This is a genomic window from Lonsdalea iberica, from assembly GCF_002111585.1.
GTDB classification, from domain to species: Bacteria; Pseudomonadota; Gammaproteobacteria; order Enterobacterales; family Enterobacteriaceae; genus Lonsdalea; species Lonsdalea iberica.
In genome coordinates, this window is record NZ_LUTP01000026.1 from 1 (window position 1) to 47,310 (window position 47,310).

Annotated in this window: 35 protein-coding genes and 2 pseudogenes; 19 read left to right on the plus strand and 18 right to left on the minus strand. The window is 58.2% G+C overall.

What is annotated here, in order from left to right; all coding sequences use genetic code 11:
- Positions 1-126: 126 nt before the first annotated feature.
- Positions 127-1,293, plus strand: coding sequence for a pyridoxal phosphate-dependent aminotransferase (locus tag AU511_RS11140; RefSeq protein ID WP_094109689.1), 1,167 nt, complete (start codon positions 127-129; stop codon positions 1,291-1,293).
- Positions 1,294-1,382: 89 nt separating this feature from the next.
- On the opposite strand, the gene AU511_RS11145 is transcribed toward AU511_RS11140, so the two are convergent.
- Complete coding sequence (locus tag AU511_RS11145; protein ID WP_094109690.1) at positions 1,383-2,399, minus strand: acyltransferase family protein; 1,017 nt, start codon at positions 2,397-2,399, stop codon at positions 1,383-1,385.
- A gap of 323 nt (positions 2,400-2,722) precedes the next feature.
- Here AU511_RS11145 and AU511_RS11150 point away from each other — a divergent pair, with 323 nt between their 5' ends.
- Positions 2,723-3,874 (plus strand): alanine racemase, encoded by a 1,152-nt coding sequence (locus AU511_RS11150; protein ID WP_094109691.1) that lies wholly within the window; start codon positions 2,723-2,725, stop codon positions 3,872-3,874.
- 55 nt (positions 3,875-3,929) lie between these two features.
- Here AU511_RS11150 and AU511_RS11155 read toward each other — a convergent pair whose 3' ends face one another.
- From AU511_RS11155 to bcsR, 7 genes and pseudogenes are all read right to left on the minus strand, one after another.
- Positions 3,930-5,525 (minus strand): EAL domain-containing protein, encoded by a 1,596-nt coding sequence (locus tag AU511_RS11155; RefSeq protein ID WP_240503814.1) that lies wholly within the window; start codon positions 5,523-5,525, stop codon positions 3,930-3,932.
- Between the two features lie 232 nt (positions 5,526-5,757).
- Positions 5,758-9,162, minus strand: a complete 3,405-nt coding sequence (gene bcsC / locus AU511_RS11160) for a cellulose synthase complex outer membrane protein BcsC (RefSeq protein WP_240503815.1) — start codon at positions 9,160-9,162, stop codon at positions 5,758-5,760.
- 73 nt (positions 9,163-9,235) lie between these two features.
- Positions 9,236-10,338: pseudogene (bcsZ, locus tag AU511_RS11165) on the minus strand (cellulose synthase complex periplasmic endoglucanase BcsZ).
- Positions 10,339-10,343: 5 nt separating this feature from the next.
- Positions 10,344-12,646: pseudogene (gene bcsB / locus AU511_RS11170) on the minus strand (cellulose biosynthesis cyclic di-GMP-binding regulatory protein BcsB).
- Between the two features lie 20 nt (positions 12,647-12,666).
- On the minus strand, positions 12,667-15,261 hold the full coding sequence (gene bcsA, locus AU511_RS11175) for a UDP-forming cellulose synthase catalytic subunit (protein WP_094109694.1): 2,595 nt from the start codon (positions 15,259-15,261) through the stop codon (positions 12,667-12,669).
- Positions 15,258-15,989: a cellulose biosynthesis protein BcsQ gene (gene bcsQ, locus AU511_RS11180; RefSeq protein ID WP_094109696.1), complete on the minus strand. Its 732-nt coding sequence runs from the start codon at positions 15,987-15,989 to the stop codon at positions 15,258-15,260. Before bcsQ ends, bcsA begins: the two co-directional genes overlap by 4 nt.
- A complete protein-coding gene (gene bcsR / locus AU511_RS11185; protein WP_094109698.1) occupies positions 15,980-16,186 on the minus strand; it encodes a cellulose biosynthesis protein BcsR in 207 nt (68 codons plus the stop codon). The genes bcsQ and bcsR overlap by 10 nt, the downstream gene beginning before the upstream one ends.
- Before the next feature lie 229 nt (positions 16,187-16,415).
- On the opposite strand from bcsR, the gene bcsE reads away from it, so the two are divergent.
- Genes bcsE through bcsG form a run of 3 tightly spaced genes read left to right on the plus strand, consistent with a single transcriptional unit; the run spans position 16,416 to position 19,788 of the window.
- Entirely contained in the window at positions 16,416-17,942 is a 1,527-nt protein-coding gene (gene bcsE, locus AU511_RS11190) for a cellulose biosynthesis protein BcsE (RefSeq protein WP_276207164.1), read from the plus strand.
- Positions 17,939-18,124, plus strand: a complete 186-nt coding sequence (locus tag AU511_RS11195; RefSeq protein ID WP_094109700.1) for a cellulose biosynthesis protein BcsF — start codon at positions 17,939-17,941, stop codon at positions 18,122-18,124. Before bcsE ends, AU511_RS11195 begins: the two co-directional genes overlap by 4 nt.
- 2 nt (positions 18,125-18,126) lie before the next feature.
- Positions 18,127-19,788 (plus strand): cellulose biosynthesis protein BcsG, encoded by a 1,662-nt coding sequence (gene bcsG / locus AU511_RS11200; RefSeq protein ID WP_094109701.1) that lies wholly within the window; start codon positions 18,127-18,129, stop codon positions 19,786-19,788.
- Between the two features lie 144 nt (positions 19,789-19,932).
- Here the strand turns inward: bcsG and AU511_RS11205 are convergent, their stop codons facing one another.
- From AU511_RS11205 to AU511_RS11215, 3 genes are all read right to left on the minus strand, one after another.
- The gene (locus AU511_RS11205) at positions 19,933-20,988 is read right to left on the minus strand and encodes an NAD(P)-dependent alcohol dehydrogenase (RefSeq protein WP_094102067.1); all 1,056 of its coding nucleotides are present in this window, start codon (positions 20,986-20,988) and stop codon (positions 19,933-19,935) included.
- A 245-nt stretch (positions 20,989-21,233) separates the two neighbouring features.
- The gene (locus tag AU511_RS11210; protein ID WP_100059670.1) at positions 21,234-22,574 is read right to left on the minus strand and encodes a hypothetical protein; all 1,341 of its coding nucleotides are present in this window, start codon (positions 22,572-22,574) and stop codon (positions 21,234-21,236) included.
- Positions 22,575-22,857: 283 nt separating this feature from the next.
- Positions 22,858-23,691, minus strand: coding sequence for a VOC family protein (locus tag AU511_RS11215; RefSeq protein WP_094109702.1), 834 nt, complete (start codon positions 23,689-23,691; stop codon positions 22,858-22,860).
- 343 nt (positions 23,692-24,034) lie between these two features.
- Between AU511_RS11215 and AU511_RS11220 the strand changes: the two genes are divergently transcribed.
- Positions 24,035-24,709, plus strand: a complete 675-nt coding sequence (locus tag AU511_RS11220) for a MarC family NAAT transporter (protein WP_094102068.1) — start codon at positions 24,035-24,037, stop codon at positions 24,707-24,709.
- 285 nt (positions 24,710-24,994) lie between these two features.
- Here the strand turns inward: AU511_RS11220 and AU511_RS11225 are convergent, their stop codons facing one another.
- The gene (locus AU511_RS11225; protein WP_240503816.1) at positions 24,995-26,266 is read right to left on the minus strand and encodes an SfnB family sulfur acquisition oxidoreductase; all 1,272 of its coding nucleotides are present in this window, start codon (positions 26,264-26,266) and stop codon (positions 24,995-24,997) included.
- A 297-nt stretch (positions 26,267-26,563) separates the two neighbouring features.
- On the opposite strand from AU511_RS11225, the gene AU511_RS11230 reads away from it, so the two are divergent.
- The 7 genes from AU511_RS11230 to AU511_RS11260 all read left to right on the plus strand — a co-directional run bounded on the left by AU511_RS11230 (position 26,564) and on the right by AU511_RS11260 (position 36,376).
- On the plus strand, positions 26,564-27,901 hold the full coding sequence (locus tag AU511_RS11230; RefSeq protein ID WP_094109705.1) for a neutral/alkaline non-lysosomal ceramidase N-terminal domain-containing protein: 1,338 nt from the start codon (positions 26,564-26,566) through the stop codon (positions 27,899-27,901).
- A 239-nt stretch (positions 27,902-28,140) separates the two neighbouring features.
- Complete coding sequence (locus AU511_RS11235; protein WP_094109707.1) at positions 28,141-29,163, plus strand: LLM class flavin-dependent oxidoreductase; 1,023 nt, start codon at positions 28,141-28,143, stop codon at positions 29,161-29,163.
- Between the two features lie 331 nt (positions 29,164-29,494).
- Entirely contained in the window at positions 29,495-30,850 is a 1,356-nt protein-coding gene (locus AU511_RS11240) for a carboxylesterase family protein (RefSeq protein ID WP_094109708.1), read from the plus strand.
- Between the two features lie 404 nt (positions 30,851-31,254).
- Entirely contained in the window at positions 31,255-32,370 is a 1,116-nt protein-coding gene (locus AU511_RS11245) for an NADH:flavin oxidoreductase/NADH oxidase (protein ID WP_094109710.1), read from the plus strand.
- A 199-nt stretch (positions 32,371-32,569) separates the two neighbouring features.
- Positions 32,570-33,598, plus strand: coding sequence for an NADP-dependent oxidoreductase (locus AU511_RS11250; protein ID WP_094109712.1), 1,029 nt, complete (start codon positions 32,570-32,572; stop codon positions 33,596-33,598).
- 313 nt (positions 33,599-33,911) lie between these two features.
- Positions 33,912-35,678 carry a tannase/feruloyl esterase family alpha/beta hydrolase gene (locus tag AU511_RS11255; RefSeq protein ID WP_420843450.1) on the plus strand — a complete coding sequence of 589 codons (1,767 nt, stop codon included), beginning with the start codon at positions 33,912-33,914 and terminating at the stop codon, positions 35,676-35,678.
- Between the two features lie 500 nt (positions 35,679-36,178).
- Positions 36,179-36,376, plus strand: a complete 198-nt coding sequence (locus AU511_RS11260) for a glutathione S-transferase family protein (protein ID WP_094109715.1) — start codon at positions 36,179-36,181, stop codon at positions 36,374-36,376.
- 58 nt (positions 36,377-36,434) lie between these two features.
- Here the strand turns inward: AU511_RS11260 and AU511_RS11265 are convergent, their stop codons facing one another.
- The 3 genes from AU511_RS11265 to AU511_RS11275 all read right to left on the minus strand — a co-directional run bounded on the left by AU511_RS11265 (position 36,435) and on the right by AU511_RS11275 (position 39,435).
- A complete protein-coding gene (locus tag AU511_RS11265; protein WP_094109717.1) occupies positions 36,435-37,385 on the minus strand; it encodes a D-2-hydroxyacid dehydrogenase family protein in 951 nt (316 codons plus the stop codon).
- Between the two features lie 168 nt (positions 37,386-37,553).
- A complete protein-coding gene (locus tag AU511_RS11270) occupies positions 37,554-38,522 on the minus strand; it encodes an alpha/beta fold hydrolase (RefSeq protein WP_240503817.1) in 969 nt (322 codons plus the stop codon).
- A 163-nt stretch (positions 38,523-38,685) separates the two neighbouring features.
- Positions 38,686-39,435 (minus strand): SDR family oxidoreductase, encoded by a 750-nt coding sequence (locus AU511_RS11275; protein WP_094109720.1) that lies wholly within the window; start codon positions 39,433-39,435, stop codon positions 38,686-38,688.
- Positions 39,436-39,850: 415 nt separating this feature from the next.
- On the opposite strand from AU511_RS11275, the gene AU511_RS11280 reads away from it, so the two are divergent.
- The 3 genes from AU511_RS11280 to AU511_RS11290 all read left to right on the plus strand — a co-directional run bounded on the left by AU511_RS11280 (position 39,851) and on the right by AU511_RS11290 (position 42,347).
- Positions 39,851-41,302 (plus strand): sugar porter family MFS transporter, encoded by a 1,452-nt coding sequence (locus AU511_RS11280; protein ID WP_094109722.1) that lies wholly within the window; start codon positions 39,851-39,853, stop codon positions 41,300-41,302.
- A 384-nt stretch (positions 41,303-41,686) separates the two neighbouring features.
- Positions 41,687-42,040, plus strand: a complete 354-nt coding sequence (locus AU511_RS11285; protein ID WP_094109724.1) for a type II toxin-antitoxin system RelE/ParE family toxin — start codon at positions 41,687-41,689, stop codon at positions 42,038-42,040.
- Between the two features lie 4 nt (positions 42,041-42,044).
- Positions 42,045-42,347, plus strand: coding sequence for a helix-turn-helix domain-containing protein (locus tag AU511_RS11290; protein ID WP_094102258.1), 303 nt, complete (start codon positions 42,045-42,047; stop codon positions 42,345-42,347).
- A 459-nt stretch (positions 42,348-42,806) separates the two neighbouring features.
- Here AU511_RS11290 and AU511_RS11295 read toward each other — a convergent pair whose 3' ends face one another.
- Positions 42,807-43,928, minus strand: coding sequence for an NADH:flavin oxidoreductase (locus AU511_RS11295; RefSeq protein ID WP_094109725.1), 1,122 nt, complete (start codon positions 43,926-43,928; stop codon positions 42,807-42,809).
- Between the two features lie 100 nt (positions 43,929-44,028).
- Here AU511_RS11295 and AU511_RS11300 point away from each other — a divergent pair, with 100 nt between their 5' ends.
- The gene (locus tag AU511_RS11300) at positions 44,029-44,424 is read left to right on the plus strand and encodes a winged helix-turn-helix transcriptional regulator (protein ID WP_094109727.1); all 396 of its coding nucleotides are present in this window, start codon (positions 44,029-44,031) and stop codon (positions 44,422-44,424) included.
- Positions 44,425-44,544: 120 nt separating this feature from the next.
- Here AU511_RS11300 and AU511_RS11305 read toward each other — a convergent pair whose 3' ends face one another.
- On the minus strand, positions 44,545-44,733 hold the full coding sequence (locus tag AU511_RS11305; protein ID WP_036150565.1) for a YjfB family protein: 189 nt from the start codon (positions 44,731-44,733) through the stop codon (positions 44,545-44,547).
- A 408-nt stretch (positions 44,734-45,141) separates the two neighbouring features.
- Positions 45,142-46,080 carry a LysR family transcriptional regulator gene (locus tag AU511_RS11310; RefSeq protein WP_094102261.1) on the minus strand — a complete coding sequence of 313 codons (939 nt, stop codon included), beginning with the start codon at positions 46,078-46,080 and terminating at the stop codon, positions 45,142-45,144.
- 104 nt (positions 46,081-46,184) lie between these two features.
- On the opposite strand from AU511_RS11310, the gene AU511_RS11315 reads away from it, so the two are divergent.
- Together AU511_RS11315 and AU511_RS11320 are read left to right on the plus strand one after the other, a co-directional pair.
- Entirely contained in the window at positions 46,185-46,643 is a 459-nt protein-coding gene (locus tag AU511_RS11315) for a DMT family transporter (protein WP_094109729.1), read from the plus strand.
- A gap of 4 nt (positions 46,644-46,647) precedes the next feature.
- Positions 46,648-47,127 carry a DMT family transporter gene (locus tag AU511_RS11320; protein ID WP_094109731.1) on the plus strand — a complete coding sequence of 160 codons (480 nt, stop codon included), beginning with the start codon at positions 46,648-46,650 and terminating at the stop codon, positions 47,125-47,127.
- Positions 47,128-47,310 lie beyond the last annotated feature (183 nt).

Consider the following 47,310-nt stretch of genomic DNA (forward strand, 5'->3'; position numbering starts at 1 on the left):
CGCCGGCTCTCCTTGCTCGCGACAAATCCGGATCTGACCGGTTATGCCGTGACGCTATCCTGTGTACGGTTGGTATAGCCTTTGCTTGTGTAAAGTTGTGTATATTCACCTAGGGGTCACAGGCATATGAGCGACTTTACCCATATCAATCAAAAACGCCGCGAGATGTTCAAATATTCAGGGGCGTTACTCGGCGGTTTGGCGCTGGCAGGGCTGAACAAATCGGCGCTGGCTTCCTCTATTGCTCGCGGCGAAAGCGGCAGCGGCGCCACGGAGTCGGTGATTCGCATCAACTACAACGAAAACCCGCTGGGGATGTCGCCCAAGGGGCAAGAAGCGGCCCGGCAGGCCATCGTCAAAGCCAACCGTTATCCCTACAAGGAACAAGGGCAGTTGCAGGAAAAAATCGCCGGGCTGCACGGCGTGGATAAAAGCAAAGTACTGATGCTGCAAGGCTCCTGCGAGGGGATTCGGTCCAGTTTCGAGGCTCTGGGCACGGAGAAAACCCAACTGGTCATCCCCGAGCTGACTTACGAGGGCGGCCCTAAGTACGCCAAGGTCATGGGGATGAATATCGTTCGGCTGCCCATGTTGCCGGGCTGGAAGTTTGATATCGAGGGGATGAAAAAAGCGGTCGCGTCCTACGAGGGGCCGAGCATCGTCTACCTCGTTAATCCCAATAATCCGACGGCCACGATCACGCCTGCGGATCTGATCGAGCCGTGGATCAAAAGTAAGCCAAACAACACGCTGTTTCTGGTGGATGAAGCCTACGCCGAGTTTGTTAACGATCGCCAATTCCGGTCGGTGGACGGGCTGATCCGTGAAGGGTACGACAACATTATCCTGCTGAAAACCTTCTCGAAGATCTTTGCGATGGCCGGGATGCGCGCGGGCTATGCGATCGGCAATCCCGCATTTCTGGCGAAGATGGCGAACTACAACACGTCCGAGTCGTTGAACTATTGCGCGATTGCGGCGGCCAGCGCTTCGCTTGACGACAACGCTTTCATTCACTACAGCAAAAAAACCATTGATACCTCCCGTCAGATTCTGATCGATACGCTGAAATCGCTGGATTTGGAGTATCTCCCGTCCGAAGCCAACTTCCTGTTCCATCGCATCAAGGTGCCGCTGGAGGGCTATCAGAAGCGTATGAAAGAACACGGCATCTTGATTGGCCGCGCTTTTCCGCCCGCGACTGACTGGTGTCGTATTTCCATGGGAACGCCGGAAGAGATGCACACCTTCACCCGGCTGATGCGGGAGTTCAGAGCTCAGGGTTGGCTGTAGGCGTTTAACGGCGAGGCGTCGGATGCGGCCGACATACCGCATCTGACCGAATCATGATGTTTCCCACCGTACCTCTTCGCCGAGGTACGTCAGGCCTTGACGGCGCGCTTGTTAGGGATGAGCGCGGTCAGCGGTTTTTCCACCACCCGGTAGGCCACTATCCCGAAGGCCAACGAAACCAGCGTGGTCATAATAATCACCGCTGTTTGATTGATGTCGCTGACGGACAGCTTTTTCATCAACATGGATAGCGTCATGGTAACGAATCCGTGCGCCAAATAAATAGAGTAGGAAGCATCGCCGATGAGCATTAACGTACGGGAAGTCCATCCTTCCAAAGAGCAGGCGGAAAAGAGCACGATAAAAATCGGGCTGATATAAAAAACAACGGGCAGCCAAGTGGGTTGAAAGAGTCGGCAAGCCAGATAAAGGACCAGAAACATGGCGGATAATAAGAAACCGTTTTTCACGGTCAATCGCTCGGATAAAAAGAAAATAACCATTCCCGCCAAAAAATACAGCAGAATGGGGTTGGTCAATAACAGGCTGGCGCCTGTCTCCGCCGGAAGCCATTTTCCAATCAGAAAGGACAGCAGGAAACAGAACGAAAGGGTCAGCAATATACGGTTTTTCCTACCGAAGAAAATACACACCGCAAACAGACAGTAAAAAAACATTTCGTAAATCAGCGTCCATCCCTGAGACAAGATCGGGTTGATGCGTCCGTCCTCGCCAATGCGCGGCAACAGCAGGTAGGAACTGATAATTTTGCCCATATCGAAGTGGTGGCTTTTCAACGCCAGCCCGGCAATCCACAGCGTCAGCAATGCGGTTGTCCAGAACCAATAAGGGGGAATTACCCGGTTAAATCGGTGGATCAAAAAGGTTTTTGCTTCTTGCGGCGACCACTTTTTTTTATCCGTGGTTTTCATCATGATAAAACCGCTGATGATGAAAAAGATATAGACGCCCAACGTGCCGAGATCTTCGAGTCGGTATCCATGTTGAATACCACCATCATAGATGGCCGTAGTGGTGTGCGCGAAAATAACCAAGATAGCGGCAATACCACGCAAGTACTGTATATAGCTCAGTTTTTTATTCATAGTCGGTACTCTGAAACTCAGTGGGTAGGGGCTATTTCAGTGGCTCAGAGTAGGTGAAGCTATTTTCATTCTCAACGAAATACTCTGTTTTCTCATCATAAACAGAATTATCTCTATTTTCCGGCGGCGATGTTATCGCGGCTGTTTATATCCGGTCATCACCTACCGCTGATGGCGTCAGTTTTACTTTCCCCCTACCGACGGAGGAGGTATTACTATCGGAAAGTCTCTGTCGCCGACGCCAAACCGGGCTGTTTCGCGACCTGTCGAACGGGGTTTCGACCCGCTTCGACGTTTGTCTCTTCATCATCAGGAGTGTTGCCATGCGCCAGAATCGGGGATCGGATTACCTGCGGCCCTACCGCGACGATAGATTGACGCCCTATATCGAGATCGACGATCGGCGTCTACAGCGGAATCTGCGACAAATGCAGTTGAAAGCGGACGAAGGGGGCGTGCTCCTACGTCCCCACGTTAAAACCCATAAGAGCGTCGTGATTGCTCGTCGGCAGATCGCGGCGGGCGCAGCGGGCATCACGGTGTCCAAACCAAGCGAAGGCGTCGCCTTTATCGAAGGCGGTATTGAGGATGTGCTGCTGGCCTATCCGGTCATTGTCCCCGAGAGCATTCGTGAGCTGCTGGTCGTCGCGGCCTATCGCCGGGCGCGGGTGTCTTTTATCGTTGCCGAACCGCTGGGTGTAGAAGCTATCGCCCGCGCGGTACGGGAACAAGGCCACGATCCCGTCACGGTGTACGTAAAGGTCGATGTGGGGTTGGGGCGGGTGGGCGTCAATCCGCATAGTGAAGACGGCGTCACGCTGACGGGGCATGTCGCCCGCTGTCCCGAGCTGCGGTTCGGCGGCTTGGTGTCCCATGCCGGTCACGCCTATGGCGCGTCGGGGATGGCGGAGATCCAGACGATCGCAACCGAGGAAGCGACGCTGTTGCGTCAGTTGCAGGCGCGTATTCTGCAACACGGTGCGGTCAGCCGCTGCGCCATTTCCACTGGGGCGACGCCGACGGCGCTGGGTGCGCCGGTTGCGCCCGGGACGGATGAGATTCGACCGGGCAACTATGCGCTGCTGGATTTAACGGCGATTCGGCTCGGACTGTGCCAGCCGGACGACCTGGCGATGAGTGTCGTGGCGCGGGTGGTGGCCATTAACGACCGCTATGCGATTATCGATGCCGGTTCAAAAGCGCTGACGTCCGATCGCGGGCCTCATGGCACGGGTGCCAGCCATTGGGGGATTGCCATCAGCGAACACCTGCCGCTGGCCTACACGGTGGAAAAGCTTTCCGAAGAGCACGGATTTATCCCGCATCAAGGGCAGCCGCCGCGTTTGGGTAGCCTGATGCGGGTCTTCCCCAATCACGCCTGCGCGGTGATGGCGCAGTTTAACAGTTGGGTATTGCGCGGGGAGGAGGATGCGGGAGAGGTGATGCAGACAGAAGGACGGGGCTGTTTCCTGTAGCAGTAGAAAGCGGACGGCGGCGATATGACCGCCGCGCGTCGGGTTATGGGTGCCGTTACGCTGTCTCGGTCTCTGACGGGGCGATGAATTTTTGCTGGCCTTGCTCTTTCAGCCAGGCCATCAGCGCTTCGCTGCTCATCGGACGAGCATAGAGGTATCCCTGCATCAACTGCACGCCGCACCGTTTGAGATAATCATATTCATAGGCGGAATTGACGCCTTCTGCGACCATTCTCAGCGCCAGACGGTGGCTCAGGTTGATGATGGCGTCGAGCACCGGCGTGTCCTGATTGGCGGATTCGATGGTGCCGATGAAGCCTTTATCTATCTTGAGATAGTCCAGCGGGAACATTTGCAAGTAGGACAGGGAGCAGTGGCCCGTCCCAAAATCGTCCACCGCGATCAGAATGCCCTCGCTCCGAAGCTGCGTTAGCTTCTTCACCACGTCGTGCGTATCGCTGATCAGACTGCGCTCCGTCAGTTCCAGCGTGACCTGAACGTGCTGGGAACGCAGCGTTTTCGCCAACTGGCGGATGTCTTCCACGAAGTTGGGATGGTGAATATGCGCCGCGGCCACGTTGATCCCCAGCCGAAAATCCTGCGGCAGTGCCCATTGGCTCACGTCTGCGGCCAACAGTTTAAACAGATGATGGGTCAGCGGAATAATCAGCCCTTCGTTCTCGGCGGAGGGGATGAATATGTCGGGGCTAATGGTGCGACCGCCCGGTCTAAACCAGCGCAGCAGCGCTTCCGCGCCGATACAGCGTTCCGTCTTCATATCGTACAGCGGCTGGTAATAGACAGAAAACTCATTGGATTGAATCCCTTTGCGCAGCTCATCGCGCAGCGACATCTTGCGCTTTTTCCAGGAACGCACGATGTAGATGAAGGTCAGCGACAGAAACAGCGACAGCGGCAGGAACGTCAGGAAGTCATTAAGCCAGTCTTGCTGTATCTCCTCCGGCTGGACCTCGGCGCTAACGATGATTGGATAACGTTTGGAGGCGCGTTCATGAAACAGCGGCGAGATAAACCAATGCGGTATTTGACGCTGTTCGCCTTCCTGGACACGAAAACCGCCGTTGAACTGGACAGTCAGATAATAGGGGCGGGCGTTATTAATAGCGCTCATGAAGTCGAGCAGATATTGACCGTCGACCACCACAAATGCGCCGTAGGTCGGCGAAAATTGCCGGGTAAAAATGATGGCGGGGCGGGAGGGCACGCCACGCGTGCGCGGCACCGACAGGCTCCACATTTCGGGCTGTACCACCGGTAACGGATACTGAATGATCTGCGTAAAAGGCACGACGCGATCGCCGGAGACGGAGGAGCAGTACATATCATGCCCGCGCAGCAGCCCCAGAGAGCGAAAGTAGGCGGAGAGCGTGCCTTGCCTGATCAGATCGTTGAGCACCGAATCACAAGATTTCCCCTCCATAGGCGCGAGCTTGGCCACCTGATTCCAGGCCATGCTGTTGATCGTTTCCGCCTGATGCAGAATCACCTGTGTCGTGGCTTCCAGATCGCGCTTCACATCCTGTCTGGCGATGATATAGCTAAAAATGAAGCCGAGGATCAGGGGTAAGATAGCGGCAGCGAGAAGTCCTGCTCTGTATTTACGAGCCTGAACGCGACTATAAACGACCAAGGAAGCCTCCATTCTACAGGTGGTTCAGAACATGATTGCTGATGTGAAAAGGGTGGGGAACAGCGAAGAGCGGTTCTATACCAGACGCATTATGTCAGAAATCTTTCTGCGACAAGTGTAGCACCCGCCGTCCTGCCGAGGAAAAAAGTTGTTGAGGCCAATGGGGAAAAAAATGACCTGCCGCAAGGACAGGTCGGGGAGGGACAGTGTTATCGCGGCGGCGAAGAAGACGCTATCTGAAGTCCGCGTACGGCGTCATCGGCGGGATCGGCAGATCCATATCGCCTTGCCAGCCTGCCTCCGAATAGCGCAGGTAGAGGAGCGCATGGCTGGGCGTATAGTCCTTGGCTTTCTGGATATCGACGCCGAGGCCCAGCGTCCAATGTTCCGTCAGGCGTCGCTCCACCTGCGCCTGCAAGGTGTAGCCGATCCCTTGACTGCTGCCGTTGGCCGAGGCCTGATCGCTGAAAAATCCGGGGTTGACCGGATAACGCCGCTGACCGGCGGTTTTCGAACGAGACCAGGATACTGCGCCGCTCAAATCCAGTGACCAGTCATCCCTACGCTGCCGATAAGTGACGGGCACCCCAAGCGACAGATAGCGCTGCGGACTGTAATAGCCGCCCTGACCGTAGGTGTAACCGCTGAGATCTTTCTGGTAACGCCAAAACATACTGTTGAAGCCGACGGTCGCGCGGCGATGATCTTCGTTAATCAGCTTGTAGTAGTACCCACCCATCAGGCGTTGGCGCTGATTCCCGGCGACATGCTTACCGTCGAGTCGATGCGCGCTGATGTCGCCCCACAGTCCGTGGTCGCCGCCGCGATCGTAACTTAGACCGATCGCGCCTCCCGTCGCCACGACGCCGCCCCAGGTATTGCTGTTGCCGTCGCCTGGGTTCCGCGCGCCGGCGAATGCCAGCAGCGAGCTGGAGATAGGACGGCGGGAAGCGGTAAGAGTCACGCCGGCATCGTGGACGTCGATTTCACGGCTGATGCCGCCGACCCAGTTTAAGACGCGAAAGCCTATCGGCGTCGTTCCCACATCCGCGGTCCAGTTCTGATTGCGCCAGCCCGCGCCCAGCGCCACGCCTTCCGCGCGCTGCGTCAGATCGCGGCTGCAGCCGGAGTCCGCGCAGGTGCCGAACAGGCTGGTATGCGTGCCGTTGGCGGCGCTGAATTTCCCCGCGGAAACGGCAACGTGATCAACGCGCAGGAATCCTTGCCCGTCGGCAACCGGCATTTCCCCTTGCAGCATAGTGGTATGCGCGGTGAAGTCAGATTGACCGCCGGTCCCCTTGTTGCGCGAATAATCCTGCGCCACCGACAGCGTGGTGTCCTGCTGACGATAGAGCGATGCGGCGTCGGCTCGTACCGAGCGCTGTAGCCAGCTGTCTTCCGGGCGCAGGCGAGTTAAGGCGGTGAAGGCGGCGTTATCGCCCGGCGGGGCCGGGGTGATGCCGCTGTCGACCATGGCCTGACGATAGTCCTCCAGCGCCTCGTCGGGATGCCCTTGTTGGCGGGCAAGGCGGGCGGCGTCACGGTAGACCCGCGCGCCGTCCGGGGAGGGCGGGGTCTGCGCCGCGCGGCGCGTCAACTGCGTATACAGTGAATCGGCCCGCTGTGGTTCACCCAGGCGCCACCAGAGATTGGCGGCACGCCTGCCTTGATCCAACGAGGGTTCGACGGGGCTCGCCGACAACGCATCCAGCGTCGCCTGCGCCTCCTGTCCATGGCCCAGAGCGGCGAGCGCCTCTGCCTGACCGATACGCGCATCGCTATTAAACCGGTCTTGCGTCAGTGCGTGCTGATAGCCAGTTAACGCCGCATTCGCCTCTCCCTGCTCCAGCGCCCAGTCGGCCTGAATGATGTCGCGGCGCGGCGAGTCGGGCAGCGTATGCAGCAGGCTGTACGCCTGCGCATCCAGTCCGGCGGTGTGCAGCGCATAGGCGCGGGTATAAATTTCTTCCTGCCGCAGACGAGTCATCAGATCCTGCAGACTCTGCTCACGACGTGCTTCCGGCACGCTGTTTAACAGCGCCAGCGCGCGATGGGCCCGATCGCTGCCGGACAAATAGAGGCTGTAGGCGTAGAGACGGGTGGCGTCGTGCGGTTGCTGGCGTGACATCGCCTCCATTTCACGGTCGGCTTCCTCAGGCTGTCCGGCGGCGCGCAGCGCGGTAGCCAGACGGTAGTGCAGCCAGACATCATTCGGCGCGAAGCCGATCGCCTCGCGATACTTCTCGACCGCCAGCGTCCAGCGAGACTGAGCGGCCAGTCGGTCGGCGTCAGCTCGCAGCGTGTCGCTGCGCAGCGCGTTAAGGGTGGCGAGCAGAGCGTGTTTCTGCGCGGGCGTGAGTCCGTTCTCGATAAACGCCATCGCCTTCTGCGGCGACTCCTGCTGGTAGAGCGCCACCAGCCGCCGCGCCGCCGTGGCGTTGCTGTCCATCTGCAGCGCCTGACGGTATAGCTGTTCCGCCGCGCGGGGATGATGGCGAGCCAGCGCCACGTCGCCGAGCCCGATCACCGCATCGCTGTCGCCGTCATCCAGTGAACGCGCCTGCCGGTACTGCCGCTCGGCGGTTTCAAGATCCCGCGTGGCAAGCGCGCTGTCTCCGCCATCAAGAGCCAGCCAGTAGCGGGTGGATTGCAGCAGGCTTTGCCATTTGGCGACCTTGAAGCTCATGCTGTCGGCCTGGATAGCCTGCTCAAAATAGCGGACCGCGGCAGCGCGCTGATTGCTGCGTGCCAGCGCCTGTCCCATGGCTCCCAGCACTTCGGCGTCATGGGGATTGGCGCGCAGCGCCTTCTGTAGCGCGGGGATGGCCGTCGCGCCCTCGCCCCGAGCGACGCGGGTCAGACTGGCGGCGCGCTGTTGAAAGACCGGGTCGGCCAGCAGCGCCTGCTGACGCGTAAGCTCCTGTTGCCCGTTTTGGTACTCTTCGCCGCTGGGAAACACCGTCAGATAGTCGCGAAGTTGCGCCACGCTGTCGTCGGTAATCGGCTGCGCTTTGATGTATTTAAGCCACAGCTCGGCGGCGTCATCGCGCCCGCGCGCATTATCGGCCAGCGCACGGATCGTGGCGACGGCTTGCGGCACATCGTCCTGCGAGAACAGCATTCGGGCAATCTGCATCCGAACACTAACGCTGCCGGGGTAGCGCCGCTCCAGCGCCTGTAACTGTTGCAGCGCCAGCGGTTCCTGACCAGGGATGCGTGCCACCAGCCGCCAGTATTCATAAGCCGTGTCCACGGTGGGGTAGACGCCGTGAAACAGCGCGTCGTAGTCTGCTCTGGCCTCAACCAGCCGACCCGAGGCCGCCAGCAGCCGAGCTTCTTGCCACTGCTGGCGGCCTTCTGCCGTCGCCAGCATCATACTGACCGCGGACTCCCGAGCGGCCGCGGAGTTCGGCGCCTCGGCGTTCAGCCGGTCCATATAACCTTGGGCTTTGGTGCTGTCGCTTTGCATCAGCGCGTGTCGCAACAGGGCGGCGAGGACATCCGGGTTATCGGGCGCGATGTTTTCCAGCCGATAGAGCGACTGCTTCACCAGCTCCAACTGGTGAGTGGTTTCCCCCATCCGAACCTGTTGCAGCAGCCAGCTGACGGGCGAAATGCCGCGCTGGTTATCCGTCACGGGCGCAGAGACGGCGGATACGGCGGGCGCGGTGGCAGTCCGGCGAGGGCAGGCAGCATGAATCGCAGCCAGTTTATCTTGAGGTTACGCATGTTTCTTTCCAGGCGGGGATGACATCGCCATGCGGCGAAAAGCGGAAAAAGTGGCTGTCCCAACCAGTGCCGAACAGGGTCAGAACGGTGCGGTAATAGGCCTTTTCGCTAAAAGGGGTATTCCACACTCTTTGGCGTTGGTCGGACAGGGCGGGTGAACGCTGGAGCAGCGGCAGCAGCGCGGCGGAAAAGCCGACGTTGCCGAGCGGGTCGCCAGCGGCATGCGCGACATTGACGCGTTCCGGCGCGCGCCGTGGTCTTCCACATAGCGGGCCATCGGCATCAACGCCTGCAACAGCGGCGCTTTGTCGGGGTCGCTATTCTCCAGCATACCGGCCCAGAGATAGACCCGAATGGCGTTATAGCTGCCGATCGGGCCTTTGGTCTCATCGAAATGCCAGCCCGCGCCGGACGTCCAGACGATCCAGTCCGGTGAGAATCCGTGCGGCGCGGTATCGGTCAACAGCTTGATTGCCGTGCGATGCAGACGAGACCAGAGGATGGATTGCTCGGCGAAGCTGGCCAGCAACGGCGGCGGCAGATAGCTCGGATTCACCGTCCAGCTTGTTTGGGACGCAAAGCCATGTTTGCCCGGCAGCAGCACGGGGCCGAGATCCGGGATCTCGACCGTTTCTTCCCGGGCGATGCGCTGAAGCAGCAGGGTGCCCATGACCTGATAAGTGCGGCTTTGCCACAGCTTTCCGGCCTGTAACAGCGAATAGGCGATCCACAGATCGGCGTCGGCGGCGGAATTATCGTCCAACAGCGTCTCGCGACCGGTCGCGGTATCGCGTCCCCACAGCCAGCCGGGTAGGCGCAGCGTCAGATCGCCGTCCGCCAAATGGTTTTCCGTCCAGGTCAGTAGGCGGTCGAAGCTGTCACGGTCATTCGCCGCCAGGGCGAAAAATAGCGCGTAGCTTTGTCCTTCCGAGGTCGTAATGGGATCGCCCTCGTGGGGATCGATGACCTGACCGTCGGCGCTGATATAGGCCTGCCGGAACTGCTCCCACTGCGGCCAGCGGCACTCTGCGGTTGTGACGCTGCCAAACAGCAGCGCCAGCAAACCACAGCAGCAAACGGTCAGCCGTTTCACAGCGACGCGTCCTCGTCGTCGAGGCGGCGCTGGCTGATATGGCGCATCAGTCGCCAAGTCATGAAGGCCAACAGGATGACCATGAAGACGGCGAGAGAGGCCAGCCAGACGGGATGAGACGCCATCGCGCTCCAGATACTTTCCCACCAGGCAGGTAGCCCACGAACCAGGTATCGCCCACGCGAAGGCTATTGACGCCGGACTCGCGAATAATGGAGACGGAGCCGAAGAGGGCGGCGCGTTTGCCGGTATCGTTCAGCGCGTCATTTAGCAGCGCGTAGGCGCGCGGGGTATCGGCCAGCAACGCGACGACGCTGCGCTGATCATGGTAAGGGGACTGGAAGCTGACGATAGCGGCCATCGGCCCCTCCGACAGGATCGTGGTCTGGCTTTCCGCCTTACGCTCGGCAGCGGCGACCGACGTATCCAGCGCCATTTGACGCAGCGGCTTTTTCACCCAGCTTTTGGTGGCGTCCACCAGCAGATTGACGTCGTGACCTTCGCGCAAATTATCCGGCAGTCCGCCGATCATCAGCAGATCCACGTCTTGGTTTTCAGCCTGCTCCCAGTCGTCTGCAATGCGAACGTTGAGGGCCGGGAAGCCGGTCTGTGCGCCGATATTGCCCATCACATTCAGCAGCGTGCTGATTTGGGCCGGCTGCGGGTGCGCGTTCACCAGCAGCAGCGTCTGTGACAGGTCAGCATGGCGGCTGAACGGGAAGCCCGCGTTGGCGAAGGCGCGTAGCGACGGCATTTCCAGATAGTGGCGATAGCCTGAGAAGTCGACGGTCGAGTCGCCGTCGATCACGACATGGTTAGCGACCGGCGTCACGGTTTCGCAGCGCGCTTCCTGGATGCCGCCGATCTGGTGGGCGGCATAGTCGAAGTCAAAACGCAGCTGGTTCGCCGCCCCGAGGCGCAGCGCGGGTAGCGTCACCGTCGTATTGGTGTCCTGCTGTCCCTGAATCAGCGGGACGTGCAGTAGCCACTGACCGCTGTTGTTTTTCGTCGTCAATGGCATGTCCTGCACAAACTGATTGTTCAGGTTCACGGCCAGGCGAGAGCCGTCGTTCGGTCGCGGCGAGGTATAGCGATAGATCACGTTCATGTCGATGCTGCGCTCGCGCACCAGATAGAGATCCGGAGGCAGTCTCAGCTGCAAGGAGATCGGCGAGGGCTGCAACCCGTCAGACTGGAACTGCGCGTCGTACTGCTGCAGCTCTGAGAAACGGGTCGGGCGGTCGGTATGCGCCCAGTTCGGCGCGTCGTAAGGAAGACGCGGCGCTAACTGACGAACGCTGTCGATGGTGGCGGACTGGCCGCGCAGCAGGACATCGCCCTGTGCGATCCCCTGAACGGCGGTAATCAGATCGCTGTCGTCCCGGCCAAGCACCAGCAGCATTTTGTTGTACGGATCGTCCGGCTGGCTGAGGATCTCCACGGTGGGTTTGTCGACCAGCGGATAATCTTTGAGGAAGTCCGGGCGGTGCGCGTTGGTGGCGAAGACGACGGCGTGCTGATGCGACGGTAGCTGGTTGTACAGTACCGGGAAACGCTGTCCGCGCCAGTCGGCTTTGACGCCGAACCAGGACGCCAATATGGCCGCGGCGCGTTGTTCGGTCGTCGAAGGGCGGGCGGAGAAGACCACCGGTAGCTGAAGCGGCTGAGTGTCGCGGCTGTCAAAGAACGGCTCTGGAAAGTGGGATAGGTCATTCTTGAGCGGCAGCTTTTGCAACGTCAATTTCATCGCGCTGTCCTGACCTATCGCCATCCAGATAGCCGTATTGGTGGTGTTTTCGCACTGGTTGCTGTAGTGGCCAACCAGCGACAGACGGACGCGGTTAAAATCGGTGATAAAACGCGGGTCCAATTCCAGTTGGGTCTGGTTGTTCTTGCCCAACTGTCCGGCCGTGATGGGGACGATGCCCACCAGCGCGTCGTTAAGAAATACCTGCAGATGTGACTGCGAGGGCAGCAGCGCGGGCGAAGGGCGATAGCTCAGTTGCAGTACGGCCCGGGTGACCAACTCATCGCCGCGCACGCCGAACTCTATCTGACCGTCCGGGCGCATCCCTTGCAGCTGGAAGTTGCCCGGCGGAGGCGCCAGGCGACTGAACGGCAGCAGGCTGTCGCGCAGCGGCGCCGTCGCCTCCGTCTGCCCGTACACGCTCTGCGGCGCGGCATTATCGATGGCGGCAACCGTATCCGCCGGGGCGGCATGCTCGGAGAGCTCGTCCGCATGAGTCATTGGAGAGAGTCCAAATAGTATAAAAGTGATCCAACGTAATCTTCTTGTCATTGTGTTCATCATTAGTGGGGTCATGCCTTCTGGCCGGACGCGCCGGCAGAGTTGATCCTGACCTGTTGGGGGAAAAACGAAGCTATCCAGGTGACGAAGGTTGTGAGCAGCATGAACAGCCGCCGTAACCGGGGCGGTCCGTACTCGGCCAAGCGTAAGTAACCTTTGAAACCCAGTACGGCGATATCCGCGAGACTATGCAGGGGTTTGTCCTGAGGAAAGCTGTCTTGCCACAACGCCCAGGTGTCGGCGCGGGCAAATGTGCATTGGATGAAGTCGACCTGCTGTTCGGTCGTCAGATTGTGCAGCCGAATCCCGGCTGCGCGTCCCAGAACGCGTTGGACGTAGCAGGGGAAGTAGAACTCCTGACCGTCTCGTTGCAGTATCAAAAACACCTTTTCATTCGCGCACAGCGCCAGTTCGTCCCGCAGCGCTACCCCGACGCCGCCATCTGAGTAGTCGCGCAGCGTGCAGGGCAGCATATGACCGTTTTCCCGCGCCAGCGCGGCGGGCATATCGATGTCCACACGGTGCGACTCGCGCAGCTGTCGGGCTTCGACCGCGACGGAAACGGCGCCGCCAAGAATCACCATGTTGTACAGCACCCAGATCAGGCTGACGACCACGGTCAGCACCTCGTTCTGCGGACCGAAGTACATCCGCCAGAACGCCATAACCAGCCCCGCCAGATTCAGCAACACCAGCATGACGTAGGGGCGCGTGATCACCCAGTCGAGGTGTTTTTGGGCCACCAGACCCCCTTTAGCGGTGACGTTGAACGAGCCCTTGTTGGGGTTAAACAGCGCGACGGTGGTCGGACGGGCGATATACCAGGCCAGCACGGTTTCATACACCTCGCTCCAGAACGAGTGTCGGTAGCGTCCCTGAATGCGGGAGTTGGTCAGGCTGGTGTGCAGCATATGCGGCAGCACGTAAATGGCGATGGCCAACGCCGGCGCAAAGATGATGTAGGCGTGGCACAGCAGGAAAGCCAGCGGCGCCAGCAGGAAGATCAGCCGCGGGATGCCGGAGAGAAAGTGCAGCATGGCGTTGGCGTAGCACAGCCGCTGCATAAAGGTCAGCCCTTTTCCCATCAGCGGGTTGTCCAGTCGAAAAATCTGTACCATGCCGCGCGCCCAGCGGATGCGCTGGCCGATATGCGCGGACAGGCTCTCCGTCGCCAGCCCGGCCGCCTGCGGGATGCGGATATAAGCCGACGAATAGCCAAGCCGGTGCAGCCGCAGGGAGGTGTGCGCATCTTCCGTGACGGTTTCGACGGCGATGCCGCCAATCTCATCCAGCGCGCTGCGGCGGATGATGGCGCAGGAGCCGCAGAAGAACGTCGCGTCCCAGACGTCGTTGCCGTCCTGCACCAGTCCGTAGAACAGGGTGCCTTCGTTTGGCGTACGGCGAAAACGGTTGAGGTTGCGCTCAAACGGGTCCGGCGAGAAGAAGTGATGCGGCGTTTGCAACATCGCCATCTTCGGGTCTTTCAGGAACCAGCCCATTGTCATCTGTAGGAAGGAACGCGCCGGCACATGATCGCAGTCGAAAATGGTGACGTATTCGCTGTTGCAGGCGGTGCGCAGGGCGTGGTTGATGTTTCCTGCCTTGGCGTGTTCGTGGGTGGTGCGCGCGATATAGCGAACGCCGATGCTGTCGGCGAACTCGCGAAACTCCGCTCGGTCGCCGTCATCCAGCACGTAAATGGTCAGCTTGTCCTGCGGCCAGTCGATGCCCAGCGCGGCGTAGAGCGTGGGTTTAACGACGCTGAGCGGTTCGTTGTAGGTGGGGATCAGCAGATCGACCGTCGGCCAGAGGCTGGGATCGTCGGGCAGGGCGACCGGCTGGCGGTGCAGCGGCCACAGCGTCTGAAAATAGCCGAGAACCAGTACGCCCCAGGCGTAGGTTTCCGCGACGACCAGCAGCAGTCCGAACACCAGGCTGACCGGGTCGTCCCAGTTAAGCGTCGAGCTGTAGCGCCACCAGAGATAACGGCAGGAGACGGTCAGCGACAGCATGATCAGCATGATGGTCGGCAAACGGCCGGGCAGCCGGCGCACGACCATCGCCATGCCCCACAGCAACAGGACGAAAACGAACTGGGTGGCGATATCAAACGGCTGCGAGATGCATAGCAGTCCCAGCAGTCCGACGAGGATCGCGCAGCCGATGAGGGTGAGCCGTCGCAGCCAGAGTGGCAGCCGACTGACCTGGCGCTCGGCCCGCGCAGGGAGCCGGCGCTGGGAAGCGCGCTCCGGCAGGCCGTCAAGCCAGCGGTAAAGACGCCGACGGCCGTTCAGCAGCCCACTGAATGACGAACGTCGCGCGTCGCCGGGGAAAAACAGCAGCAGCCAGGCCAGTTGCAGCAGATAACGCAGCGCGTCCAGCGGTCGCGGGCGCTGCGCAGCGATATGCGGAAACAGCTGACGCCGTTCGGCGATGATGCGCTGCCAGACGGGAGTTTCCAGACGACAGAAGGTCCACGCCAGCATGACCCACAGACATTGCAGACACGCCGTCGGGCTGGACACGCCCCGGTGACGATAGCTGCGGTAGCGGCGTTGCAGCGCCTGATGAACAGGCGGGCAGAACAGCCCGCGTAATAAATTCATGCCTTGGGCTCCGTCACGTTCAGTAGTAGCCAAGCCGCCAGCGTCGCCATCTCCTCCGACGCCAGACTGGACGGGCGATACTCTCCCACGGGCTGCTTCATCATCATCGCTTCGGTAAAAGCTTCATCCTGATGGACGATGACCGGGAGCAGCGATTGCAGCGTGCTGCTCCACAGTTGGTGCAGATCTCGCTGTACGGCGCGGTTGACGTTGAATCGATTGATGAGATACAGATTGTTGGCGTCGACGAGTTCGTGATGCAGGCGCAGATGGCAGTTAGCGTCCGGCGTGATCACGCGGATTGTCCGGTCTGCCGCATGCAGCAGTTGCTGCGTTAACGGGAGCGGATGCGCCGGTATATCCAGCAGAATCCAACGATAGTCCTGACGCAGAGCGTTCAGGCGATCGTCGATCCAGGGCTGAAGGACAGCCGACGACGTCTGATAGCGCATCTGCTCGTCGGCGTCCAAGCGGCCGAACGGAATGAAGTCGAGGCCGGAAAGATAGCGCAGGGCGTTTTCCCGCCAGTCACCGTCGTCCAGCGTTGCGCGCATCCAGCCGTCGCGGTACGACACGGGGATGTTGAAATGGGTGCCAAGCTGGTTGACGGGAGAAAAGTCCAATGCCATGACCGATTCCCCGCTCTGGTTGAGAGCCCAGGCCAGTGCGGAAGTGAGTGCGGTGGTTCCGGTGCCGCCGCGTATTCCCTGGAAAGCAATTATTGGCATGAGTCACTGTTCTCTTGCTGCTTGAAATTAAATTCTTGCAGTAGAGACCAGCGTGCAATAACTCTGGCCAAACGATTTTCTCTGGCAATATCGACATACCGAATAGGTGCTAATGAAAAAACTTTATTCAATATGGCAATGTCATTTTGCGGCTGTAAGCAACCCGCATTTTTATAAACAGCGTTTTCTCTTTTCATCGTCCACTGATGGTTATCGTTTTATATGTGATTAACAATAAAGCTTTTGGCTTTATTATAATTATCGGATTAATCTGTATTGTGATCTAAAAGGTGGTCGAAGGCCATAATTAATGGGATAAAGATGTAATAGTTGTTGTGTATATTACAATTATTTTAAAATTGACGACAAGTGATAACGTCGTTCCAATCTCCTTATTATAAAAAATAATCTATGAAATATTTCTCTATGTTAGGAATAGAACAAATGCCGGATGAATTAATGCTCATGCAGCCGGCAGGTTGTTATTGGGTTACGGTTCAACGGCAGGAAGATGCTATTGCACTGGCTCGGCAGGTCATGAGCGCCCAGTCAGCAGTGACGCTACTCAGCTCAGCCACCGCGCCGCAGGAGCTGCTGACCCCTCCACTGACTTCAGGGCCGGATCGTATTCCTATGTATTCATTACCGCAAACCAATCGAGCATTATTGAAGTTGAATAAAGATTTTTTACGTCTATTTTCATCCTCAACCAATCCTCAATTGGTTTTGTTTTATACCGAGGTTAGTGATTGGGATAAATTAACCTCTTCAGAATTATCTGAGTGGTTAAAAAGAATAAAAAGCGTATTAAAAAAGAAAAATATTTCATTGCTAATTATTACGTACGGAAGAAAAATAATCTCCCTCGGTGATCATCTGCATGGCCTATTTTGTTATTTAAATGGTTTTTCCTGTCTCGAATATCAGAAAGATAATTGGAAATACAGAATACATTGGTGGTATAACGCTACGCGATTGTTGGCAGACAGACAGTTAGCGTTAAATTTTGAGCAAAATCGTTTTTCTTTGATGAAACAAGACGAGCGAAACACGCCATTAACCTTAAATGACGAGCATATTTTTATTGCCGAACGCAGCGTATTGGAAGGGGCGCCCCCATTATCGAACCAGTGGCAATTACAGGACAGTAACGAGCAGGTCTATGCACAGGCCGAAGGGGCCGATTCCGCCACGGTGATTTTCAGCCTTAGCCACAACGATCAGACCGGCGGATTGGCTCGCCATATCCACCGACTGCGCAGCCTTCGCGGCGCCGGGCTGAAGATTGTCGTGCGCGAGATGGAAGTGGGCCAGCGTCAAAATGATGAGCGTCTGCTGCTGGCCTGCGGGGTGAATATTATCGTGCCGTTCGGCACCTCGTTGTCGCGTTTTCTGATAATGCTCGAAGGGCTACAAGGGCAACGTTATCAGCGCTATGTGCCGAAGGATTTCAGCGTACTACGGAAGCTACAGCAGCCGCTGCGCCAGAAAGGGTTCATGTCACTGGAGATGTTCTGCCATACGGTGACGCTGTTGATGAACGATCCGCTGCTGCCGGAAAACAGCAAAGGCGTGCTGGTGGCGTTGACGCCGGTGAGCCAGCTCAGGGCGGAGCAGGCTTTGACGCTGTGCAAAACCCGGCGTAACGGCGATGTGTTCACGGTGATGGATAATCGTCTGTACATCTTCCTGTTTTCCTGCAATCTGCACGATCTTAAAACGGCGCTGGCGTCTATTTTCCCGTTGCCGTACGACGAGATGTTCTCCGATCGTCAGGTCTGGTGTGAAGACCTGCCGATACTGTCGGAAATTCGCCTGATGGGCGCGAGGGTCCCGCATGCGCCGTCGATAACCGCTGCCGCGAGCGCGCCTAAAACGACGTCGACACCGCCTGTGCCTCGCCGGGTGCCGCACCGCATCGCGCTGGCGCAGAGCAAAGGAGCGGATAAATGAACCTGATAGGAATCATGCAGGCAGGCATTCTCTTCCTGCTGACACTGTTAGTGTTGAGAACGTTTTTTCCTCGCTGGCTGTCCGCACGTTGGCGGGGCTTTATTTATCGTCTGACGCCGTCGCGCACGATGAAATATGTGGGAACCTGGCGGCGAAAATCTTCACAATCGGATGTGAAATAATCATGACTGAAGTAAAACAAGCGGCGCCCAACGGGGCGTCCTCCTGGGGCTGCTGGCGAGGTTTGGGCGGCTGGAATTTCTATTTTTTGCTGAAGTTCGCACTGCTGTGGTTCGGCTATCTCAACTTTCACGCGCTGGATAACCTGGTCTTTCTATGCTGGCTGGTTTTTCCGTTGCCGTCTCAGCGTCTGCACCGCCTGCGTCAGTGGCTCTCGATCCCCGTCGGGATCGCGTTGTTTTACCACGACACCTGGCTGCCGGGGATTCAAACTATCCTCAGCCAGGGAGCGCAACTCACTGAGTTTTCAGGTGATTATCTGCTCGATCTGGCAGACCGATTCATCAATGGCCGGATGGTGGCCTGCGCGTTTGTGATGTGGGTTCTGTACCTGTTTATCGCCCAGTGGGTGCGCGTCACCGTATTGGTGACGGCCATGCTGTGCTGGATCAATATGATTAATATCGCCGGCCCGGCGTTTTCACTGCTGCCGACGACGGCGGCCACGCCTCAGGTTGTGATCAACAGCACTACGACGCAGCCCGGCGTGCCTAACGCGTCGCCGGACGGACTCGACGAGAGCGCGCCGCCGACGAGCGCCAATCTGACGGCCTTTCTGTCGCGTTTTTACGAGCTGGAAAAGCAGCGCGTCACGCACTTTCCTCAAACGCTCCCAGCGGATTCGCAGCCTTTTGACGTGCTGATCATCAATATCTGCTCGCTGTCCTGGTCAGATCTGGACACGGTGCAGCTCCGTCATCATCCGCTGTGGAAACGGTTCGATATCCTGCTTGGCAATTACAACTCGGCGACCGGTTACAGCGGCCCTGCGGGCATCCGCCTGCTACGCGCCAGCTGTGGTCAGACGTCGCATAGCGAGATCTACAAGCCGACGGCGGATCACTGCTATCTGTTCGACAATCTCGAAAAACTCGGTTTCCGTCAGCAACTGGTGCTGGATCACCCCGGTAATTTCGGCGGCTACCTGAAGTCGCTGCGTGAGCAGGGCGGGATCGGTGCGCCGCTACTGTCTCAGGCGGGGATCGCGCCGGCCTATACCTCGTTCGACGGCACTCCCGTGTTCAACGATGCGCAGCTGATGCAGCGCTGGATGGACGAACGTCAGCAGAGTAAAGAGACGCGCAGCGCGACCTTCTTCAACGTGATCCCGCTGCATGATGGAACGCGGGAGCCTGGGACGACGCGCTCCGCACCCTATCAACCGCGGGCGCAACAGATGTTCGATCAGTTGGAAACCTTCATGCGCCAGCTTGATGAGTCGGGACGGCGCGTGATGGTGATCGTCGTGCCGGAACACGGCGCGGCGCTGGCTGGCGATAAGATGCAGATGTCCGGTCTGAGGGATATCCCAAGCCCGAGTATCACGCATGTGCCGGTAGGCATTCTGTTCGCCGGTATGAAAGCGCCGCATCAAGAGCAGCCGCTGCGCGTCGATGCGCCGACCAGCATGCTGGCGCTGTCCGAGCTGATTTCCCGCGTGGTGGATGGCCAGGTGTTTAACGCGGCCAACGTCAATATGTCGGTTCTGACCGACAACCTGCCGACGACGCCGGTGGTGTCGGAAAACGACGGGGCGGTGGTCATGCGTTATCAGGGGAAAACCTGGATACGACTCAACGGCGGCGACTGGGTAAACTACCCCTGACGCTGACGACCCTGCTCGATATCACGAGGGCGCCGTGGATTTATCCCCGGCGCCTTTTTGTGCCGGCAATAAAAAACGGCCCGCATCGCCATGAATCTCATCACGATGCGGGCGCCGGACGCGCCGAGAGTTAACGTTTAACTGTTATGCCTTCAGCGATGCCATGTCGATGACGAAGCGATATTTCACGTCGCTTTTGAGCAGCCGTTCATAAGCGTCGTTGATTTGCTGGATATCGATGACCTCGACGTCAGAAACGATGCCGTGTTTGCCGCAGAAGTCGAGCATCTCCTGTGTTTCCGCAATTCCGCCGATGCAGGAGCCTGCGACAGAACGGCGACCTAACACCATCGGCATCGTGCTTAGCGGCGGTTCGATGTTGCCGATCTGGCCGACAAACACCAGCGTACCGTCCAATGCCAGGGTGGTCATATAGGGATTCACGTCGTGCTCGTAAGGCACCGTATCAATAATCAGATCGAAGTGGTTGCTGACCGCTTCCATCTGGGCCGAGTCGGATGAGAGCACAATGTGATGCGCCCCCAGCCGGCGAGCGTCGGCTTCTTTGCTCTTGCTGCGGGTGAACAGCGTCACGTCCGCGCCCATCGCATGCGCCAACTTCAGCGCCATGTGACCCAGACCGCCGAGGCCCACGACGGCGACTTTACTGCCTTTGGTCACGTTCCACTTGCGCAGCGGCGACCAGGTGGTGATGCCCGCGCACAGCAGCGGAGCGACGGCTTTCAGATCGATGCTGTCCGGGATCCGCAGCACGAAGTCCTGCGACGCGATGATTTTTTGCGAATAGCCGCCGTAGGTCGGCTGGTGATCGTGGCGATCGTGTCCGTTGTAAGTCTGAATATTTCCCTCTTCACAGTACTGCTCCAGACCTTGCTGACAGGGCTGGCATTCGCGACACGAGTCCACCATGCAGCCGATGCCCGCGAGGTCGCCCGGTTTAAACTGGGTCACCTCGCTGCCGACCTCGGTGACGCGACCCACGACTTCATGGCCGGGCACCAGCGGATAAAAGCTGATTCCCCAGTCGTTACGTGCCTGATGCAGGTCGGAATGACAGACGCCGCAGTACAATACTTCGATGACGACATCGTCAGGTCGCGGTTCGCGGCGGGTGAACTCAAGCGGCGCCAGAGGGGCCTGGGCGGACTTAGCGGCATAGCCGAGCACTTTCATGTTCATTCTCCTGTTTCATTGGGTAATGACCGTCGGGCGTAATGACCGCCGAAACGGGCGGAAGTCGGTAACGCGACTTATCGTGAGACACAGCCCTGTGAAGGCCGAAGGGACGGCGATAACGACCCCATATCGGAAGGGCGGCGATGCCGTTGCGGTATGACTTCGCCGTTGTTTTCTCGCCGTCAAATCCTCTGCCGTATCTGTGTTGCATTTCGCATAATAGGAAACAAGCCCCCCGCACTTTTGGGTTATGGAGACGGAGCGGCGCGATGTAAGTCGTTCAACCAGCCACGAACGGCGTCAACCAGCTTGTCTGCCGAACCTTGCGCGAAGCCGGAATTGCGCGCCTCGTAGGTGAACCGGTTGTAGCTGTCGTCATCCGGCAGATATTTTGCCGCGCCGTCGACCATCGTCAGTACCAACGTATGTGCAAACGGCGACTCGGCTTTAATTCGTTCGCCGATCTGCGCCGCCAGCTCCGGCTGCACGCCGACCAGCGCGATATCGCCGATCCGGATCAGCACCACCGGCAGTGCGACGGGGCGGCCCGGCGTGTAAGTATAGGTGGTCACCGGACCTTTGGGCGCATTCCCAGGCGAGTTCGTTTGCGACGTCACCGTGACGCTTTTTCTTTCCAGCGCCAGCGTTGGGGAGGCGGTGGCGTGAATGCCGCCGGAGACGTCAGCCGCCGCGCGACCTAACTCCGTGCCGAGTTGATCGAGCAGCGTAACCCCCTCTTCATGGCTGTCGACGCGTGTGACGCTGCCGTCTCGGTTGACGACGTGTCGATTAGCCTGACGACGAGGCGCCTGATCGCCCGCCGCGCCGACCAAAAATGCCGCGACCGGCTCGCCGCCGTGCTGTTCCACGTAGCGTGTGGCGACGCCCGCCAGATCCGGCGTGATCAGTTTGCCGCCCGCTTTGAGCGTGGAGCCGTCCATCACCGAAGACTGCACGGCGTAATTGATCATGGCGGCCAGCGGCGCACCCTGAGCGGTATCGATCCGCAATACGGACAACACCGGGTCGGTATTCCCTTTTTCGTTGGCGCCGAGCCACCAGCCGAACGGCGTCGGGACGTCACGATTGACATTCACCCGGCTGACGCCTTCCCCGTAGCCTACCCGGGCCGCGGTCATGGCGTTGACCGCCGACAGTGCCGCAGAGCGTACCGCAGTCACCATGGCCTGCTGCATCCGCGTGGACTGAGCTTGAACGTCAGGCGAGGTATGTTCATGCGGTAAAATATGCGGCGCGGAAAAGCCGTGGCTGGCGCTGACAATCGTCCGCTCCGGGGCGACCTGCGCCACCTGCTGGAGGGCGGCCTTCATGTTGGCGATCGATTCATTGGACAGCGAAGTCTGATCCACAACGACAATGCCCAGCCGGGTTGTCCCGTCATCCAGCAGAATCACGCGTGTTGCCAGCGGATCGTGCTGCCCGACGAAGCCGTCGATAGGGTAGATGTCGTCTGGGATGGTGATGTCCGCCCGGCCCGCGCCAGCGGTGAATGAGGCGGCTTGAGCTAGTCCGCAAAGCAGCATAATGCCCATCGCCAGGGAGGAGCGCAGGAACGTTTTTTTCATCATCGGCCCATCGTTTGGCCGCTCGCGGCGGCGGCTAGTAATCGTTGCGTGGATGTCGTCGTCCCCCCCGAAAATTCCTCGATACGCCCGACAAGAGCGTGTAACGAGGACGACGAAAAATAAAATGTCTTAGGAAATAGCGCGGCAAACGGCGTCAGACGAGGCGATGAATGGCGTTAGCCCCTATCATTCGGCTTTCAACGGTGACGTCACACTCCATCTCCTTATTTATCCGACCTCAGTCGGACGTGAGCGTTCCGTCACGGGTCCCGGATTTTCATCCTTCTTAAGGGCGAAATCGCAGCGCGAGATCAAATCCGGCTTCTGTCGGCACCAGAATGTCGTTTTCTTTCTCGACAAACGGCAGATTGCCGGCCAGCAGGCTTTGACGCGTCTGGTCAAGCGAACGGGTCTTGAAGCTGAGCGCCGCCATGCGGGGTTTACCGTTGTCATCACTGGGCAGCGCGCCGAATTCGGCGCGGGCGGACGCGTTACTGATAAAGCGCACCTGCGTCTCACCTGCCTGTAAGCGTAATTCACCGTTGGCGGCGGGGGTGAACACCGCGGCGTCAAACAGTCGCCGATAGACGGCGGCGGCGTCCTCGGGACGCTCGGCGGCGATGACGAACTCTGAGATTTCGACGACGCCGTTGCGATGTTTGCGCCACTCGGGCTGCCACACGGCTTCCGGCGTCAGGTGCTGGCAAAAGAAGCTGACGCCGTTCGCAATGGCGTCGGCGCGTAACCGGGCGATGCGAAAGCGCGCTTCCAGCGGGCTACCGTCCGGCAGCGTCACCGGTCGGGAAAAGGACGCGGGCGCTTCCCCGGCGAGCTGCTGCTGTTGCAGGTGCCGATAGACCGCGTCCGCGTCTGAGGTTTTCCAGACCAGTCCGCTAAGGCCGAGCGGGGACTGGCAAAAATCTTTTCCGGTATCGGGCTCATAGCCCAATAGTTCAAGATAGGTCTCGCCGAAGATCGCCAGATGGTTGCTAGAGCCCATGGTGTGATGGCCGCGTTCGCTGAGTTGAAAACCGAGACGACGAAACAGCGTGCTGGCTTCATCCAATTGGTCGGCGACGTTGATGATCACATGGTCGACCACGGGGGGTAATTCAGGCATACACCATTCTCCCTGTGTTAATGAGTGGATCGCGGGGCGAGCCCGCCGACCCCATTGTAGCAGCGTTGCCGAGCGTTATGGACGATGGGGCACCACGGAAATGGACGAAAAACCCCCTCGAAAAGCGGTGGCGAAAGACCGGTCCCCCATAGCGTCACAGCGGTATGCTGGCTGTGAGAGGGGGCGTTCCGGCCGGATGGGCGTTTCCCGCCATCAAGCCCGAAGAGAGGGGGGAGCAGACGTGACGGGCGAGAGCTAATTCTGACGATAACCCCCTGTTCTCCGCCATTTTTCCTATGCTAGGGTGGGGTTCATCGCACCGCTGGATTCATAAGGAAGCCGTATGACCGGAATATCTGAATTGTTTGAAGCCGTAGGGTTGGGGCTGGTGCTGCTATTGCCGCTGGTCAACCCGTTGACATCGGTGGCGTTGCTATTGAGCCTGTCGGGGAACATGACTCGCAAAGACATCAGTCAGCAGTCCACCATGGCGGCGTTTTACGTATTTCTGATCATGATGGTAGCTTTTTATGCGGGTCAGCTGGTCATGAATACCTTTGGCATTTCGATCCCGGGGTTACGTATCGCCGGCGGCTTGATTGTCGCCTTTATTGGTTTTCGCATGCTGTTTCCCCAGAAGTCGCATATTGAGACGGCATCGGCGGATCAAACCGTGCCGGACGTGACCAAAAAGGATTCGGAAAATATCGCGTTTGTACCGCTGGCGATGCCCGGAAGCGCAGGGCCGGGGACGATAGCGATGATTATCAGCTCGGTGTCGACGCTGAAAGCCAACTCGCTTGGGTTCGAACCTTGGGTGCTGGTCGTGAGTCCGGTGATGACGTTTATCGCGGTGGCGCTTATCCTGCTGGTATGCCTGAAAAGCGCGGGTTTCATCATGCGTTTGATTGGTAAAAGCGGTATCGACGCCGTTTCGCGGCTGATGGGCTTTCTCCTGGTCTGCATGGGGGTACAGTTCATCATCAATGGGGTGATGGAGCTGATTTCGTCCTACTGAAACCCGCGTTTTTTCTGTGAGGGAGGCGGAGGGTGGGGTCAGCAGCTATCTGATTATCGAGCGATGGGGCTTCGTCTGGCGGGGTGTTGAGGACATTTTTTCAATGAATTAATGACTGACTCCGTCATCATGACGACGACCTTCGAGTCATGAATCAGCCCAGACAAGGTCTGGGCGACGCTCGACATCGGTAATGAGACGGTTTCATCGCGCCAATGTCCTGCTTAACGCTTTCGTCTATTTACTGCATTTCCTTTAAACGCTCCTCAGTTGTGGCTTGCGCGGTCAGTTCCAGGCGTGACGCGGGGGTTTCACCCGATTCAGATAGTAGTTGCCGACGTGGAAATACTTCCAGCGCACCGGGTCGTGCAGCGTGTGCGTCCGGGCGTTGCGCCAGTGGCGGTCGAGATTGTATTCGGCCAGCGTGGCGCGTGTTCCGGCCAGTTCGAACAGTTTGTTCCCGGCCAGGAGGGCAATCTCCGTGGAAAGCACTTTTGACTCGGCGGTGGCGATAGCGGCGGCGGCGACCGTCTCTTCATCTGGCGTCGCGACGGCAACGTCAATCAGGCGCCCGGCACGCTCCAGCAGCGCCTCGGCGGCGTGCAGGCGAATAGACAGATCGCCTACGGCGGCGATGGTGAAAACATCTTCCGCGGCAGTCTCTTTATCGCTGTCGATCCAGGGGCGCGTTTTTTCCCGCACGAACGAGATCGTATCGGCGATCGTGCCGCGAGCGATACCGACGTCCACGGCGGACTGGATGATCTGCGATATCGGCCCGGAAGGGGTGGGTCGATCGAAGGCGCGCCAGGCGGGAATCACGCGTTCTATGGGGGCACGAACATGGTCTAGGATGACGGTGCCTGAGGCGGTGGTGCGCTGACCGAAGCTCGACCAGTTGTTAATCACCGTCAATCCCGGCGCGTCGCGATCGAACACGACCAGATGCGGCAGCCCTTCCTCGTCGAGGGCGACCGTATGGACCACATGTGCCAGCAGCGCGCCGGTGGCGTAGAACTTCTCACCGGTGACGACGACCTCCTTGCCTTCGCGGCGTAGCGTGGTTTTGAAGTCGGACACGGTGGCGCCGCCCTTTTCCGAGAAGGCGTTGCCCCAGCGTATGCCCTGGAGAATCCCGGCCAGCAGCGTTGTTTTCTGACTCTCGGTGCCGTCGGTCAGCAGATGCGCCACACCCGCCATATGATTCTGCGGGATCTGTCCCAGGGCCGAATCCGCCGTGGAGATTATCGCGATCACCTGCGCCACGGTGGCGTAGGAAACGCCCGCCCCGCCGTAGGCGCGCGGTATCGTGATGCCCCAAAGCCCGCTTTGCGAAAACGCCTCCAGCTCGGCAATCGGCAAAATGCCTTCACGATCGCGGCGTGCGGCTCCCGGCGCAAATTGCGCGGCCAGCCGTTCGGCGACGGCGATCGCCTCTTCATCGCTGGCGATGATATGCGCAGGCGACGTCGGGCGGGGGAGCGGGGTAAACGGTTCGGCAGAATTGACCCGGACTTCCGGCCGAGTGGCGGTCACTTCGATGGTGGACATGAGCATTTCTCCTCGCGGACGAAGGCGCATCGGCGCCGAGGCCTTCATCCTAGCAATCGCAGCGCCGGGTCTTATAGATAAATTCTGGATAACCTTATTAGTCAGGTGTATGTTTTTTATAGATAAAAAACAGATTAGCTTATGTCGCAGCCTACGCCTTTAAGGAAAATGGTTGGCGCTTTGATGACATGCGCGCTGCGGTGAGCGATCTCAGCAGCGGTAACTCGTGCCGACCCGCTTAGCCTGTCGGGCTCCGGCTTTATCCCCCCTCGGCTATGCCGACTTGTTGAAAGGAAACAACATATGTCTAAGCATTTATCTCTCCCCATATTACATCCCACCTCCGTCGCGCTCGGCGTGATGCTGTGCGCCAGTAGCCTGCTTTCGCCCGCCACGGCGGCGGATCACGACCTGCTGCGCGTCGGCGCGGCCAAAGTGGATATCACGCCCACCACGCTGAAAGACATGAACCCGATGGGCGGGGATTTCAACGGGGTGCACGATCCCATTTATATGCGTACGTTGCTCATTCATAGCGGCGGCAATAAGGTCGCGCTGGTTTCCGTCGATGCCATGGAAGTCGGTGACACGACGGCGGTGCGACAGCGGATCGAAAAAGAGTTGCAGATACCATTCGCCAACATTCTGATCTTCGCCACGCACGATCACAGCGCGCCGCGGGTAGGCAATGTGTCTCCGGGCGCGATGGCGCACGAGGGCACAGCGACGTCCTTGGCCTGGAGCGAAATACTCTACACCAAAATGGTCGAGGCGCTTCGCCAGTCTGACCAGCAGGCCAGACCTGCACGCTTCGGCGTGGGGAAAGGGACGGTCAACATCAACGTCAATCGCGATGAATACACCGCCGACGGCTGGGTTATGGGCGTCAACCCCACTGGGCCGTCGGATAAAGGCCTGTGGGTGATGAAGTTCGACGCGCTGGACGGTCAGCCAATCGCGCTGCTGACGAATTATGCGGTGCACTCTATGGCGACGTTGGGCATCAAGCAGATTACCGGGGATCTGACCGGGGTCGCCGCCGACTATGTGGAAAAAACGCTGGGGGGGAATGTGGTGTCCCTGTGGTCGGCAGGAACGGTCGCGGACCAGAACCCAAGGATCTTCCGCACGGGCCTGTCGGACACCGACGAGGAAGATGCGGCGTTCGCCTGGAATGCCGCCACGACTCAGGGGCTGGCGGCGGGCGAGGCGATTGTGCGTGTCGCCAGCGCGATGAAGCCCAGCGATATGACGCGGCGGGTAGACATCCGTGCAGAGGAGAAGGTGGTCGGCTGCCCGACGCAGCAAGGCACGGAGACGACCGAGAATATGAATCAAGCGCAGGTTGACAGTGTGGATCTTCGCCTCGGTTTGGTGATGCTGAACGACACGGCGATTGCCGGCGTCTCGGGCGAAGTGATGACCCGCATCGGTTATCGACTCGCGCAAAATTCGCCGCTACGCAAAACCATCCTGACCTCGATCGTCAACGATCGTATCGGCTATATCCCGGACGATGCCTCATACCCCAATCAGGTCTTTGAAGTGAAGGCGAGCCCGCTGAAGGCAGGCTGTGCGGAAGACGCCATCGTCAATAATTTCACCACGATGATAGGCAACGCGCTGCAACGACAACGATAAGCGCGTGCCGTGTGGCGCGGACGGCGAGTTTGCGCCACGTTCTGCCCGAACGGCCAGGGGGGAGAGACGGCAGTGACGGCGACGCGACCCCCGCGGGGCCTGGTTGGCCAGTCGTGCGGCGAAACTGGTCAGTTTTGGTCTTTCTGCCTAGTCTCATCTAAAATTTATACCGCGGTGAGACATTGTCACCGTCGCGTGACCCGTCGGCTCGCCATCCTCACCACAAGGACCCAAGTTCCGTGAAAAAAATAGGATTTTTGTCGTTTGGCCACTGGACGCCCTCGTCACAGTCGGCCACGCGTTCAGCGGCGGATACGCTGATGCAATCCATTGATTTGGCCGTCGCTGCGGAAGATCTGGGGGCGGACGGCGCCTATTTTCGGGTGCACCATTTCGCACGTCAGCTCAGTTCGCCTTTCCCGCTGCTGGCGGCGGTGGGAGCGAAAACCCGCCGTATCGAGATCGGCACCGGGGTCATCGACATGCGCTATGAAAATCCGCTGTATATGGCCGAGAGCGCCGGCGCGGCCGATTTGATCTCGGGCGGGCGCCTTCAGCTCGGCATCAGCCGGGGTTCCCCCGAGCAGGTGATCGACGGTTGGGGCTATTTCGGCTACCAGCCTGCGGAGGGCGAGATTGACTCGGACATGGCGCGTCGCCACACCGAGGTCCTGCTCGAAGCGCTGCGTGGCGAAGGTTTTGCCGAACCGCATCCGCAGCCGATGTTTCCCAATCCGCCGGGGCTACTGCGCCTCGAACCTTTCTCAGCAGGATTGCGCGAACGCATTTGGTGGGGGGCGGGCTCGAACGCCACGGCGGAGTGGGCGGCCAAACTTGGCCTGAATCTGCAAAGTTCCACGCTAAAGGACGACGAGACCGGTGAGCCGTTCCACATCCAGCAGGCGAAACAGATCCGCGCCTACCGCGACGCATGGAAAGCGGCTGGACACTTGCGCGAACCTCGCGTGTCGGTGAGCAGGAGCATTTTCGCGCTGGTAGACGATCGGGATCGCGCTTACTTCGGCGGCGAGGGACAGGATGCCGATCAGGTGGGGTTCCTCGATGACAACACGCGGGCGATTTTCGGCCGCAGCTATGCCGCCGAGCCAGACCAGCTCATCAAGCAGCTTGCGCAGGATGAGGCGATTGCCGAAGCGGACACGCTGCTGTTAACCGTGCCCAACCAGCTGGGCGTTGACTACAATGCGCATGTGATCGAATCGATACTGACGCAGGTTGCGCCGGGGTTGGGCTGGCGCTAACGTCGCCGCTGAAGCGGGATTCGGCACGCGTTTCCCGGCGTAGCGTTCACGCTTTCCGTCCGCGGTGAAACGCCCCTGTCGCATCTACGAACACAGGCGTTTCCCGGCGGTTTGGCATTTTCCGCTGTCTTCTACCTCGTTCCCGAAAGCGTTGAGTGTAAAAATTTCGTAACGACATCAGGGGATTGCAACGAATGATGTCGACAACGGTCTAGGATAAATAGAGTGTCGACGGCATTTGTCCCCCGGCCTGGCCCCGTGCGGTTGGCAAGGTGGGAGAACAGTGCCGTAGCGATATATGACCAACGACTTTGCAATGAAAGGATAAACCATGCCCACACGTCGTGATTTTCTGGTGATGAGCCTGCTTTCCGGAGCCATGATCGCCATCAATTCCTCCGCGTTGGCCCAACAGGGCATACGCGCTAAAGTCAAAGGCGCCAGCGCGATTACGCGGGTCTTTGGCGATGGTCTTCGACTGACCGCCGTCGCCGTGGAGTATGACGAAGCCGTTAGCGGCGAGTCTCTGAGCAAGGCTGATTTCCGCGTGGAAGGCCGGACGGTCACCGGGGTGTTCGCCAGTGCGTCCGCCAACCCCGACGATAAAGCGGCCGAAGGTCATTTCGTCATTGTGACACTCTCGCCGGATGACGCGAATGCGCCGCTGGTAGAGAAAATGGACGCCAAGGACGCCAAAAAGGGGGCTCATCCGCCGTCGTCCGGCGGCAAGGGCGGCCCCGGCAAAGCAGGGGATATTCCGGCATACGACACGACGTATGCGCTCCCCGTCGCCAATGTGTCTCAGACTGGCGACATCAAGAGTGTGCAAGGTGACCGTATTGCCGCCATGCCTGCACCGCTGACGACGACCAAGGTTGAAAATCTTGTCGTCGATGACTTCCAGTCGCTGACGTTTAACGATGCGAAAACGGGTAAAACACTGCGCTACAACCTGTTTGTGCCCAAGTACTATGATCCGAAACAGACGTATCCGCTGGTCTTGTTCATGCACGATGCCGGGGCCACCAGTGACGTGACCCGCACCACGCTCTATCAGGGGTTAGGCGCGATTGCGTGGGCCAGCCCGGCCGATCAGGCTCAACGTCCGGCGTTTGTGCTGGCCCCGCAATACGCAGAAATCATCGCGGATGACGACGCGAAAACTTCTGATGCGCTGGATGCCACCCTCAATCTCATCACGTCGCTGTCGGAGCAGTACAATATTGATCGCGACCGATGCTACGCGACCGGGCAGTCCGGCGGCTGCATGATGTCGATAGCGATGAACATCAAATACCCGACCTTTTTCGCCGCTTCGTTTCTCGTGGCGGGGCAATGGGACCCGGCGCTGGTCAAACCGCTTGCCCGGCAAAAACTGTGGATTCTGGTGTCGCAGGATGACGACAAGGCTTTTCCGGGACAGAACGCGATCACCGAGGTATTGAAAAAAGAGGGCGCGAAGATAGCGACCGCCGTCTGGGACGGTAGGTGGTCGGCCGACCAGTTCCGCAAGGCCAGCCAGACTATCGAGTCTGAGGGGTGCCCCATCAACTATGTGTCGTTTGCCAAAGGCACGGTCATCCCCCCCAACCAGTCGGGCGCCGGGGCGAGCGGCCATCGTAATACCTGGCGCATCGCCTACACCATTGAACCCATTCGGGAGTGGCTGTTCCGCCAGCATCGCTAAGGCGTACACGCCTGGCGGGCGCGAGTCGATATGATGCAGTAACAGTGTATCGGCGGCGGCGAGTTCGTCTTGGCGAGAGAAGCCGCTCACGCTCTCCATCCTGCTGAATACGGGGATGTCCGAGGATGGACATCCCCCGATCCCGCGGCCAGCCCGGCCGTGACAGACTCTCTGATGAGCCGAAAAGCGTCGTCCAGACAGAGATTGCCTGATAAATGATTGGCGTGATGAATAGTTAATCGGGCAAAAGATCCACAAATCAACCATGCTTGATCTGCGGCCAGCCCGAGGTTGCCCGCATGTTGACATCCTAAAGCGTCGGCTTCCGTCGTACCGCCTGCGGGCGCGGCCCCCATGACGGCGAGCGAGTCCGCCCACTCCATTCACAGAAAGCGAGGTTCGATATGTCGGTATTGTTCACTCCATTCACACTGAAGGACGTTACCCTGCGTAACCGCATCGCGGTGCCGCCGATGTGCCAGTACAGCGCCACTGAGGGACTTACTAACGACTGGCATCAGGTCCACTATGCGGGACTGGCGCGGGGCGGGGCCGGTCTGGTGATCGTCGAGGCGACGGCGGTGTCGCCTGAAGGTCGCATCACGCCGCACTGTCTTGGGCTGTGGAATGATGCGCAGACGGAAGGGCTGGCACGCATCGCGGCGTCGATCAAAGCGACGGGCGCGGTTCCCGGCATCCAGATCGCACATGCAGGGCGGAAGGCCAGCGCCAACCGTCCGTGGGACGGCGATGACCATCTTCCCAAGGACGATCCCCGCGCCTGGGAGACGATCGCGCCTTCGCCTATTGCCTATGGGGAGAATCTGCCGCGGGTTCCGCGTGAGATGACATTCGAGGATATTGATCGGGTGACGGGGGAATTCGCCGCCGCTGCGCGCCGCGCTCGCGATGCCGGTTTCGAATGGCTGGAGCTGCATTTCGCTCACGGCTATCTGGCGCAAAGTTTCTTTTCTCCCCACAGTAATCACCGCGACGATCGGTATGGCGGAAATCTGGAAAACCGTAGCCGGTTCCTGCAGGAAACGCTGGCGGCGGTTCGCGATGTCTGGCCTGAACATCTGCCGCTGACCGCGCGTTTCGGCGTGATCGAATACGACGGCAACGATGAACGCACGCTGGCGGAGTCCATCGAAGGGGTTCGGCGGATGCGGGCCGGAGGGTTGGATCTGCTGAACGTCAGCATCAACTTCGTCATTCCCGATACGCAAATCCCGTGGGGAACGCCGGCTCTGTTGGCGCCGCTAGCCGAGCAGGTGAGCCGCGGCGCCGGGGTGCACGTCGCGGTCGGCTGGGGAGTCGATGAGCCTATGCTGGCAGAGCGCGTCGTGGCGGAGAAACAGGTGGATTTAGTGATGATCGGCAGGGCGATGCTGGCGAATCCGCACTATCCCTATGTGCTGGCGCAGTCGCTGAAAATCGACCGTCCAGATTGGGTACTGCCCGCGCCCTATGCGCACTGGCTGGAGACCTATCACGGCGCGGGCAAATTGTCGTCATAGCGTTTGCGGCCGGGCTCGCTTAACGCCGGAGCGCCACCGTTCTGAGATCAGGCGTTAACAAAGTCACCGGCTCTGTCGCTCAGAGGCGAGCACGGCCCGTGTCTCTTCGGCTCAGCGCACTAAGAACGTGTCCGAACGCCGTTCGGCCGTCAACCGTCTTGTCAGTCAACGTCACTAACCTCATCAACAGGGAGCCATCATGACAACAACCTATCGCCGTATCGTGCTGCAACGTCGTCCCGACGGCGCGCCGGCACTCGACAATTTCCGGCTGGAACACGCGCCGATCCCACAGCCAGCCGACGGACAGGTGCTGCTGAAAAACCACTTTCTTTCGCTTGACCCTTATATGCGTGGACGGATGAGCGATACGCCGTCTTATGCCCCGCCGGTGGCGCTGGATGCGGTGATGGTCGGCGCGACCGTCAGCCGGGTGGCGGCTTCGCGTCATCCGGCCTTTAACGAGGGCGATCTCGTGGTAGGGATGGGCGGCTGGCAGACCTATACGCTGTCGGACGGCAGCGACATTAGTCTCATCGATTCCCGTATCCAGAGTCCATCGCTGGCCTTGAGTGTGCTGGGGATGACCGGATTTACCGCTTATCACGGTCTGCTGAAGATCGGCGAACCCAAGGCGGGTGAGACCGTGGTCGTCGCTGCCGCGACAGGGGCGGTCGGTTCCGTCGTCGGGCAGATAGCCCGGTTGAAAGGCGCGCGGGCGGTTGGCGTTGCCGGCGGGGAGGACAAGTGTCGTTACGCCGTAGAGTCGCTAGGCTTTGATGTCTGTTTGGATCACCACGCCGCCGATTTTTGCGACCGGCTGGCGGCGGCGACGCCGGAAGGGATCGACGTCTATTACGAAAATGTCGGCGGCAAGGTGTTTGACGCTGTAATGCCCCGTCTTAACGTCGGCGCGCGCGTGCCGGTTTGCGGTTTGATTTCACACTACAACGGCATGGCTCCTTCGACCGGGGGAGACCGGTTGCCGCAGCTGATCATGAATGTGCTGACCCGGCGCTGGCGAATTCAGGGTTTCATCATCGCGGATCACTATGCCGACGGCTGGACGGCCTTCCTGGATGAGATGACGGGCTGGGTGAACGCGGGGCAGGTGAAAATCCGCGAAGAGGTTGTCGATGGACTGGAACAGGCGCCGCAGGCCTTTCTCAATCTGCTGGCGGGCAAAAACTTCGGCAAAGTGGTGGTCCGCCTTGCCGATCCGGCATGATCGACGGCGAAGGGTCGCGACGCGGATCGGTTTGAAGACGATAAAGCGATGGGCGCTGAGCGGTCTGCGATCGTCAGACTGATACGTGAAGAAAGGTCCGGGCGATGAGCGCCTCTTAGTCAACTGAAAAGGTTGTGAAAATCCGCATTCGCGTCAAGACGCAAACGTCTATCATTTCTTAGTGGATGACGCGCGCCGAGAGGCTGTGTCGGATGGCGCAACATAGGCGTCCCTCCGCGCGGTTACGGACACGATAGCGAGCCGGGCTGCGGCACGAGGCCCGAACGACAGGAACAGAACCATGAGGACTGAGATGAAATATCTAATCGGGCTTTGGCCACTGCTGGGCACCTGCCTTTTTGTCGCTATGACGGCGTCGAATGCGTCTGCCGCCGAGCTACCGGCCGTCCAACCGGTCGTCTCCTGCGAGCAACTGGGAGCGATGGCGTTTTCCAATGCAGTCGGAGAAAAGGTCACCCTTCATTCGGCCACCCTGAAGAAAACCGAAAAGGGAAACTTCTGCCAAATTTCAGCGACGATTGCGCCGTCCATCGGCGTTGAGATCGCCCTGCCGGCCGAAAAGTGGACTCAGCGTTTTCTGCAGGTTGGCTGCGGCGGTCTTTGCGGCAACATCAACCTGAGTCTGTCCAACGCCAACGGCTGCGTGCCCGCCATGAACGGGGAGTTTGCGGTCGCCGCGACCGATATGGGTCATCAGGGCAGCATGATGGACGCCTCGTGGGCGGAAGATCCGCAAAAACGTATCGACTTCGCCTACCGCGCCAACCACCTGACGGCGGTGCTCACCAAAGCGCTGATAGCCGCCTACTACGGCCAGCCGCAGCGTTATGCCTACTTCATGGGATGTTCCGACGGCGGGCGCGAAGCGCTGATGGAAGCGCAGCGCTACCCGGAGGACTTCAACGGCATTTCGGCGGGCGCGCCGGCCGCTTTCTTCCAGTTCCAAAACTCGTTCTTCCACGGCTGGAATAGCGTGGCCAATCAGCGCAAGGACGGCACGGCGATCCTGCTTCAGGATCGTTTGGCCATTTTGCATAAGGCGGTGCTGAAACACTGCCCGACGCTGTCCCGCGTCAACGACGGCTTGCTGCAAAATCCGTATGCCTGCTCGTTTTCAGCCAACTGGGTCAAGCGTTGTGCCGACAAGCAGAGCGACAAGTCGGACTGTTTAACGCAGGAAGAGATCGACGTCGCCCGAAAACTGTATGCGGGAGCAGGCGATGTCTCAGGTAACCGTTTCGTGCTCGGCGGTCTGCCGCTGGGATCCGAAATGCGCTGGCCCGCGCCAGCCAAAGCGACGGAGCGCTCCATGTCGGAATCGATGGTGCTGCCCGCTCTACAGTCGGTGCTGTTGCCCGGCGGGAAACAGCCCATTTCCAAGATGAGTGATTTCCCGCTGAATCGGCGAAATTTCGATGCGGTAGCGCAGCTGGCGCCGCTGTATAACGCGGCCAACACCAATTTGCGGCCTTTCATGCGACACGGCGGAAAACTGATTATGTGGCATGGTCTGGCGGATGATTCGGTGAGCCCGGCGTTCTCTCTGGCCTACTATCGTGGCGTCAACGCCACGCTCGGCAAAGCCTCGGTCGATAAGTTTATGCGTCTGTTCCTGCTGCCCGGCGTGGGCCATTGCGGGAATGGCGAAGGCTATGATCAGATGGACCTGCTGACGCCGTTGATGGCCTGGACGGAAGAGGGCGCCGCGCCAAAATGGATTGTGACCGGTAAAGCCGCTGACACGAAAAGCCAGATGCCCCCGGCGGCCGCGTCGGCGAAAGGGGTGTCCTCGGCCGAAGTGCAGTTCCACGGCGTGCAGAAGAAAAGCTCGCCGATAGCGCCGCCCGCCGTTGAGCTTAAGGCGACCCGACCGGTCTACCCGTATCCCTACATCGCGCGTTACACGGGGCAGGGCGATCCTAACGACGCCAGCCATTATCGGCCGGTGTTGTCAGAGGCGTTTTTCCGCGTGGCATTCGTGAATCCGGCCCGTACCTATATCGGTCCCGATAATCAGAAAACGTATGGCGTGAAAGACGGCAAGCTGGTCGAGAAATAACCCAGCGCCGCTTAAACGTGTCATGACGTCTTCCGGCGGCCGCCTTGTGTGGCCGCCGGCTTATTATTGTTCTATCGCCTGAGGACCCACTTATTCAGCAGTTGGTGTCTCCTGATGATTTCCATTCTCGGGCGTGAAACCCTCATTAACATGCTTAAGGTGTCGTGGACCCGCCGTGCGCTAGCGCTGCCTTGTACACTCGAACCCTGAGGGCGAGGCGCGTTATCGTTATTCTCCCCTGAATTTCTCGCCATAATCCCCAAGGGGATGATCCCGGTGATGGGGTATGAAGGCCGTGCGCTGGGCAGTCGAATAGGCTTTGCCGCTAGCTGGCTAACGCCTGGGGGGGAGGCGCGTCCGCAGGTCAAAATGTGAATGGACTGACAGGCGACGGAATTGAATAACGCCTAGATCTATGCCGTTACGGCGCGGGTGCGTAACAGCGCTGCACATACCAACGCGCTGTGATCGCAGTCAGTATTCAGCTAGGGAATCAGCGCATGGCGCTGGGAAACCGGCGTGCTCGTTTGCGGACCTACCCTACCTACACGCTGGCGGATATCGTTCTGGGCCTTTCCACGCGCCGCTGGTATTTGACGTATTTTCCTTATCCCGAACGGTCTGCCATCGCGCGTCTTTATCAGACGCTTTGCCAAGGCCCCGGCTTTGAATTCGATGGCGATAACGGCGCACCCTGAGACGTCTTACCGGGAAAATATGTTGCCAATGATGAGACGAAAGCGGCGGTGCGGCACGTTACTCCATGACGCGCGTCGGTGAGCCGTCCAGCCACGCCAGCAGGTTTTGCACCGTCTCTTCGTAGAAAACCCGGTAGGTATCGCGGGTGACGAAGCCGATGTGGGGCGTCGCGATGACGTTGTCCAGCGATCGGAACGGGTGAGTGGTCGGCAGCGGTTCGGTGGCGAAGACGTCGAGCGCGGCACCGGCGAGCGTTCGTCTCGACAGCGCGTCGATTAGCGCGGCTTCATCGACCAGCGGTCCGCGCGAGGTGTTGATCAACCACGCTGTGGACTTCATTAACGCCAGATCAGAGGCGTCGACAATATTGCGTGTACGATCCGACAGCACCAGGTGTAGCGAGAGCCAGTCGGATTCACGCAGCAGCGTGTTTTTATCGACCCATGTCGCCCCCGCGGCCTGCGCGGCTTCCGGGGTCAGATGCTGGCTCCACGCAATCACGTTCATGTCGAAGGCTCTTCCTATCGCCGCGACTCGAGCTCCGATTTTCCCCAGCCCGAGAATACCGAGCGTACTGCCTGCCAAATCCGCGCCAACGTCCACTTGCCAGCCTCCCGCGCGGAGTGAAGCGCATTCGGCAGGAAGATGGCGCGCGGCCGCCAGTAGTAACGCCCAGGTCAACTCCGGCGCGCCATTGCCGCGGCCCTGCGTGGCGCAGACCGTGATGCCCTGAGCGCGCGCCGCCGCGAGATCGATAGAGGCATTGCGGGCGGACGTTGAGGCGATGAACTTCAGATTGGGGAGTTGGGCTAGCAGACTCGCGGTGAGCGGCGTTCTTTCGCGCATGACGCAGAGGGCGTCGAAGGGGCGCAGCCGGGCGACCAGCGCTGACGCGTCGCTCAGGTGATCGCAAAACACCTCGATATCAGCCCGCCTTTGCACGGCGGACCAGTCCGCGCAGGTGAGTGCAACGCCCTGATAATCATCAAGAATGGCTATTTTTAACATGCTCAACACTCCTTTAAGCGACTCGCGGCAAAGTGGACGCCTCACTGGGAAAGCATGGTGCGCCAGTCATTTCACGTGCTTACCATGACACGAATAGCTGAACGCGGCGCATTGGCAATGCAAGACTGACGCTGGCGGCGTGTTCAGTTTACCGCCAGCCTTCGTCGGTTAGCGGTTTAGGACCTGTAGTAGCGTGCGGTTAAAACGTTCAGGCTCTTCCATCTGCGGCGCGTGCCCCCGTCCCGGGAACTCCACCAGTTCGCCTTTCGGGATGCGTTTTACCGTGGCTTTGCCGAGCTGGTCATAATGACCTAACGTCGCTTTGACCGACGCGGGGGCGATATCGCTGCCGATGGCGGTGGTGTCCGCCGTGCCGATGATCAGCGTGGTAGGCATTTGCAGCTTGCTGAATTCGTAGACGACCGGCTGAGTGAAAATCATGTCGTAGATCAGCGCCGAGTTCCAGGCGACCCGCTGATGTCCCGGCCCCTGATTCAACCCGGCCAGCATGTCGACCCAACGGTCGTAGGTGGGTTTCCAGCGTCCAACGTAGTAGGTGTTTAGTTCGTAGTTGCGGATACTGGCCGCAGAGGTCTTCAGCTCGCGCTCATACCACTGATCGGGCGTACGGTAGGGCACGCCGAGGGCTTTCCAGTCCTCCAAACCGATAGGGTTCACTAGCACCAGCTTTTGCACCGCGTCGGGATACATCAGGGCATATCTTGTTGCCAGCATCCCGCCGGTGGAGTGGCCGACCACCATCGCTTTATCGACGCCGAGACGGAGCAACAGCGCGTGGGTATTGGCGGCCAGCTGCTGAAAACTGTATTGATAGCGTTCGGGTTTGGTGGAGGTGCAAAAGCCAATCTGGTCGGGGGCGATCACCCGGTAGCCTTGTTGACTCAATGCCTTGATCGTGTCCTCCCAGGTTGCGGCGCAGAAGTTTTTTCCATGCAGCAATACGGCCGTTTTGCCGTTGGCCGGACCTTGCGGCGTGACATCCATGTAGCCCATGTCCAGCGGGACGCCCTGTGACGTAAAGGTGAAGTGGTGCAGCGGATAGGGGTAGGTGAAGCCTTCAAGCTGCGGGCCATAGACCGGTGCGGCGAGGGCGATTTGCCCAGCGCATAACGACATTGCCAGCGTGAAGAACAGACGTTTGACGACTCGATGCATGATTGACTTTTCCCGTAAATTGTCCTGAGGGAACCTTAGCATGGTTTCTTTTTTTCACCGCGACACAACAACGACCCGGCGCAGTGACCACGGCAGAGCTGTTGGCGCGATGCGCAGACGATGATCAGGCGAAGCCGCCGTTGGCGCGAACGACCTGAGCATTAATCCACCCGCCTTCTTCCCCGACCAAAAACGCCACCACGCGGGCGATGTCTTCCGTCCGGCCCAGTCGCTCCAGCGGCGTGCTTTTCGCTAGCTGTGCGATCTGATCATCGCTCTTTCCCTTGAAGAACAGTTCGGTGGCGACAGGGCCGGGTGCGACGGCATTTACGGTAATTTCCCGGCCGCGTAATTCATTCGCCAGCACTCTAACCAGCCCTTCAACGCCGGCCTTGGACGCAATGTAGGGACCGTATCCGGGGAACGACTTGGCGATGACGCTGGTTGTCAGGGCGATGATGCGTCCCCCGGTTTGCACCTGCCGGGCGGCCTGACCGAGCACTAAAAAGGCCCCGCGCAAATTTACCTGGATAATGTCATCGAAAGTACGCAGATGGTCGGGAGATATCGGCGCCAGAGACATGATACCGGCGCTATGTACGACCACGTTCAGGGAGCCGAAGGCTTCAAGAGAGGCGTGGAACAGCCGCCCGACGTCTTCAGGGCGAGAGACATCGGCCTGCACTGCGAGCGCTTCGCCCCCGGACCGATGGATACTATCGACTACGTCCTGCGCATCGACCGCATTTCCAGCGTAATTGACGACAACCTTGAAGCCGTCGGCAGAAAGTTGCAGGGCGATGTCTCGTCCGATACCGCGGGAAGCGCCGGTGACAAGGGCCGTTTTATCTGTATTGGTGGCATGCTTGCTCATGATGAGTCTCCTAAAGTCGCTCGATTAGCGTGAGAGGGGAGAGGGATGCATGAGGCTGAGTTAACCTTATAATAGGTTATTTTGCGAACAACCTTTGTCTTCCGACCGCGCTAAGCGAACCGGATGACTCCGAATTTAGGCTTCGCTGTGGATGCCAGCTCACGACGCGCTACCGCCGAAAAAAGAATGTGTAATTTGTGTAATTTATTAAAAATAAATGAAATTTTATGTTTTCTTGTTTCAATGTCTTGACCGACTCTTGGGGAACGCGCGCAGGGGTAGGTTTATATTATTTTTCGCTTTAACCTTTATCCGGCATAGTGGCGTCTACACTTCTAACGTTGTGCGTTGACGAGAGTTACCCGGCATTTTCGGGAGCGCTGTTTCATCAGGCTACTAATTAAAAGAGAAGACTATGAATGCCCAAAACTCTGATTCACCAGGAACAAAAGAATTAACCCGTGCTGAAGTCGTCAGGCAGAGAATCTTTTTTGTCGTGCTGGTGGCGACCATGGGCGCATTGGCGTTTGGTTACGATACGGGGATTATTTCAGGCGCATTGCCTTATATGTCGGCCCCCTCGGCCGAAGGGGGACTGGGGCTAACGTCATTTACTGAGGGACTGGTCGCGTCCTCGCTGGTGTTTGGCGCAGCGGTCGGCTCTTTTCTCAGCGGATTTTTCTCCGATAAGTTTGGCCGTCGTATTACGTTGCGTAGCCTTGCGGTGCTGTTTGTCGCAGGCTCGCTGGGCACCGCGCTGGCGCCGTCCGTCACTTCGATGGTTGTCATGCGTTTCCTGCTGGGACTGGCCGTCGGGGGCGGCTCTTCGACCGTGCCGGTTTTTATTGCCGAAATCGCCGGGCCGAAACTCAGAGCTCCACTGGTTAGTCGCAACGAACTGATGATCGTCACAGGGCAGCTGGTCGCCTATGTGGTCAGCGCCGCACTCAGCTACCTGATGAATGAGGGGCATATGTGGCGCTACATGCTGGCTATCGCGATGGTACCCGGCGTGCTGCTCTTTATCGGGACGTTCTTCGTGCCGGTTTCTCCCCACTGGCTGGTTTCCGAAGGGCGTCACGCCGAGGCGAAAGAAGTGCTACAGGAACTTCGCGAGACGCCGCATGAAGTTCGCAAAGAGCTGCGCGACATGCGGGAGCAGGTCAAAGAGGCCGAACGAGGACCGGAGGTCGGCGAGCTGCTGCGCGAGAAATGGGTCCTAAGGCTGCTCGTCATCGGCATCGGACTCGGCTTTGCGCTCCAGTTCACCGGCGTCAACGCGTTCATGTACTACACCCCGATCATCCTGAAATCCACCGGTCTTGGCACGACGGCGGCCATCACCGCCACCATTGGGAACGGGGTGGTATCCGTGATTGCCTCGTTGGCTGGGATTTGGGCCGTCACCCGCTTTGCGAGACGCCGGATGTTGATGACGGGCTTCATCTTCGTTATCGCCGCTCAGGTTTCTCTGGGTGCCGTGCTGACCTTCCTGCCCGCCGATTTGACCCAAAGTTACATCGCACTGCTGTGTATTCTTGTGTTCCTGTTCTTCATGCAGATGTTTATCGCGCCGGTTTACTGGCTGTTGATGTCCGAACTGTTCCCAATGCAGCTGCGCGGTCGCCTGACGGGGACCGCTATTTCGGTTCAGTGGATTTTCAATGCGCTGGTAGCGCTAAGCTTCCCGCCAGTGCTGGCGTTTGCCGGGAGTCAGACTTTCTTCATCTTCGCGGTGATTAACGTGTGTTCTCTGCTGTTTATCGCGGCGATGGTGCCTGAAACCCGCGGAAAAAGCCTGGAGGAGATCGAAACGCATATGCGGCACAAATTCGGTGAGGATAGCGATAATACCACGCGGGCTTAGGCCGTCTGCGGCATAGCTGAAGGGAGCGTTGCCGCGTATAACCGTCTGTTCTTTATGAATCTTCATTGTAAGGGGAGTCCTCAAGGATGACGACTTCCCGCCTTAGCCATCATGACACCTCGCCAGCAAAGGGCGAGGTGTTGCTTTTCTCCCCGTCACTTCTTTTTTGTTTCCTCAATCACCCTCGTCACTGCCCGACCGCAGCCTGATAAAACGCGGCACCGTCCGCACTTTGCGTGTCGAGCTGTCTCCATGCTCATCTAACATGCCAATGCTTCTCGGGCTTTTCGACCTGCGTAAATGCATCACGCGTTCTATCACAATACACTCAAAATATAGGTTTGCACCTATATAGCCTTTAACCTATAGTGATGAGGAGGTCGTGTGTGGAGCATTAAAACAACGGATACATTTGACGCATGGTTTTGTTCGTTATGCGACGGCGACAGGGCCTGCGTACTCGCGGCGCTCATCGTGTTGCGGGAAAAGGGACCGATGTTGCCAAGACCCTATGCGGATACGGTTAAAAGCTCCCGTTACAGCAACATGAAAGAGCTGAGAGTGCAAAGCCGAGGGGACCCCTTACGCGCCTTTTTTGCCTTCGACCCGCAACGTACCGGCATTCTGCTGTGTGCAGGCAATAAGGCGGGGAATGAAAAACGCTTTTACGACGAGATGATCCCGCTGGCCGATCGGGAGTTCACTCATTATCTCAATCGGCTTAACAAGAAGGAGTAACGCTATGGGCAGAACGCTGGAACAGCTTATCGCGGATGAAAAACCGGAAGTTGTCGCGGATGCACGGGTAATAGCAACAGACATGCTGCTCAATATTCACCTGGCCGAACTGCGCGAGAAGGTACAGAAAACGCAGGTGGAGATGGCGCAGACGCTAGGACTGAAACAGCCGACCGTCGCGGGGATGGAAAAGCGGGGGCGGGATCTGAAACTTTCCACCCTCAAACGCTATGTTGAGGCGACCGGCGGCAAGCTGCGGTTGGATGTTGAATTGCCGGACGGCTCGCACTATGGATTTGTACTCTAAGCGGCGCCTGTCGCCGCTTAATCATTCTGCAGCAATGGCGCCGCCCGATCATTGGCTGACAGGCCTCAAAAAGCGACGTGGCAGTTTCCGTCGGTCGTTGATGGGCGTAATCGCCGCGGTTGGGGCGATCGCACAATCTTCGGCTCGCATCACGAAGCAGCCACGTATGACGCGAAGAGGGATACCCCGCAGGCGAGGGAGAGGGATGAACGACTCGGCACGGCGGAGAGTGAGGGCGAGTCGATTTATCGGCACAGGATGTGCGCTGACCTTCCGGCAGCTATCTTCGTGCCGCCATCCGATCATCACTGAAATCAGCAGGGGAGAGTCTGGCTTGGGCGGTTTTGTTGTCCCAAAACAAACGGTCAGCAGAGTGCTGACCGCCGGGGCAGGACGTTGGCGGTGAACGCCTCGGACAGGGGGGACCCGAGTCATGACTGACGCAGTAACAGTCGAAGATTACACCAGCGTTTTCAGTGCGTCGGCGGTGAACGCTTCTAGTGCATCCTGCTGACCTGTTCTTATTTTGGTGGCCCAGAGCGGATCGCTTAACAAAGCGCGGCCCACGGCAATCAAATCAAACTCGTCGCGTTCCATGCGAGCGATCAGGTTGTCGAGGTTATCTGGTTTGGCGCTTTCACCGGCAAACGCGCCCATGAAGTCGCTCGACAGGCCGACGGAACCGACGCTAATCGTCGCAGCTCCGGTCAGTTTTTTGGCCCAACCGGCAAAGTTTAATCCCTTTTCCCCGTCGATTTCTGGAAACTCAGGTTCCCAGAACCGGCGCTGTGAGCAGTGAAGGATATCGACACCGGCGTCCACCAACGGAACCAGCCAGTCCGCCATCTCTTCAGGCGTAGTCGCCAGACGCGCCGCATAGTCCTGCTGCTTCCACTGGCTAAGGCGCAAAATAAGCGGGAAGTCGGGCCCGACCGCTTTGCGCATGGCTTTAACAATCTCGGTTGCAAAACGGGAGCGTTGTTTTAGCGTTGCGCCCCCGTAGCCGTCTGTGCGTAGGTTGGTGCCCGCCCAGAAAAACTGATCGATCAGATAGCCATGCGCGCCGTGGATTTCCGCGACATCGAAGCCCAAACGCTTGGCGTCGGCCGCCGCCTGACCGAAAGCGGCGATGGTATCGGCGATATCTTCCTCGCTCATTGCCACACCGCGTGGTTGGTGGGGGGCGACCAATGCAGAAGGACTTTCCACCTCGGCATCCGGCGTCCACGCCGTCAAAAAACTGACGGTTGACCCCGTATGCCACAGCTGCGGACCCATCTTCCCGCCTGCGGCGTGAACATCGTCAATGACGTGTTTCCAGCCCGCCAAGGCTTTCTCACCGTGGAAGAAAGGGATTTGAGGGTCATTACGCGATGCCGGGCGGTTGACAACCGTGCCTTCAGAGAGGATCAGACCCACATCACCTTCAGCGCGACGCTGATAGTAAGCGGCAATGTTCTCGTCCGGTACGCCGTCAACGGCAAATGAACGTGTCATTGGCGCCATCACAATGCGGTTTTTGAGTGCGAGATTCTTCAAATGAAAAGGCTGAAACAGGACGTCGACGGGGGATGAGGCCATAGTATCTCTCCGGTTAGGTTGACGTCGTTCATAGTATATTACGTAGACTACTCGTCAATCAGGTACCTTAACGCTACCTGGTATCCCTGAGGAAACCTTGATGCTGAAACAAGCGGTAGACTGTGCCCCAACGCCATGCCCCCATCGCCTGCTGCTCGACCAGATAGCGGACAAATGGTCAGTGCTGATCCTTGATTCGTTATGTGAAAAGCCGTTGCGTTTCAATGTTATAAAGCGAGAGTTGAAAGGCATCACTCAAAAGTCGCTGACGCAAACCCTCCGGCGGCTGCAACGCAACGGCATCATCACGCGGCGGATTATAACCACGTCGCCTATTGCGGTGGAATATGAAATAACCCCGCTGGGCCGAACGCTGAAGGAACCTATCGAGGCGCTGTGCGCATGGACCCGAGACTATCTGCCGCAGGTTGAAGCCGCGCGAAAGGCGTTCGATGAGGGGGAGGGGGTCGATAATCTTTCGGTCAGTTCTGCGTGAACGAGGCGTTAATTGATGAGGGTTTCGCTCGCTCAATGTCAGTAAGAAAAAGCCTGCTCTAGCTTCCTAAAACGGGCTTTTTAAGTATTTATTCAGCGAATGAGCCATTGAAGCAGCGACTCAGGCAGTGGTGTTGATATTTCGCCCTACCGCCGGATTAGCCGGCAACGATGGGATTGATTCGAGAAGACTTGCTGCGGTTGACTCTTGGTTATCCAACGTTTTTTTCAGTAGGGTGGTGCTCACCTGACTACTGAGTTCTTGGGTATCAAGGCTAGTAGCCAGTGAAGCAATTTGCGATACATCCATATTGTTCTCCTATTCAGTATAAGAAAAAAGAACGGACCATGACGTCGACCCATGCTCAAAATATCATCGGCAATCTAGTCATTAACTTTAAAGATTAGTGGTGGTATCGGTATTTGTCACAGGCCTGATAGCCCTGTGCTAATACGGCTTTAATCGAGGTGGCATTATCGTGACCATGAGGTCACGGGCTAACGCCCGTCGCCCGCTCGAACCTGACTGTCAAAGATGGCAGGAAACAAAAAGCCCGCTTAAGTCTTCTTGAGCGGGCTTTTCTTATCGGGGATTCTCGCGCTGGGACAGCCTCTGTCAGTTACGAGCTAATGAGTCCATGACCCTGGATTGAGTCTCATGACAGAGCCGGTACAGGATTGGAGATTTTACGGCGTCCGGTCTGACTGATTGTTCTCTTCAGATCTTTGGATGTTCGGCAGATTTATATTCATACCGTTTTCGATACGCTGAATCCTCATCAAAAGCACGCAAGAAGAAATCGAGTAACAGACGCATTTTTTCCGGCATAAAGCGGCGGTGTGGATAGACCGCAAAAATATGATGCTGCGGCAGCAGATAATCGGGGAGCAAGGGGACGAGCCGACCGTCGGCCAGCGCCGGGCCAACGATGAATGTCGGCATTTGACCAATCCCTGTCCCGGCCAGCAAGGCTTCATACAGCACCTCACTATTGTTTACCTTATAGTTGCCCCTGGGGAAGACTCGCTCCTGGCCATACGGGCCATCGAAGGTCCAGGCCGCGCCACCGCGGTAATATGAATAGAGCAGGCAGTTATGCTGATTTAACGCATCTGGCGTGTTCGGTGTGCCGTACTGATGAAGATAATGGGGCGAGGCGCATAGCACGCTGGTACAGGGGGACAAAGGGCGGGCGATGAGGGAAGAGTCGCTGAGCTGTCCAATGCGTATCCCCATATCGAACCCCTCACCGACTAAATCCACCATCCTGTCGTCCATTGACATATGCAGTTCAATTTGAGGGTTTTGTTGCAGAAACCGGGGAATCAGCGGAGAGATATGTATCCTGCCGAACACCATCGGAACGGTTATCCGCAACAGACCTTGCGCGGTGTCCTGCATTTTGGATATCGCATCCTGTCCCTCTTTTACCAGCAAATTAGCGGCCCTGGCATATTCATAATATTTCAGGCCGGCTTCTGTCAGGCTGATTTTTCGCGTGGTTCTGTTCAGTAATCTGATGCCGAGTTCGTCTTCGAACTGGCTGATTCGTTTACTCACTGCGGACTTGGTGACCGCCAGTTTACGGGCTGCGCTTGAGAAGCTTCCTGTTTCAACCACCGCAATGAAAAACGGAATTGTATCGAAATTATCCATTTTATTGGCAACCACTCGTAAACAATGTGTTTCTTTTGGATTGGCTTATACCTTATCTGATTTTTTTTTAAAATATTACTGAATTGTTCAGGAGTGTTTAAGTTATGCGTACTACTGGCGGTATTCTTTCACTGGCTATCGGCGCGGGTGTGTTGTTAACGGTAATGATCACGACCAACAGCTACCTGGCGACATGGAATTCACCGCTAATAGCCTCTTGGTTTGCGCATGGTACGGGCGCGATTGTCGCCTGGCTGTTGCTGCTGGGATTGAGCAGGCGCAAAAGCGTGTTTGCGCATCCTGGACAGGGTAAAGCGCCGACGTGGAGCTATCTTGGCGGGATCCCCGGGGCCTTCACCGTACTGTTAGCCGCCATCGCGGTAAACAGCCCGCTTGAACTTGCCGGAACACTGGGACTCATGCTCACAGGGCAGATCATTTTCGGTTTGTTGTCGGACCTGCGAGGATGGTTTGGCGTCATCAAGTGCCGATTTTCTATGCTGGATGTCCTCTCTCTCGCGCTTATCCTAAGCGGTAGCGCATTGCTGATAATATATAGATAATCTTATGATAATTTACATCGTTATTGCGCTGTTTAATGGCGTATGCATCAGCCTGAGTCGCTCTATCAATGGCCGTCTGAGCATGGAGCGTAATGCTTTCTATGCTTCGCTGTGGAATCACATTGTCGGTTTTGTTTTCCTGACTCTTATCATTGTCGTTCAGGGAAAGGGCTTCTCTTCATTTCATTTTAATGCGCCTTTTTATGCGTACTTAGGGGGGGCAATGGGGGCGCTGTTTGTGGCGATTAACAGTTATGTATTGCCACGGGCAGGATCGACACAGGCGGCATTAATGATCATCAGTGGTCAGATGATTTCCGGTGTAGTAATTGATCAGATTATCCATCCAGCAAATAACCTGTGGGTTGATCTACTCGCGGTAGCGCTGATTATTTCAGGTATTGGGGTATCGAAAATATCCTCGGCAAGGAAGAGCGCACCGCCGTTATTGTTTACAGATGAACTTAAAGAAAAAGATATTTAATGATGGATACGTCACGATTTCAATTGTCGGGGCGCGCTGTCATCGCCGCTCCGACAGAGGCGGCGTCTCTTCATTATCTGCCTGACGTCATGGCTTATTTTTCTTCCTTTATCCTTCCGCGAGCTTATCACGGTAGGGTATTTAAAACAGGCGGTTGACAGGTAAGGGATGGCCCCGCGTTGA

Bases quoted from the DNA above. Each gene is read 5' to 3' on its own strand.
- AU511_RS11290 (WP_094102258.1), top strand. From the start codon at position 42,045: ATGGGCAGAACGCTGGAACAGCTTATCGCGGATGAAAAACCGGAAGTT.
- AU511_RS11225 (WP_240503816.1), bottom strand. From the start codon at position 26,266: ATGCTCATGTCCACCATCGAAGTGACCGCCACTCGGCCGGAAGTCCGG.
- bcsQ (WP_094109696.1), bottom strand. From the start codon at position 15,989: ATGCCAATAATTGCTTTCCAGGGAATACGCGGCGGCACCGGAACCACC.
- AU511_RS11265 (WP_094109717.1), bottom strand. From the start codon at position 37,385: ATGTTAAAAATAGCCATTCTTGATGATTATCAGGGCGTTGCACTCACC.
- AU511_RS11255 (WP_420843450.1), top strand. From the start codon at position 33,912: ATGAAATATCTAATCGGGCTTTGGCCACTGCTGGGCACCTGCCTTTTT.
- AU511_RS11250 (WP_094109712.1), top strand. From the start codon at position 32,570: ATGACAACAACCTATCGCCGTATCGTGCTGCAACGTCGTCCCGACGGC.
- AU511_RS11260 (WP_094109715.1), top strand. From the start codon at position 36,179: ATGGCGCTGGGAAACCGGCGTGCTCGTTTGCGGACCTACCCTACCTAC.
- bcsG (WP_094109701.1), top strand. From the start codon at position 18,127: ATGACTGAAGTAAAACAAGCGGCGCCCAACGGGGCGTCCTCCTGGGGC.
- AU511_RS11300 (WP_094109727.1), top strand. From the start codon at position 44,029: ATGCTGAAACAAGCGGTAGACTGTGCCCCAACGCCATGCCCCCATCGC.
- AU511_RS11320 (WP_094109731.1), top strand. From the start codon at position 46,648: ATGATAATTTACATCGTTATTGCGCTGTTTAATGGCGTATGCATCAGC.
- AU511_RS11205 (WP_094102067.1), bottom strand. From the start codon at position 20,988: ATGAACATGAAAGTGCTCGGCTATGCCGCTAAGTCCGCCCAGGCCCCT.
- AU511_RS11140 (WP_094109689.1), top strand. From the start codon at position 127: ATGAGCGACTTTACCCATATCAATCAAAAACGCCGCGAGATGTTCAAA.
- AU511_RS11230 (WP_094109705.1), top strand. From the start codon at position 26,564: ATGTCTAAGCATTTATCTCTCCCCATATTACATCCCACCTCCGTCGCG.
- bcsR (WP_094109698.1), bottom strand. From the start codon at position 16,186: ATGAAAAGAGAAAACGCTGTTTATAAAAATGCGGGTTGCTTACAGCCG.
- AU511_RS11240 (WP_094109708.1), top strand. From the start codon at position 29,495: ATGCCCACACGTCGTGATTTTCTGGTGATGAGCCTGCTTTCCGGAGCC.
- bcsA (WP_094109694.1), bottom strand. From the start codon at position 15,261: ATGAATTTATTACGCGGGCTGTTCTGCCCGCCTGTTCATCAGGCGCTG.
- AU511_RS11295 (WP_094109725.1), bottom strand. From the start codon at position 43,928: ATGGCCTCATCCCCCGTCGACGTCCTGTTTCAGCCTTTTCATTTGAAG.
- AU511_RS11270 (WP_240503817.1), bottom strand. From the start codon at position 38,522: ATGTCGTTATGCGCTGGGCAAATCGCCCTCGCCGCACCGGTCTATGGC.
- AU511_RS11310 (WP_094102261.1), bottom strand. From the start codon at position 46,080: ATGGATAATTTCGATACAATTCCGTTTTTCATTGCGGTGGTTGAAACA.
- AU511_RS11245 (WP_094109710.1), top strand. From the start codon at position 31,255: ATGTCGGTATTGTTCACTCCATTCACACTGAAGGACGTTACCCTGCGT.
- AU511_RS11275 (WP_094109720.1), bottom strand. From the start codon at position 39,435: ATGAGCAAGCATGCCACCAATACAGATAAAACGGCCCTTGTCACCGGC.
- AU511_RS11220 (WP_094102068.1), top strand. From the start codon at position 24,035: ATGACCGGAATATCTGAATTGTTTGAAGCCGTAGGGTTGGGGCTGGTG.
- AU511_RS11280 (WP_094109722.1), top strand. From the start codon at position 39,851: ATGAATGCCCAAAACTCTGATTCACCAGGAACAAAAGAATTAACCCGT.
- AU511_RS11215 (WP_094109702.1), bottom strand. From the start codon at position 23,691: ATGCCTGAATTACCCCCCGTGGTCGACCATGTGATCATCAACGTCGCC.
- AU511_RS11305 (WP_036150565.1), bottom strand. From the start codon at position 44,733: ATGGATGTATCGCAAATTGCTTCACTGGCTACTAGCCTTGATACCCAA.
- AU511_RS11210 (WP_100059670.1), bottom strand. From the start codon at position 22,574: ATGATGAAAAAAACGTTCCTGCGCTCCTCCCTGGCGATGGGCATTATG.
- AU511_RS11315 (WP_094109729.1), top strand. From the start codon at position 46,185: ATGCGTACTACTGGCGGTATTCTTTCACTGGCTATCGGCGCGGGTGTG.
- AU511_RS11195 (WP_094109700.1), top strand. From the start codon at position 17,939: ATGAACCTGATAGGAATCATGCAGGCAGGCATTCTCTTCCTGCTGACA.
- AU511_RS11145 (WP_094109690.1), bottom strand. From the start codon at position 2,399: ATGAATAAAAAACTGAGCTATATACAGTACTTGCGTGGTATTGCCGCT.
- AU511_RS11150 (WP_094109691.1), top strand. From the start codon at position 2,723: ATGCGCCAGAATCGGGGATCGGATTACCTGCGGCCCTACCGCGACGAT.
- bcsE (WP_276207164.1), top strand. From the start codon at position 16,416: ATGTTAGGAATAGAACAAATGCCGGATGAATTAATGCTCATGCAGCCG.